Below are 56,781 nucleotides of genomic sequence, written 5' to 3' on the forward strand. Positions count from 1 at the left end.
CAATCGCCGAAATCACCGAGAACACCCAGAACACCCAGAACACCCAGAACACCCAAGCACGGGCCCTCGGCACGCTACGCCGCGACGACGGAGGCACCGACCGCTTCCACACCTCCCTCGCCGAGGTGCATGTGCACGGCGGTGCGGTCGACTGGTCCGCTGTCCATCCGCTGGCGCGCCCGGTGGATCTGCCGACGTACCCGTTCCAGCGGCAGCGCTACTGGATGACGGCCCCGGTCGCGGGCGCCGAGACCCGGGACCATCCGCTGGCCGAAACGGTGGTGCCGCTCGCCGACGGGGACGGGGCGCTGCTGGTGGCCACCCTGTCGCGCGCCACCTCGCCTTGGCTGGTCGACCACGCGGTGGCGGGAACGGTGCTGCTGCCCGGCACCGCGTTTGTCGAACTCGCCCTGCGCGCGGGAGAGTCGGCGGGCTGCGCACGGCTCGAAGAGCTGACGTTGCAGGCGCCGCTGCGGCTGCCGGAACGTGGCGCGGTGCGGCTGCGGCTGGTCGTGGCCGCAGCCGAGGACCCGACGGCGGCCGAGCGCAGGCACAGCTTCACCGCGCACTCCCGGCCGGCTGACGCGGCCGACGAAGAGCCCTGGCTTCCGCACGCCTCCGGGGTGCTGACCACAGGCGAGGCGCCGGAGCCGACGGCCGACGCGGGGGCCTGGCCGCCGGTCGGCGCCGAGCCGGTCGACATCGCCGAACTGTATCCACGGCTCGCCGCCCTCGGCTACGAGTACGGCCCGGCGTTCCGGGGGGTCAAAGCGGCTTGGCGGCGCGGCGATGAGGTGTTCACCGAGGTCGCGCTCGGCCAGGACCAGCAGGCGGAGGCGGCCCGGCACGGGATGCATCCGGCGTTGCTGGACACGGCCCTGCACGGCGCGCTGTTGGGCGCGCTGGACGGGGACGGGAACGGGCTGGCGCTGCCGTTCGCGTTCTCCGGCGTCACCCTCCATGCCGTCGGCGCTTCGAGCGCGCGGGTGACGATCACTCCTGAGGGCGGGGGCACCTTCGCGGTGACGCTGGCCGACGGCGAGGGCCGGGCCACCGCCGTCATCGAGGCGCTGGAGATGCGCAGCGCCAGGACCGGTGCCGCCGAGTCCCCGGCCGACGGGCTCTACCGGGTGGACTGGGTGCCGACGGGCGAGGTCGAACCGCTGCCATCCGGGGCGAGTTGGCAGCTGCTGGACGATGCCGACCCGGATCTGACCGCGCTGCCGACGCCGCCGCCCGCCACCGTCGTGGTGCCGGTCCGGCCGGGGCGCGAGGTCACCACGGCGGTGAACGGTGCCCTGACACTGCTGCAAGAGTGGCTGGCGGACGAGCGTCTGACCGGCTCCCGGCTGGTCTTCGCACTCACCGGTGACCGGCCGGAACAGGCCGCCGTCGGCGGGCTGGTGCGCAGCGCGCAGAACGAGCACCCGGGGCGGTTCACCCTGGTGCACGCGGTGTCCGACCCGGGCTTTGTGTCCAGTGCCGCCGTCGCGGGCACCGACGAGCCGGAGATCCGGGTCAACGGGCGGCAGGCGGCGGTGCCCCGGCTGGCCAGGGCGACCAGGCGGCGGCTGGCGCTGCCCGACGGGCCCTGGCGCCTGGGGGTCGCCGAGGGGGGCGGCGATGCCGTGGTGGCGTGGCCGTCCTCGCGGGCCGAGGCGCCGCTGGCGGCCGGCGAGGTGCGGATCGAGATGGGCGCCGCCGGGCTCAACTTCCGTGACCTGGTAGTGGCGTTGGGCATGGTGCCCGGGCTGGACGGGGTGGGCGTCGAGGGCGCGGGCACCGTTGTCGAGGTCGCCGCCGATGTGACGGAGCCGCGCGTCGGGGACCGGGTGATGGGCCTGCTGCCCGAGGCCATGGGGCCGGTGGTGGTCGCCGACGCCCGCATGGTGACCCGGATACCGGAGGGCTGGACCTTCGAACGGGCGGCCGCGGTGCCGGTCACCTATCTGACGGTCTGGCGGGGGCTGGTCGATCTGGCCGGCCTCACCCGGGGCGACCGGATCCTGATCCACGCCGCCACCGGCGGCCTCGGGCTGGCCGCGCTGCGGGTGGCCCGCCAGCTCGGCGCCGAGATCTTCGCCACCGCCAGCCCGGCCAAGCAGCATCTGCTGCGTGAACTCGGCCTGGACGAGGACCATATCGCCAGCAGCCGGGACGTGGGCTTCCGTGACCGGTTCCTCGCCACCACCGACGGCGCGGGCGTCGATGTGGTGATGAACGTGCTCAGCGGCGAGTTCACGGACGCCTCGCTCGAACTGCTGCCCAGGGGCGGCCGGTTCGTGGAGATGGGCAAGACCGATGTGCGGGATCCCGAGGCGGTCGCGGCCCGGTATCCGGGCGTCGACTACCGCTACTTCGATCTGATGTCGGAGGGCCCGGACGAGATCGCGGCCGCGCTGCGCCAGCTGGATCCCGGCTTCGCCGACGGCAGCTTCGCCGCCCCGCCCATCACCAGCTGGCCGATCGAGTCCGCGCCCGAGGCGTTCGACACGATGCGCGCCGCCACCCATCTGGGCAAGCTGGTGCTGACCCACCGCCGGCCCTGGCGCCCGGGCCGCACGGTGCTGATCACCGGCGGAACGGGCACGCTCGGCGCGCTGCTGGCCCGCCATCTGGTCGCCGAACACGGCGTCCGGCACCTGCTGTTGACCAGCCGGCGCGGCCCTGCGGCCGAGGGCGCCGGTGAACTCGTCAACGAGCTGGCCGAGTTGGGCGCCGAGGCCCGGGTGGTGGCCTGCGATGTCGGCGACCGGGCGGCGCTGACCGCGCTGTTGGCCGACGTTCCCGAGGACCGGCCGCTGGGCGCGGTGATCCATGCGGCGGGGCTGCTGGACGACGCCACCGTCGAGGCCATGACCGCCGAGCAGGTGGCGCGGGTGCTGGGGGCCAAGACCCGGGCGGCCACGCTGCTGGACGAGTTGACCGAAGGACTGGATCTGGACGCGTTTGTGCTCTACTCGTCCGTGGCCGGGGTGCTCGGCACCGCCGGGCAGGCCAACTACGCGGCGGCCAACGCGGCGTTGGACGCGTTGGCGCGCGACCGGCACCGGCGTGGGCTGCCGGCCGTCTCGCTGGCCTGGGGCCTGTGGGAGCAGGCCAGCGGCATGACGGGGCATCTGGACAACCAGGACGTGGGTCGGCTCTCTCGCACCGGCGTCGCGCCGTTGGAGGCCAAGGAGGGGCTGGCGCTCCTGGACCGGGCGCTGACCGACGGCGGCGCCGGTCTGGTGGCGGCCCGGCTGGATCTGGCCGGGCTGCGCGAGCAGGCGGCGGCCGGTCAACTCCCGTCCGTGCTACGGGGCTTGGTCGGCACGGTCCGGCGACGGGTGGCCCAGGCGGCGCCCGGGTCCGGCGTCGGCGAGGCGGGGCTGGCCGAGCGGCTCGCGGAAGCGCCGCCGGCGGAGCGCCAGCGGGTCCTGCTTGACCTGGTGCGCTCACATGCCGCCGCCGTGTTGCGGCACGGCACCGCCGAGGACATCGAGCCGGGCCGGCCGTTCCGCGAGGTGGGCTTCGACTCGCTGACCGCCGTCGAACTGCGCAACCGGGTCAACGCCGCCACCGGCCTGAAGCTGCCCAGCACGGTGGTCTTCCGCCATCCGACGCCGACCCAGCTGGTGGAGCGCCTGATCGCCGATCTGCTGCCGGAGCGGCGGGTCACCGTCGGCTCCGTGGTGGACGATATCGAGCGGCTGCGTGCCACCCTGGCCGGGCTCGCGGCCGAGCCGGCCGAGCGGGCCTCCGTCGCGCAACGGCTGCGCGAGGTGCTGGTGGAGCTGGCGGGCCCCGAGGCCGGTGGCGCGCCGGTGGCCAGGGACGAGGAGGTCGCCTCGGCGACGGACGACGAGATGTTCGCACTGATCGACCGGGAGTTGGGGATCGACTGACCTCGGGCGGCCCCGGCCCCCGGCCCGACCAACCCCAGGCGTTCCCGGGGCCGCCCCCAGAATGTCTGGGGTGACCCCCGGGGGAACCTCTGGGGTGCCGGGGGCGGCCGCCCGCCACCCTGAGGTGACGCCACGGTGGACGAGAGAGGTGACGCTGGCCCAACGGGGTTGCGCCGCCAAGGCGTTATCCGTTCTTACCGCATGTGCGCATCATCGTCACGGAAAGTCGGCGGGCTGGCACGACCCCGCCGACCATAGCTAGAGTCAGGGCAGGCAAGTATCGACCAGTGACTGGGAAGTGCAGTTTTCAGCCACGCCGCATGGAATCCTTTACATGATGTGCACAGAAGTGCGCGCCGCACTCCGCGGTTACGCTTCTGTCCGACCAACCATCATGCGTTCCCATGCGGCGGAAACCGAGCGTTACGGAATCCGGGGGAGTTGCCTTGCGCGCTCAAGACGTCCTGCTGTTCGAACGTGATAGAGAACTGTCCGGCATCGAGGCCGCCGTCGCGAGCTGCGCGAACGGGCACGGCCAGCTCCTCATGCTGGAGGGCGCCCCCGGCATGGGCAAGAGTTCCCTGCTCGGCGCCCTGCGCGAGCGCGCCGGCGGGCAGGGGTTCCATGTCTTCCAGGCCCGCAGTCTGGAGTTCGAGACCGAATTCCCCTACGGCGTTGTTCGACAGCTGTTCGACAACTGGCTCTCCGCGCTCGGCCCGGACGAAAGATGCCGGGTATTGCGCGGCCCCGCCCGGTTGGCCGCCCCGCTCTTCGACTACAGCGCGGAGTGGGCGCTGGACGGCGACGACGGCCAGGCGCAGTACTCCTACCTCTACGGCCTTTACTGGATGTGCGTCCATATCGCCGAAACCGCGCCGATCGTCCTTCTGATCGACGACATAGAATTCGTCGATCGGGCCTCTCTGGGATTCCTCCACTACCTCACCGCCCGGCTTGAGGACCGCCCCATCATGTTGGCGATCAGCACCGATCCGGCGGAGAGCGACCACCGGGGCGAGGTCATCCGGGCCATCACGGCCAACCCGGCGGCGCGGCTGCTGCGGCTCGCCCCGCTGTCCGGGGGCGGAGTCCACGAGTATCTGGCCGCCACCCTGGGCCGCGCCGCCGCCTCCCGCTACGCGGCGGACTGCCATACCGCCACCGGCGGAATCCCGTTCCTGCTGCGGGAGTTGGTCGGTGAGCTGTCGGTGACCGAACGCGAGGAGCGTCGGCTCACCCCGGCGCAGGTCGCGGAGATCGCCCCGCCCAAGGTCGTCCATCTGGTGCTACGTCGGCTCGACCGGCTGCGTCCGGCCGCCACGGCCCTGATCGAGGCCATGGCGGTGCTGGGCACCGAGGTCGATCTGAAGCACGCCATCGAGATCGCCGGGCTCGACCAGGGCGAGGTCCCCGAGGTGCAGGGCGCGCTCGCCGACGCCGGGCTGCTGCGCCCCGACGTGCCGCCGCGCTTTGTGCACCCCATCGTGCGGGCCGCCGTCTACCGCAACCTCAGCGTCAGCGCCCGAAACGTGGCCCACGCCAGGGCCGCCAGGGTGCTGGCCGCCACCGAGGCACCGGTGGCCGATATCGCCCAACACCTGCTGCGGGTCCCGGCGTCCGGCGATCCGGAGACGGTCGCCCTGCTGCGCGACGCGGCCCGCGAGGCCATCGCCGAACGGGACGACCGGGCCGCGGTGGCCTATCTCACCCGCGCGCTCCAGGAACCGCCGACCGCACCGACCCTGTCGAGCCTGCTGGTCGATCTCGGCAAGGCCGAATTACGATGCGAGCTGCCCGACGGGCTCGACCACCTCTCACAGGCGGTCGACCTCATCCAGGACCCGTCGCTCCGGGGCCGGGTCGGGCTCGATCTGGTCGCCGCGCTCACCGCCGCCGGCCGCGACCAGGAGGCCGTCGGCCTGCTGGAGACCCTGCGGGCCGAGGTCAGACACGCACAGGACCCGGAGGAGGCCGCACTGTTGGATGTGGCGCTGCTGAGCGCCGCGCGCGGCGCCGCTGGCCCCGGACGGGTCGGCCGCGCCCAACTCCGGTGCGCTAAGGGCGGCATGGAGCCGGTCCACCCGATCCTCGGGCACGCCCTGGCGGTCGAGCGGGCCTGGGAGGCGCTGCGCCGGGGCGAGTCGGCCGGCGCGGTCATGGCGCGCGCCGACGACCTGCTACAGGAGACGTTCGCCGAAGGCCCCTCGCTGCCGATCCACGACGCCACCGTCTACCCCTGGTGCCTGGCCACCTTTGTCTTTGTGCAGTGCGACCGGATCGACGACGCCGACCGGCTGGTCACCTTCCTGGTCGACGGCGCGGCCGAGCGCGGCGCGACACTGGCCGCGCACGCCGGGCACGCCCTGCGGGCCTGGGTCCGTGCCGCGTCCGGCCGCCTTGCCGAGGCGGAGGCCGACGCCCGCCGGGCCCTGGAGCAGAACGGGCCCAACCACGGCCACGACGCCACCAGTTACGCCGTCGCCGCCCTCGCCGAGGTGCTGACGGCGCGTCAGGAAACGACCGACGCATGGGCGTTGCTCGACCAGTACGACGCGGACCACGGGGAGTCCGGCTGGTCGACGCCGCTCCGGGTGCCGTTGAGCCTGGCCAGGGGGCGGCTGCACGCCGCGCAGGGCAGGGCGGACGCGGCGGTCACCGCACTGGAGCGCGGACGCGAACTCCTGGAGGAGCACGGTCTGCGCTTTCCCGCGCTGGCCCACGCCTGCGAGGCTGCCCTCGTCCGGGTCAGGGCGGGCCGCGCCGACGAGGAGCGGGCCCTGGCCGATGTGCGGCTGATCAACGCGCGAAGCTTCGGCTCCCCCCGGCTGGTCGCCACCGCGCTGCGGGTCTGCGGGCTGGTCTCGTCCGGCCGGCTGGCCGTCGGCTTCCTCCGCGAGGCGGTGGATGTGCTGGCCGGCACCGAGGTCGCGTTGGATCGCGCCGCTGCCTCCGTCGACCTGGGCACGGCGCTGCGGGTCGACGGTCGGCTGGACCAGGCACGGGCCGAGCTGACACGGGGCATGGAACGCGCCCAGGCGTGCGGCGCCTGGGGGCTGGCGAAGACCGCCAGGGCCGAACTCGCGGCCATGGGCGTCCGGGTCCGGATCACCAAGGCCACCGGGGTGGACGGCCTCACCGCCCAGGAACGCAAGGTGGCCGAGCTGGCGGCCAAGGGCAAGAGCAACCGGGATATCGCGCACTCGCTCTTCGTCACCATCAAGACCGTCGAATGGCACCTCAACCGGGCCTACCGCAAGCTGGGCATCGCCTCGCGCGGCGAGTTGGCCGGCGCGCTCTCCGGGGAGTACGCCATCCGCTGACGATCCCGGGCGCGGGCCCGGCTGATAAGGTTGTTCAGTTTGTGTGAAGAGAACCCCACATCACCTCCCGTGACGGGGAGGTCCCCGACCCCAACGGTTTCGACGGCTCCCCCGCCCTCAGCCGGGGCGGCCCGTGGGAGCCGCTGCCCTGCTCCACCGGTTTCCAGCCCTGCGGTCGGGGCTTCGGCTTGGCCGAGATGGCCGACGCCCTCCGGGCGGCCGCCCGCAACCTGCGCCTCACGCGCTGTGACCCCTTGTTCGGCTCCCACGGCTCGGCGTGGCAGGGGACCAGTCAGGGCGCGGCGCGAAGACGGTTATGGGGCCGAAGTGCCTCGGGGAAGGCACTTCGGCCCCACGCCGGATTCAGCCCGAGACGGAGACCGGCTCCTTGGTGTCGGTCGGCACGTCGGTCTCCTTGATGCCGTACCGCGTGCAGAAACGGGCAAGCGGCCCGGAGCCCACCAAGCGCCCCTGCCCATCAGCTTCATGACGGCCGCTCCCAGCAGGATGCGCATTACCAGCACGTCCACCAGGATCGCGAACACCATGCCGACGCCGAAGAGCTTCATGGTCAGCACGTCGCTCATCCCGATCGCCGCGAGCGGCACGCACATCAGCGGCGCGGCGCTCACGACCAGGCGGCCGATGGACCGCAGCCCGGACGCCACGGCGGCTGGGCTGTCGTTCAGCTGGTCGTACTGCTCCCGCATCCGGGACACCAGGAACACCTCGTAGTCCATGGAGAGTCCGAAGATCAGGGCGAACAGCCGTTGGGTCACGTCACAGCTGTCCGCTGACCTGGATACCCTCTACACGCAACCTGAAGAAATAGCATGAAATGCGCATAGCTGAGGGGGTGGCACGAACTCTCCGATTCAAGGAGGTCGCTGTGGACGGACTGTAATGAACTGGGATCATGAGCGAGGAGACGAGTGGTGCGGCGGCCGGAATCCGCAGAGGAACAACCTTCACACTGGCGGTTGGAGCGCGTCGACCTGGGAGACGTACCCTATGCGGCGGCGCAGGCCGACATGGTCCGCTGGGTTGAGGAGCGCAAACAGGGCGTCGCGGCCAACCGGCTCTTCCTGCTCACGCACCCCGCGGTGATCACCTACACCGCTCGGACGTCGAACGGCCAACTGCCCGACGCAGGCTCACCCATCGCCCTGGTGCGCTTCTGCTAAGTCAAGAGCTAACGCAGCGGTGATTTACCGCACCGAAACACTGAGTCGCGTGGCTACGCCCACGATCTGCTAAGTCGTTTTACGTCAGCGCGGCCAGCCCCGCGCGGGTGGGTGGGTCGGTGCCGACACGCGTGCAGATCAGTGCGGCCCGCCCCGGGACGAGGTCCTCATCGCCCCCACCGGGGTTCGCACCAGGCGGCCGAGACCCGCGCTGGCCTGGTGTCCAAGGCGTTGGTGACCGAGCTGTACTGGCCCGCGGGGTTGTTGACGCGGGTGGTGGGGGGTTGACCTCCGAGCGCGGTGTGGCAGCGATGGTAGTTGTATGTGTGGAGGTAGTCGTTCAGGGCGGCGGTTCGTTCGGTGTTGCGCCAGCACCAGCACTCGCCGTCCTCAGATGTGGAGGGCCGCCCGGGCCGCTTCGGCGAACGTCTCTCGTGCTCGCCCGAGGTCCCCCGGCGCTTCGTCGGCGCGCAGGCCGCTGACGAATCCCCGTGCCGCCGCCGCGACGGCGTCCGGCCCTTCGAGGTCCACCGCGGCGAGCGCCTGGTGCAGGGCGGCGCGGGCGCTCGCCTGCCCTTCGCCTGTCCGCCGCGCCAGGATCGCGCCCTCCGCGGCTTCGAGGAACCGCACATAGGTCTGCCGCCGCACGTCCTGTACGCGGGCGTCCCGTTGTTCCCCCAGGGTCATCCGCACCGTTTCCAGCAGCGCGTCGGCCTGGCGGTCACCCGCGTGGCGCGCCGCCTCGGCCTGCCGACTCCCTGCGGCGCGCGAGAACCAGCCGGTGACCAAGCTGCCCGCGAGCGCCGACCCCGCCGCGATCAGTGCGACTCCCCACTCACCCATACGCCCCATTCTTCACGTGAACGCCCGCACGCGCCGACCGATCGCGGACATCTCCCGCACTCGTGAACTCATACGAACTCACACATGCCGACGAATACCCCAGCTGTACGATCCCTTCATGCTCCTCAACCGTTCCCGCGCACGAGTGCCGAGCTACGGAGCCAGCAAGCCCTCGGGAAGTCCCCAGCTATAATGAAGAGTTGGGCCACGGGCGACGGGCGACGGGCGGTGCTCTTCGCCGCTCGGTCCGCGACCGCGCTGAACCGACTCCTGGATGTCCTTCCGGTCTTCGCGGGGGACGGTCGCGTCGAGCGGACCTTCACCCTGGTGCCCGGCTCCGACTTCGGCCTGGAGGCGTTCGCGGCCGTCGAGAAGGCCGGTGGGCGCACGATCCCGTGGGAGGAGGCCCGGCGGCGCGAGCACGACGTGGTTCTCGCGGCGAGCCCCAAGGGGCAGTTGAGGGCCCTGCGCGGGCCTCGTGTCCTGCTGCCGCACGGGGCCGGATTCGGCAAGGCGATCAGCGACGAGGGCACTCCGCAGGCCGCCTCGGGTCTCGACCCCGCGTATCTCGCGCCCGGCGACCGCCCCCTGGCCTCCCTCCACGCGCTCGCCCATCCCAGTCAGGTCACCCGCCTGGCCTCGATCAGCGCTCAGGCCGCGTCGCGCGCCACCGTCGTCGGCGACCCCACCCTGGAACGGATCCTGACCTCCGTCTCGCACCGCGATCGCTACCGCGCGGCGCTGGGAACCGGCGCACGCACCCTGATCGCGCTGGCATCCACGTGGGGGCCGGAGTCACTTCTGCGGCGGCGCCCCGCGCTCCCCTTCGATCTCGCCGCTCACCTTCCTTACGACTCCTTTCAGCTGGCGCTGATCCTGCACCCCAACGAACGGGCCCGCCTCGGCACCCTCGACCTCGTGGAGTGCCTGGCCCCGGCGCTGGAGGCGGGGATGCTGCTGGCCGCCCCGTTCGAGGAGTGGGCCGCGGTGCTCGTCGCGGCGGACGCCGTGGTCACCGACCACGGCTCGACGGCCCTGTACGCCGCCGCGCTTGATCGCCCGGTCATCGCCGCCTACGACGGGGGCGACGAGCTGATACCCGGCAGCCCGATGGCGCGGCTCCTCGCGTCCAGCCCCCGCCTCGACTCCCCCACCGGGTTGGAGGCGGCGCTCGCCGCCCACCGCCCCGGCGCGGGGCGGGAGATCGCGCGGTCGGCGTTCGCCGAGCAGGGCAACGCCCTGGAACGACTCCGCGCCGAGCTGTACGAACTCCTCGGGCTCGACCCGCCGCCCGCACCCGTCGAGCCCCGGCCGCTGCCGCACCCGGCCACCCCGCGCACGCCCGCCGCCTTCGCCGTCCGTGTCCACGTCGAAGGGGCCACCGTCCGCGTGGAGCGGCTGCCCGCCCCTACCACATCGCCCGCGCACCACCTCGCCGCCGAGCACGGCACCGCGGGGGAGCGCCGGGCCCGCGGCTCCGGACTGCTCTACCGCCGAGCGGACCAGCCCCCCGCGGCGGCCACGCACCGTTCGGCGTGGACCGTCGAGGGCTGGACGGCACGCGTCCTCGACGACTACCCGGGATGCCGAACGGCGGCGGTCATCCTGTCCCCCGCGCACTGCGTGGCCCGCACCCGCTCCGGAACGCCGGTGTCGGTGCGCATCGAGCCACGAACGGAGAACGGCCGCGTCCTGTACGCCGATCCCGCCGCGGTGCTCAGCGCGGTTCACGCGTGGCTGCCGGGGCGGCATGGCCTTCCCGCCGACCTGACCTGCGTCATCGGCGGCCGGGGCTTCGCCGTGAGCCTCGCCGCGGCCACCGCGGACGAGGGCACGCGCGAGCTCTAGACGGACCGGCCGTTCCTCGCGCGCAGGGCGCGGGCCGCCTCCCGGTGCGTCGTGGCCTCGGCCGCGTTCCCGCTCTCCTCGGCCAGCTCGGCGAGCGCGTCGAGGACCCTGGCCTCGTCGAAGGTGGACCCGCGGTCCCGGGCGCCCTCAAGGGCGGCCTCGTACAGCCCGCGCGCCTCCTCCCTCCGGCCCAGGGTGCGCAGCACCCCGCCCAGGGCGAAGCCGGTGCGGGCGGTCATGCGCGTGCGCTTCAACTCCCTGGCCGCCTCGTGGGCTTCCCCCAGAAGGGCCGCGGCGCGCTCCGTGTCGCCGAGCGCGGCAACGGCCTCGCCAAGACGGTAGGTCTGGAGCATGACGCCATAGGCGTTGGAGATCTCCTCGTGCACGAGGCGGGCCCGCTCGTACGCGTCCGCCGCCGCCTCCCAGCGGCCCTGCGCCGCGTGCAGCATGCCCCTGGCCTCGAGGGCGGAGGCCGCCAGCTTGCGGTTCCGCTTCTCCGGGTCCAAGGCGGCAGCCGCGCTCAGCGCCTGCTCCACCTCGGCCGCGGACTCCTCGTAACGCCGCAGCTCCCACAGCGGACGGGCCAGCTGCGTGCGCATCCGGACCAGGGCCAGGACGTCCTCGGCGCGTTGCGCGGCCCGCACCCCGGTCCGGAACGCCTCGATGGCGTCGACGTGGTCGGGGTGGTCGAGGAAGTGCGTCCACAGCGGCTCGCACAGGGCCCACGCCTCGGCGTCCCACCCCAGCGCGTGGGCCAGCCGCACACACGCGTACAGCGCGTGCCGCTCATCGGCCAGCCACGCATACGCCCGCTGCTTCGCCGTCATCTCCTGGGGCCCGTCGAAGGGCACGTCCGGGGATCCGGGGAGCTCGGGCACCCGGTCGGCCACGGTCAGACGCGTCCCCGCCGCCAGCAGATCGGCCCGCTGGGCCTGACGCAGATACCACCGCACGATCCGCCGCAGCGCCTCGTCGCGCTCCCGCTCGTCACCGTCCTGCCGGGCCCGGCGTCGGGCGTGCGCGCGCAGCAGCTCGGGCAGCCGCATCCGCCGCTGCCTGCCGTCCAGCAGCCCCGATCGCTCAAGATCCTCAAGCGCCTCGTCGGCGGCCTCGGGGCCACGGCCGAGGAGGGCCGTTGCCACGTCCGCGGTGAACGTGCCACCCGGGACGTCCGCCAGCAGCCGGTAGAGCAGCGCCCCGTTGACGCCCAACTCCCGGTAGGCCGCGTCCCAGAGGTTCTCCACGTTCGGCACCCCCTTCTCCCCGAGCTCCCGCTCGAGGTCGGCAAGCAGCCGGGCCAGGGGACGGCGAGGGAACCTCCGCACCCAGCGGCTTGCGACATGCACCGCCACGGGCAGCCCGGAGCACAGCCGGACCAGCCCGGCCACGGCCTCCGGCTCGGCGGAGAACCGGGGATCGTCGACCACCAGGCGACGCAGCAGCTCAGCGGCGTCCTCCCCCTCCAGAGGGGACAGCGGAACGTCCGCCCCCGCGCCACCGTCCAGGTCGTACAGACGCCCCTGGCTGATCGCCACGAGCAGACTCGCCCCCGACCCGGGCAGCAGCGGCACGACCTCCGACCCGAAGCGGGCGTTGTCCACGATGACCAGCAGCCGCTTGCCCTCGGTCAGCGACCAGTACTGCTTGCGCCGATCCCGAAGCTCCCGCTCCCGCCACTCCGGCGACACGTTCAGCCCGCGCAGCAACTCCCCCAGCGCGTCGGCCACATCCACGGCCCCGTCCCAGCGGAGGTCGTCGAGGTCGACATACAGCACCCCGTCCGGAAACCGGTCCCGGAGCACGCGGGCGATGTGGAAGGCCAGCTCCGTCTTCCCCAGCCCCGCGACGCCCACGAGCTCCACACAGGGCGCCCGGGACGACAGCCGCCAGTCCTCGACCAGGCCCGAGACCCGGGCCAGCTCCTCCCGCCGATCGGCGAAGTACACCGGCTCGGGCGGGATCTGAAAGGGCATGGGCACGGACTTTCGAAGGTGACAATGACTCAACGCGGCGTCGACGACGGGCGATCAGACCACCCGCCGGATTCACCCTATGCGCACCCACCGCCGCGAACCAGACCGCACCCGAGAGGTGCGTCGCGACCATCCCTGTGTGCGGGAGGGGTCGGCGGTGCCGAAGCCGAAGGACCGCCGTCTTCTCGCGGTGCTGGCGCCGCACCGCCGACGCCGCTCATCGCCCCGGGCGTCAGCCGTTCAACTCCCTGGCGCGTTCGATCAATTGGCGGGCGGTGGCCTCGGCGGCGTCGTAGCGGTCCGGGTAGGCCGAGACCTGCACGGCCTGCGCCACCTGGCCCGCGGTCAGGTCGGGGTTGTTCGCCGCCACCTCGATGGCCGGGGTGAAGAAGGCGTTCGACGCGTAGGAGACGTCCATGATCTGTTCCGGCGTCCCCCAGCCCTGCGATGGGCGCTGCTGGAAGACCCCGAGCGAGTCGCGGTCGCCGCAGTCGAGGTTGTTCATGTTCGACTCGACCACGCCCGCCTCGAACCCGGCGAGCAACACCTTGTCGCTGACGCCGAGTTCGACGCCCGTCCGGTAGACGATGCCGAGCACCTCGGGATCGGGTTCGGCGGGGACCACGCAGCCGCCGCCGTCGTCCCCACCGCCGCTGCCGAGCAGGCTCTGCCAGGTCTGGGGCCCGACGATGCCGTCCACGGCCAGCCCGTTGGCGCTCTGGAACGAGGTGGCCGCCGACGCGGTGGCCGGACCGAACTGACCGTCCACCGCGAGCCCGTAGCCGTGCTTGTTGAGCGCCGTCTGCGCCGCCGCAACCGCGTCGCCGCTGTCACCCTCGCGCACGGTGACGATCAGCCCGGGCCAGGTCTGCGCGCCGATGACCCCGTCCGCCGCAAACCCGCGCGACCGCTGGAAGGCGACGACCGTGTTCTCCGTCGCCGGGCCGAAGTCGCTGTCGACCGAGATGTCGTAACCGTGATCGCGCAGCAGGTACTGGGCGGTGGTGACGTTGTCCCCGGTCGAGCCGTTGCCGATGACCGGCCATGCCGGTGCCGCGGAGGCCGACCGCGCGAGGCCGAGGGAGACGACCAGGGCGGCGCACAGCGCGGTGAGCGCGATCCATACGCGGTGGGTGGCTGGTTTCGTGGGCAGTGTTCTCGCGTTCAACCGAGGCTCCCCGTGGTGAGATCGGTGGATTCGTCGGAGTCGATGTGGGGGTGGGTTCCTGGGCCCCCGGCGGGCAGGTCGCCGCGCCCCGCCCGCCGGGGCCCCGGGGGGGGGTGTCACTCGATGCAGCCGCTGGTCGGCAGGTCGCCGGGCGCGGGCGGGGTGGCCCCGTCGTAGACGGCCAGCAGGGCGGGCTGCGGGCAGCGGTTCACGCCGCCCGCGACGATCTCCAGGTGCAGGTGCGGACCCGTGGAGTTGCCGGTGTTGCCCGACGAACCCAGCTGGGTCCCCGCGTCGACCCGGGCACCCGAGCCGACTCCGTGCGCGGAGAAGTGGCAGTAGTAGTAGGTGGCGCCGTCGTCGCCCGCGACCTGGTAGCCAAGACCGCACCGGTCGTTGTTGATCTGGTTCGCCACGCCGGAGCGCACCGCGTACACCGGGGTCCCGGTGCCCACCGGCAGGTCGAGCGCCGGGTAGTCGTGGTGCGGCGCTTGGTAGTAGCCGCGGGACAGGGTGTCGCGCGGGATGGGCAGCGAGTAGCCGCCACCACCACCGCCACCACCGCTGCCGAGCAGGCTCTGCCAGGTCTGGGGCCCGACGATGCCGTCCACGGCCAGCCCGTTGGCGCTCTGGAACGAGGTGGCCGCCGACGCGGTGGCCGGACCGAACTGACCGTCCACCGCGAGCCCGTAGCCGTGCTTGTTGAGCGCCGTCTGCGCCGCCGCAACCGCGTCGCCGCTGTCACCCTCGCGCACGGTGACGATCAGCCCCGGCCAGGTCTGCGCGCCGATGATCCCGTCCGCCGCAAACCCGCGCGACCGCTGGAAGGCCACGGTGGCGCTCTCGGTCGCGGGGCCGAACGCGCCGTCGGCGCTGATGTCGTGACCATGGCTACGCAACAGGTACTGCGCGCTCGTGACATCGGAGCCCGAGGACCCATTGCCGATGACCGGCCAGCTCGGAGCGGCGGTCGCCGGTTGCGCGAGGCCGAGGGAGGCCACCACGGCCACGCACACGGTGACCACGGCGACCCACGCGTGGCCGACTCGTCTTCCTGATATCAAGCCAACTCCCGGTGTCGAGAAACAGGGCGCGCCGAAGGTAGCAACGGACGCGCCCTGCGGCATCGGGCGTTCGACCGACACCGGGGGCCGGATCGGCGCCACGGCGGGGGAAGCCGTTCCTATGGCTTCCTATGACTTCCCATGACTTCCTATGGCTTCCCATGGCTTCCCATGGCTTCGGTATAGTCCCGGCTCGCCGGAGTTCGTGCCCGATGCCCGGCAGGTGAGGTGGCCGGTGCAACCCGGGAGGACGGTGATCCGATGCCCGGGTCTGCACCCCGCGGCGTCGCGCCGACCGGCTCGGTGAGGCACGAGGCGCCGCACCCCCCACCGGGCGGCGTCGAGGCGCTGTTCCTCGCGTCCGCCCACCGGTTGGCCCCTCCGGTGCGCGGGGTCGCGGTGGTGGTCATCTCCTTCTTCGGCCTGCTCGCGGTGCCCGACGGGACCCTGCCGCTGGGGTGCGCGCTGTTCGGGCTGGTGCTCGCCGGGACCGCGGTGGACTGCTGGGCGGGGTTCACGGGACGCGGCGCCACGCTGTCGCTCGCGGTCGCCGTGGTGCGGGTCGTGGCGATGTGCGCGACCCAGGAGTGGACCGGAGGACCACCGAACCTGTGGGCGCTCAACATGCTGACCACCACGGCGATCACGCTCCAGTGGGAGTGGTCGCCGAGGGTCGCCGTGCCCGTCACGGCCGGGCTGCTCGCGGTCGACCTGGCGGTGGCCGGGACCGGCGCCGTCGGCACCGTGGTGCCGCGCCTGCTGTTCGAATGCCTGCTGGCGCGCCTGGGGTTCGTGCTGCTGCGCCGATCCGGCAGGCGCGTGGACGCGTTGCGGGAGCGCCGCTCGGCGCTCGCCCGCGCCGAGGCCGTGTCACTGGCGCGGCACCGGCGGGAACGGGAGTACCTCGCCCTGTTGCACGACACGGCGGCCGCGACCTTCCTCCTGGTGACCGTGCAGGGGCGGGACACCGACCCTGAGCGGGTCGCCGAGTACGCCCGGCGCGACCTCGCGGTGCTCACCGGTGCCGCCGGCGGGGCCACCGCGCAGGACAGTCCGGTGAACCTGACGGCCTCGCTGCGCACCGTCGTCGCCCGGGCCCACCTGGCCGTGGATGTCCGCGCGAAGGACGTCCCCCTGGTACCGGCCTCGGTGACGCTCGCCTTCGTGCGCGCGGTGCGCGAGGCCCTGGTGAACGTCGAACGGCACGCCGGGGTCGACCGCGCCGAGCTGAGCGTGCGCGGCACGGGCCACCGGGTCGTCGTCGTGGTGTCCGACCGCGGCGCGGGGTTCCGCCCGGAGGAGGTGGCGCGCTCCCGGCGCGGCATCCGGGGCTCGATGGTCGAGCGCATGGCGGCGGCGGGCGGCGGCGCCACGGTCACCTCGCGTCCCGGCCAGGGGACGACCGTGCGGATGGTGTGGCCCGGTGAGTGAGCGGCGTGCGGCGGCCGACCACGTCCACGCGACGATGCGGATCGTTCTGCTCTGCGCCACCGCGGTCCTCCAGTTCGGCCTCTCCCTGCGCCCCCTGCTCACCGAGGAGTACCGCCACCGGTGGCTGGCCGTGGCCGCGTTCGTCGCCCTGGCCTGCGTCACCGCCGCCGCCTGCGCATGGGTGCCGCGGCGCAGGCCGTTCCCCATGGCGTTCACGGTGGCGGGCACGGCAGTGGTGCTCGCGGCGTCGTGCTGCGCCATGGTCGCGGTCGAGCCGGACCGGCGTTTCCAGGCGCCGGACTGGTCGTTCGGCCTAGTGGGGTGGCACCTGCTGTTGCTGCTGCTTGACCGGGTCCGGGTGCTGGTCACGGTGCTGGCCGCGCACCTGGCGACGAGCGTGGGGCTCTTCCTGTCGGCGGGGGTGCCGGACCGCGCGGCGCTCGGCGCGGCCGGCGCCGCCGCGTTCGGCGCGGTCAACGTCCAGCTGGCGGTCGTGGTGATCACCCGCGTGCTGCGCCGGCTGACCCAGGAGGCGTGGGCGGTGGCCGAGGAACGGGACCGGCTGCTGCCAAGGGTGCTGACGGCGCGGCGGTGGGAACGGGGACAACGCAGCGACTTCGCCGGGCAGTTGGGTCTGACGCTTCCGCTGCTGGCGGGCCTGGCCGACGGCGAACTCGATCCGCGCGACAGCGAGACCCAGCGGCGGTGCGCGCTGGCGGCGACCCAGCTGCGCAGGCTGTTCGCCGAGAACGACGAGGTGCCCGACCCGTTGGTGCACGAGGTCACCGCGTGCGTCGACGCGGCCGAACGGCGCGGCGTCGACGTGTCGTTCGCGGTCAGCGGCGCGGCCGTGCCGGTGCCCCCTCGGGTACGCCACGAGCTGACCGGGCCGGTGGTGGCGGCATTGTCGGCGGCGCGCGGCCGTGCCAGGGTGAGCGTGCTGCGCACCGACGATGAGGTGCGCGTCGCGGTGGTCGCCGACGCCGACGCCGACGTGGGCTTCGGCGTGGGCGCCGCGGCCGCCGGAGCGGTGGAGGTCGAGTGCGGCGTCTTCGGGGAGCACCTGCGGATGGAGGCCAGGTGGCGCAGACAACGTCGCTGAGCGCGGTCATCATCGACGACCATCCGGCGGTGCGCGCCGGGGTCGCCCAGTGGCTGTCCGCCGGGACCCCGCCGATCCGGGTCGCCGCCTCGGGTGACGACGTCCGGGTGGCGTGGACCGGGGAGGGCGCCACCGCCGACGTGGTCATCCTCGACCTGCACCTCGGCGGGCCGACTCCGGCCACGGGCGAGCTGCGCAGGCTGGCCGAGACGGGGCGCCGAGTCGTCGTCTACTCGATGCGCGCGGACGACGAGATCGCCCTGCGGTGCCTGGAGCTGGGTGCCCTGAGCTACCTGACGAAGGCCGAGGGCGCCGAGCACCTCCTGCAGGCCACGGCCGCCGCCGCGGTGGGCCGCGCGTACACCCCGCCCTCGCTGGCGGGGGCGCTGGCCGGTGACCGCTCGGCCAACCGGCCGACCCTGTCGGCGCGCGAGACCGAGGTGCTGGTCGAGTGGTTCCAGTCCGAGTCCAAGGAGCTCGTGGGCCAACGCCTTGGCATCTCGCCGCACACGGTCAACACCCACCTCGAACACATCCGGGTCAAGTACGCGATGAGCGGCCGGGAGGCCCCCACCAAGGCCGCGCTGCTGGCCCGGGCGATCCAGGACGGCCTCGTGCGACTCGACGACCTGTGACACGCGCCCTCGTTCGGGGGCGAAGCGCGGCAGAGTCTCGCGGGTGGGCGCGGTGCGGGGGCGGCCCGGTGAGCAGATAGGGCGCGACGACGTTGACCGGGAGGATCGCCGCCCCTGAGAGCACGCCCGCGTTGTGGATCACCGCGTCCATCCGCCCGAGACGGTTCGCCTGGTCGGCGATGTCACGGGTCTGCTCGGGGTCGGCGAGATCGCCCACGACCTCGTCCGCGCCCCGTGAGAGCAGGTCCGCCAGCGCGGCGCGGCGACCATCGTCGCGGGCGTGGACGACGAGACGGTGGCCCTCGCCCAGCAGGGCCTCGGCGGCGAGGCGTCCGAGGCCCTGTGTGGAGCCGGTGACAAGCACCCTCACCCGAGCCCACCGCCCGCGATGATGTCCGGCACCTGTCGTTCGGTCGGTCCCGGTGCGACTGTACTCATGTGACTCCTCCGTGGTTCTTCGGTTCTTCGGACGGCGCCCGCCACGGCCGTGCCCCCCGGCGGCGCCGACTGGAAGTGCACCGCGAGCTTCCCGCCCCTGAAGTACCCGACCCACGCGCTCGGTGGCGTGCTCGGCGCCTGGGGCACGCACGCGATCAGCGTGAGCGCCATCGGCATCCGGGACCGGCGACAGGACGGGGTCTTCGACACGTCCGTGAGTATGTTCGGCAACGACTTCTCCAACGCCTCGGCCCTCTTCGAGACCGCCGACGGCGGCAGCTTGCGCACCAACGAGTTCCGTCGCGTGGGGCTCGCCGAAGGGGTGCCGGAATCCCGCTTCACGTACTACGGCACCGAGGGAATCCTCGAGCAGAGCGCCCTGGCGACCGTGTGGCACGAGCGCTCCGGCGAACTGCGCGACGTGTCGGACGTGGTCCGTCCCGGCGAGGCGACCGGACAGGACGAAGCGGTCCTGGCGGGCGTCGACCCCAAGCTGTGCGACTCCTTCGTCTCAGGGCACGCTCCGGTGCACGACATCTCGCGCCTCCCCAAGGCGTTCATCGGCCTCGGTAACGGGCACATGGGCAGCCACCACCTTCTCGTCGACGACTTCGTGACCGCCGTCGACGGGCGGCGGCTGCCCAGCGTGAACGCCTGGGTGGCGGCGCGGTACACGCTCCCGGGCATCGTCGCGCACGAGTCCGCGCCGCGCGGCGGCGAGCGGCTGCGCATCGACGACTTCGGGGATGCGCCGACCGCCGGGTGACTCGCACCCACCGGGCGCCGTTCTTCGCTGTCAGAGCATCAGCAGCAGTCGTGTGTTCGCCACGAGCTTTCGGTTCACGCTGGTGCTCTGCACGAAGATGGTGAAGTCGTCGTTGTGGTCGGGCTTCACGCGGACCTCCACGTCCGGCAGGCCGAGCAGGGCCCGGGCCTCGGGCCCCGTGTACACCCGGTCGGTCTTCTTCTCCAGCACCGCTATCCGCTTGCGCGCCTGGATCTTCTCCGACTTGCTCAGCTGGTAGAACGCGCCACCGGTGCGGTAGGTGTGGCCGCATTCGACGACCCAGTCGCGTATCGCCGCGTCACGAGCCACCTGGATCAGCTGGTACTTCGACGGATCCACCGGGGCGAGACCAGCCGCCTCGATGGTGGTCTTGTTGACCGCCTCCGCCCCCACGGAGAACACCGCCCGCGATCCCCTGATGCCCTTGGTGCGGCCCACCATGAATTTCTCGGTGGCCTGCTGGATGACCTGCCCGGCCTCCTCGAGCCCCTGGGTGCTCGTGGCGTCCCATATCGCGATGTTGTCCTTGGGGAAACCGCACTGCGTGGCCTCGCGCTTGCCCATCTGATCGGGCACGAGGACGGCCAGGGTCCAGTTGTCCTCCTGCGTCTCGATCAGCTCGGCCACACTCCTGACCAGCTCACGCGGATCCCTGGCGGGGGCCTCGGGGCCGCGGTGGCTCGCGTTCTCCTGTCCGTCGGTGAGCACGAACGTCAGAAAGCTGTGGTCGCCGTAGAGCTGAGCCGTCTGCGCCAGCTCACGCTGCGACTTCAGGGTGGCCGCCAGCAGGGCCGTCATCCCGCCCACCCGGTACAGCTGCTTCAACGACGGCATCCGCAGCACGTCCTTGTCATAGATGACGCACCGCACCGTGTCCGAGAAGACATACACCGTGACGCGGGTTTCCTGGTCCAGCTCCCTCGACCGGCGGGCGAGATAGGCGATCTGCTGATCGGCGACCTCGACGACCTTGCGGCTCAGATGGGACATCGACGAACTGGCGTCCAGCACAAGGGCGACATGATTGATGTAATTCTGGATTCCGGACATGGAAGCTCCCCTTCTCCCCGGCTTTCCCCGACTCGGTGCGCCTATCGTGTCACCCGCCACTGACAATCGATCTTGGTCGGTGGCTGAGACCTCGTCAGGGGTGGCGGAGCCGGGTGTCGGCCAGGACGACACCGGCCGCGGCGCGGGACGGGTGGTCGCTGCGGGTGATCAGGCCCTCGAGCACCCGGCCGCGGGTGGTCTCGATCTGCGCGATCACGATGGCGCGGGCGCGGTCGCCGTCCCTGGCGAGCAGCGCGTCGTGCAGGTCGTGGTGCTCGTGCATCATCTCCGACGCGCTGTCGCGGTCGCCGAGGCCGATGAAGAACAGCCGCTGCATCTCCTCGAGGAGGATCTGAAGGGAACGCGCCAGCCGCTCGTTGCCGCTGGCGCGGGCGATGCGGACGTGGAACTCGCGGTTGTCCTGGAGAAACGTCTCGTAGCTCGCCGTGTCCCCCGGCACATAGGTGCGGTGGGCCAGCGCGTGCAGCGCCTCGAGCTCTTCGCGCGGCGCCCGCCGCGCCGCCAGCTCGACCGCCGCGGGCTCAAGGAGCAGGCGCATCTCGAACAGGTCGCGGACACTGGCCAGCGTGACGGTGGCGACGCGGTAGCCCCGGCGGGGCCGCACCTCGACAAAGCCCTCCTGCACCAGGCGGCGCAGGGCCTCCCGGACCGGGGAGCGGCCGAAGCCGGTGGATTCGCTGAGCGCCACCTCACGCAGCTCCTCGCCGGGGGCCAGCTCGCTGGTGAGGATGAGGTGCTTGAGGTGCTGGTGGGCGCTGTCCGTCGCGGTGGCGCGCTGGCCGACGCCGTGCGCCGAGGCCGTCATGAGCCGTCCACCTCTGCCGTCCAGCCCTCTGTCAGTCCCTCTGCCGGTGAAGACCCGTCGATCCTACCGCAGCGTCCCCGCGCTCACGCCGGGGTCAGGGCCTCGGGGGGCCAGGGGGCCAGGGGGCGGTCGGGGGCCAGGAAGCGCACGTCGCGGGCGGTGCCGCCCTCGTCGACGAGGTCGGCGAGCACGTCGCCGATCGCGGGCGCGAACTTGAAGCCCGCCCCCGAGAAGCCGCAGGCGAGCAGGATCCTCGGGGTGCCGGGCGCGGGGCCGAGCAGGGGCTGGCCGTCGGTCGTGTAGCCCTCGACGCCGACCGTGGTGGCGACCGGGTCGGGGTGCAGCCCGGGGAAGAAGCGGGACACGGTGGCGTGGAAGTGATCGAGCAGGCCGCGGCCCACGGTCAGCGGCACATGGTCGGTGTCGTGGACCACCGGGTGGCCCGCCGTGTAGATCCCGATCTTGACGGTGGCGCCGTCGACGGTGGGGAAGCCATAGGCGGTGACGTCGCCGACGCGGTCGAAGACGGGGAACGCGCCGGGCGCGTAGGCGCGCACGTCGTCGGGCAGGTACCAGCCCTGGACCAGGCGCCGCGGCAGCACGGTCGCCCGGGCCGCGGGGTGGACGTCGCGGGCCCGCGCGCCGGGGGCGACGACGACGAGGCCGTCACGGCGTTCATCGTGCACGAGCAGACCTACGCGGCGCACCGGACCTCCGTCAGCGGCTTCGTCGACGACCCGCTCGCCCGCTACGCCGTCACCGCCGATGTGACCCTGGGCCGCTCGTAGCCGCGAAGCGGCGCCAGGACAACGCGGCGCCAGGACAACGCAGCGCCAGGACAACGCAGCGCAAGAACCACGAGCGCGAGGAGACCACACGCCATGCGACTGACCGGATTCACCCCGAAATACATCACCTTCGACTGCTACGGCACCCTCACCACCTTCCCGATGGCCCCGGCCGTGCTGCCGCTGATCGAGGGCCGCGTCGCCCCCGAGGATGTCCCCCTCTTCGTCAAGGACTTCCGCGCCTACCGCATGGACGAGGTGCTCGGCCCCTACAAGCCCTACCAGCGCGTGCTGCGCGACTCATGGCAGCGCGCCTGCAACCGCTGGCGCATCCAGTACCGGGCGTCGGACGCCGACGCGATCGTCGACGCGGTCGGCTCCTTCGGGCCGCACCCCGAGGTCCCCGCGGCGCTGGCCACGCTGTCCGCCGCCTACCCGCTGGTGATCCTCTCCAACGCCGCCGACGCCATGCTCACGCACAACGTGGACCGGCTCGGCGCCGACTTCCACCGGGTGTTCACCGCGGAGCAGGCCCGCGCGTACAAGCCCAGATACCAGGCGTTCGAGTACCTGCTCGACCAGCTCGACGTGGGCAGGGAGGAGATCCTGCACGTCTCCTCGCACCTCTGGTACGACCTGATCCCGGCCCATGAGCTGCGGATCACGCACAAGGTCTATGTCAACCGCGGCTACGACCCCTCCGTGCCGTTCTACGAGTTCGCCGAGACCGAGGACCTGGCGGGCCTGCCCGCGCTGCTCGGCCTGTGAAGCCCCGACCCATGAGATACGGGGGAGATCCCATGAAGCTCGTCTCGTACTGGCTGGACACCGCCGAACCGGCGGGTGACTTCCGGCGCACCGAACTGCCATCCCGCGCCGACGTCGTCGTCGTCGGCGCGGGCCTGACCGGGCTGTCCACGGCCGTGCACCTCGCGCGGCGCGGGGCCGAGGTGGCGCTGGTGGACGCGCACACCGTCGGCTGGGGCGCCTCGGGCCGCAACGGCGGCATGGCCACCACCGGGCTCGCGATCTCGTTCGCCACCGCCGTGCGGCGTTACGGCGCGGGGCCCGCCACCGCGATGTTCCGCGCGTACAACGAGGCGATCGACACCGTCGAGGAGCTGGTGACCCAGGAGGGCATCGCGTGCGACTTCGAACGGTCGGGGAAGCTGACGTTGGCCTGCAAGCCCGCGCACTACCGGGAGTTCGCGGCCTCGGCCGAGCTGATGGGCTCGCTCGCCGGGCAGGAGGTGCGCCTGGTGCCGCCGTCCCGCATCCGCGAGGAGATCGGCAGCTCCTACTACCACGGCGCCATGGTGGACCCACTCGGCGCCGGGGTGCACGTGGGGCGGCTGACGGCCGGTCTCGCCGGGGCCGCGGCGGCCCGCGGCGTGTGCCTGCACGAGGAGGCCCCCGTCAGGGAGCTGATCAGGCGCGGCCCCCACGCGCACGACGTGCGCACCGACCGGGGCACGATCCGCGCCGGTCAGGTGGTGATCGCCACCAGCGGCTACACCGGGGGGCTGATCCCGTGGCTGCGCCGCAGGATCGTGCCGGTCGGCAGCTTCATCATCGTCACCGAGCCGCTGCGACAGGCCGTCGCCGATGAGCTGCTGCCCCGTCGGCGCGTCGCCTCCGACAGCAAGCACCTGCTCTACTACTTCCGCGTCACGCCCGACAACCGGCTGCTGTTCGGCGGCAGGGCGCGGTTCTCCGCCTCCCACCACGACCGCGGGCTGCGCAGCGGACGCATCCTGACGCACGCCATGACGGAGGTCTTCCCCGTCCTGGCCGGGACGCGGGTCGACTACTGCTGGGGCGGCCTCGTGGACATGACGCTGGACCGGATGGTGCACGCCGGGGAGCGCGACGGCGTCTTCTACTCGGTCGGCTACAGCGGGCACGGGGTGCAGATGGCCACCCACATGGGGAAGGTGCTGGCGCGGGTGCTCGCCGGGGAGCCGACGGCCAACCCGTGGCGCGACCTGGCGTTCCGTGCCGTGCCTGGCCATGTCGGGCCGCCGTGGTTCCTGCCGCCGGCGGGCGCCTTCTACAAGTTCCTCGACGCCGTCAGCTGACGCGAAGGGCGGGCCCGAGATGACCTTCCTCGTCAAACGACTGCTGGTACTGGCCTTCACCCTCTTCGTGGTGTCGTTTCTGGTGTTCCTCATCCCCTATCTGACGCCAGGGGACCCGGCCAGGAAGATCCTGCGGGCCCGGGTCGGCGACCTGAACGCGGACCCCGAGGCGCTGGCGGGCCTGCGGGAGGCCCATGGCCTGGACCGGCCGCTGCTGGTGCAGTACGGGGACTGGCTCGGCGGCGCGCTGCGCGGCGACCTGGGCCTGTCGTACACCAGCAGGACCCCGGTGGTCGACACGCTCGGCGGCGCGCTGACCGTGACGGCCGTGCTCGCGATCAGCACGCTGCTGCTCGCGCTGCTCGTGGCGGTGCCACTGGGGTCGCTCGCCGCGATCAGGCGCGGCACCCCGGCGGACACCGCGATCACGACCGTGACGCAGGCGTTCGTGGCCGTTCCCGAGTACTGGCTCGCCCCGGTGCTGGTCCTGGTGTTCTCCCTCCAGCTCGGCGTGCTGCCGTCGGCGGGCTGGGAGGGACCGGCGTCGATGGTGCTGCCGTGCCTGACTCTGGCGCTGCGCCCGATGAGCTACTTCACGCAGGTGACGCGGGCGTCCATGATCGACGTGCTGGGGTCGCCGCACATCACCGCGGCCAGAGCCAGGGGCCTGGGCTTCGGGGCCACGATGCTCAGGCACGGGGTCCGCAACGCCCTGCTGCCCGTCCTCACGCTCTTCTCGCTGTGGCTCGCCGGTCTGCTCGGCGGGTCCGTGGTGGTCGAGGTGATCTTCTCCATCCCCGGCATGGGCAGGCTGCTGTACGAGTCGGTGGTCAACAACGACGTTCCCGCCATCCAGGCCGGGATCGTGAGCCTGGTCGGCCTCGCCGTGCTCGTCACGACGCTGACCGATGTCGTCCACGCCTGGGTCAACCCGACGGTGAGGGCCCCCCATGTCTCTGGCTGACACCCCCGTTCACCCCGTTCATCCCGTTGATCAAGGCGCTCCCGGCGCTCCCCGGGCCGGGGCCGAAGGGCGGGCGGGGGCGCGCCGCTGGCCGCCGAGCCTGCTGGTCGGCACGTTGCTGACCGGAGCGATCCTGCTGGTGCTGCTCCTGACGCCGTGGCTCGCGCCGCACGACCCGGCGGCCCAGGACCTCGGGCAGCGGCTCGCGCCCCCCGGCGACGGCCACCCGCTGGGCACCGACCAGCTCGGCCGGGACGTGCTGAGCCGGATCATGGACGGCGGGCGGTTCTCGGTGTCGATCGCGGCGATCACCCTGGTGATCTGCGCGGTGAGCGGCACGTTGATCGGCATGGTCGCCGCGCGCCGCGGCGGGGCGCTCGACGAGTTCGTCATGCGGGTCACCGATGTGCTGCTCGCCTTCCCCGAGATCATCGTCGCGATGTTCCTGGTCGCGGTGTTCGGCGCCAACTACCTCACGCTGATCGTGGCCCTGGTGATCGGCGGCTGGACCCCGTTCGCCCGGCTCGCGCGGACCCTCACCCTGGAGATCGACGCGCGCGACTTCATCGAGGCGGCGCGCGCCCTGGGGTGCTCCAAGCGGTTCATCGTCCTTCGGCATGTGCTGCCCAACGCGCTCAGCCCGCTGCTCGCACACGCGGCGCTGCGCTTCGGGCACAAGCTGATCACGGTGGGCGCGCTGTCGTTCCTCGGCCTCGGAGTGCAACCACCGGACGCCGACTGGGGGTCGATGCTCTCGGACGGGCAGCCCTATCTGACCCAGGCCCCCGGGCTGGTCGTCCACCCCGGCCTGGCGATCTTCGTGACGGCCCTCGGGGTCACGCTGATCGGCCAGGGCATCGACACCCGGAGGAAGGCCAAGGAGCTGTGAGCAGGTCAAGCAGGTCAAGCGGGTCAAGCGGGTCAAGGGAGACATCCGGCACGTCAGGGGCGCGCGTGCCGAAGCGCACGCTGGCCGCCGTGGTCACCTCGCAGATCCGCGAGCGGATCCTGTCCGGTGGCTTCCCGCCCGGCACGCCCATGAACGAGGTCGAGCTGGCCACCAGGTTCAAGACGAGCAGGGGCCCGGTCCGCGAGGCCCTGCACCGCCTCGTGCAGGAGGGCCTGCTCGTCGGCACCCCGCACAAGGGCATCAGCGTGCGCGTGCTGACCCCCGACGACCTGGACGACCTGTACTTCGCGCGCGCCGCGATCGAACGGGCCGCGCTGGTGCGGCTCATCAGGCGCGGCGCTCCGGCCGCGCTGATCGCCAACCTCGAACAGGCCGTCAAGCAGCTGGCCCTGGCCGTGGAGCACGAGGACTGGCTCCAGGTGTCGGCCGCGGACCTGCGTTTCCACGTACACATCGTCGAGGCGGCGGGCAGCGAGCGGCTGTCCCTGATGTACGGGTCGCTCGCCGCGCAGAGCCGCCTCGGCCTCAACCTGCTCGTCGGCACCTACAAGGGCCGACAGGACCTGGTGGGCGAGCACGAGCGGCTTCTCTCGCTGCTCGCCTCGGGCGATCGGGCTGGACTGTTCCGCACGCTGGAGGCGCACTTCGGGGACGCGCTCGACACCCTGCGGCACCACAGGGAGCCGACGGCCGATGCCGCCGAGCCGACGGACCCCCGGGAGGGCACATGAACGCACTGCTCACGGTCGACAACCTCACCGTCCACGCCGACCCCGGCACCCGCATCATCGACGGTGTCTCCCTCACCATCCACGAGGGCGAAGTCCTCGCCCTGGTCGGCGAGTCGGGCTCGGGCAAGAGCATGACCGCGCTCGCGCTCGTCCGGCTGCTGCCCGCGCCCTTGGTCGCGCGGGCCGACGCGCTGACCGTCGCGGGCGAGGACCTGCTGGCGGCGGGCGAACGGCGGATGAACGCCATCCGGGGCGGCACCATCGGCATGCTGTTCCAGCAGCCGAAGCGGATGCTCGACCCCACGGCCACCGTGGGCGCGCACGTCGCCGAGCCGCTGCGCCGGTTCGGGCGGCTGAGCCGGGCCGCGGCGCGCCGGGCCACCGTCGAGCTGCTCGCCGACGTCGGCATCCCCGAGCCGCGGCGGCGGGCCCGCGCCTACGCCCACCAGCTCTCCGGCGGGATCGCCCAGCGGGTGATGATCGCCACCGCGCTGGCAGGGCAGCCGCGGCTGCTCATCGCCGACGAGCCGACGACCGCGCTCGACGCCACCGTCGAGGCGCAGATCCTGCGCCTCATCGCCGCCAAGAAGGCCGAGCTCGGCATGTCGGTGCTGTTTATCTCGCACGACCTGCGCGTGGTGTCCGCCATCGCCGACCGGATCGCCGTCATGTACGCGGGCCGGATCGTCGAGCAGGGGCCCGCGGCCGAGCTGCTCGCCGCGCCCCAACACCCCTACACCCGCGCGCTCGTCGAGTGCTCGCTGCTGCGCCCCGACGAGCACGGTGAGCTGTACGCGATCCCCGGGCACGCGGGCCCGGCGCTCGCCCTGGCGGCCGGGTGCAGGTTCCGGCCGCGGTGCGCGGCCAGCCGCGCGGCCCACCTGGAGTACCAGTGCGCCGCCGCGGAGCCCGAGCTCGCCTTCTCGGGGCGCGGCTCGGCCGACCACGCCACCCGCTGCTGGGTGGCGTCGCCCCAGGCCGCCCCGTCGCGCGCCACCGAGCCGAAGGAGGAGGCCGAATGAGCGGCGACGCCCCCGACATGGTCGTCGTCGAGGCGGCGACCAAGCACTTCAGGCTGCCGCGGCGCGGCCTGCGCCGTCGGCGCGAGCACGTGCACTCGCTCGACGGCGTGACGATCCGCGTTCCGGAGGGCCAGGTCCTCGGCCTCGTCGGCGAGTCGGGGTCGGGCAAGAGCACCCTGGCCAGGGCCGTTCTTGGGCTGGTCGCGCTCACCTCGGGGCGGGTGTCCGTGGACGGCGGGGACGCCGCCGTCCACGACGGGGCGGACCGCAGACGGCTGGCGCGCACCGCGCAGCTGGTGTTCCAGGACCCGCACGCGGCCCTGGACCCGCGCATGACGATCGGCGAGAGCCTGCGCGCCGTGCTCGCCCAGCACCGCGTCGGCACCCGCGAGGAGCGGGCCGAGGCCGTGTCCGCGGCGCTGGCCGAGGTCGGTCTCGACGACGGCTACCTCGAACGCCACCCCGGGACCTGCTCGGGCGGGCAGCTGCAACGCGTCGTGATCGCCAGGGCGTTGCTGCTCGGCCCCAAGGTGCTGATCTGCGACGAGCCGACCTCCGCGCTCGACGCCTCGGTGCAGGCCCGCATCCTCAACCTGCTGGGCAGGCTGCGCCGCGAGCACCGGCTCACCATGGTCATGATCTCCCACGACCTGCGCGTGGTCAGGTTCCTTAGCGACCGCATCGCGGTGATGTACCTGGGCCAGATCGTCGAACTCGCCGACCGCGACGACCTGTTCGACGACGCCCGCCACCCGTACACGCTGGCGCTGCTGGCCGCCGCGGCCGGAGCGGGGACGGAGGTGACGGGCGAGCCGCCCTCCCCCATCCATCCACCGGCCGGCTGCCGCTTCCATCCGCGCTGCCCCCTCGCGACGGACCGCTGCCGCACCGAGCCGCCACCCGCACACGACATCGCGCCGGGGCACCAGGTGCGCTGCCACCGCTGGCCCGAGACCCGCGCCGCGCTCGCGGCCGGGGCCGGGGCCGGGGCCAGGGCCGGGGCGGGGCCGGGGCCGGGGCCGGGGCGGAGAACGCGAGAGAGAACGGATGCGACGCATGACCACGACGACGGGGGACCTGCTCGGCTCGGGGCGGCCGGTGTGGACGCCACCGGCCGGTGGCTACTGGGAGGGCGCGTGGCAGGGCGGCCGCCGCGGCATGGTCGTCCGCGACCCCGAGGACGGCTCCGAGGTGGGCCGGGTCATGGACGCCACCGACGAGGAGGCCGACCGGGCCGTCGCGCACCTGGCCATGCGCTGGCGCGGGCACGCCTGGCCGCTGTGGCGGCGCCGCGAGGCCATCGGTCACGCGGCCGCCGCGCTGGCCGCCGCGGAGCCGCGGTTCGCGGCGATCATCGCCGCCGAGTCCTGCAAGACCGTCACCGAGGCGCACGCCGAGGTGCGCAGGGCCGTGGAGACCCTGCGGCTGGCCTCGGAGGCCGCGGGCGGGCTGACCGGCAGGACCGTGCCGTTCGACAACTCGCCCCGCGGGCACGGCTGGACGGGCTGGTACACGCGCGAGCCGCTGGGCGTCGTCGCGGCGATCACGCCGTTCAACGACCCGCTCAACCTCGTCGCGCACAAGCTGGGCCCCGCGCTGGTCGCGGGCAACCCCGTGGTGCTCAAGCCCGCCCCGCAGACGCCGCTGAGCGCCCTGGCGCTCGTCGACCTGCTGCTGCGCGGCGGCGTCCCCGGCGACTACCTGGCCGCCATCCCCGGGCGTGACGCCGGGGCCGCCCTCGTCAGGAACCCGCGCGTCGATGTCGTCTCCTTCACCGGTGGCCCTCGCACGGCCGACCGCATCGCGCGCGGCGGCCCGGCCCGCAAGCTGCTGATGGAGCTGGGCGGCAACAACGCCCTGATCGTGTGCGCCGACGCCGACCCCGCGCAGGCCGCGCGGGCCGTCGTCGACGGCGCGTTCAGCGTGGCCGGGCAGAACTGCCTGTCCGTGCAGCGCGTGCTGGTCGCCGAGCCCCGCTATGCCGAGGTGGTCGAGCGGGTCAGCGCCGCGGCGGCCCGGCTGGTGGTGGGCAGCAAGCGCGACCCGGCGACCGACGTGGGCCCGCTGGTCTCCGAGGCCGAGGCGGCCCGCGTCACGGCCTGGATCGACGAGGCGGTCGGCGGCGGCGCGGTGCTGCACACCGGCGGCGAACGGCGCGGCGGCTTTGTCACCCCCGCCGTGCTGACGGGCGTGCCGCCCGGCGCGAGGCTGCGCACCCGGGAGGTGTTCGGGCCCGTCGTGCTGCTCGACCCGTTCCGCACGCTCGACGAGGCGGTGGCGTCGGCCAACGCCGTGGACACCGGCCTCCAGGCGGGCGTGCTCACCCACAACCTCCGGGACGCGATGGCCGTGGCGGGCGCGCTCACGGTCGGCGCGGTGCTGATCAACGCGAGCCCGGACTTCAGGATCGACGCGATGCCGTTCGGCGGCTTCAAGCGGTCAGGCGTCGGGCGTGAGGGCATCGAGGCGGCGATCGACGAGCTGACCGCGCCCAAGGTCGTCGCCATCAACACCGCCCCCGACGCCGCATCGGCCGGTCAGCGCCCTGGCGGCCCCTGACCCCCGCCCCGTTCGCCGAACGGGGCGGGGCGCCGGGTCGCCGGGCCGCGGCGCGCATCACTCCGAGGAGCGAACGCGGTCGTGGCCGCGCCGTTAGGGCCTGTCTGACAGCAGCTTGTCGGGGGTGATGGGGAGGCGGCGTATCCGGGTGCCGGTGGCGTTGTAGACGGCGTTGCCGACCGCGGCGGCCGAGCCGACGGTGCCGATCTCGCCGAGGCCCCTGGCGCCGAGGCTTCTGGTCCCGACCTCCCCGCCTTCGTCGCCGAGGGGCCCGGTGAGGTGGGGGTCGGGCCGGTCGAGGAGGTGCACGTCGATGTCGGGGATGTCGGCGTTCACGGGCACCAGGTAGTCGGCGAGAGTGCTGGCGGCCAGCCGCCCGGTGCCGGGTTCGATGGGGTTGTGCTCAAGCAGGGCCTGCCCGATGCCAAAGACGACGCCGCCGACGATCTGGCTCCGGGCGGCCCTGGCGTTGATGACGCGACCGACGTCCGCGACGGTGGTGAACCGGGTCACGCGGGTCTCGCCGGTGAACCGGTTGACGCGCACCTCGCAGAAGTGGGCGCCGAAGGAGTTGTACTCGTACTCCTCGGCAGCCCCGCCTGGCGAGTCGGCGGTGGCGTCGATGCCCCGAGAACCGAGTTCGGTGAGCAGTTCGCCGAAGGTCATCGAGTGCTCGCCCCCGTGCAGTCGGCCCTCCTCCCAGCGCAGGCCCCCGGCATTCAGCCCGTGCCACGGCGAGCCGGAATGGGTCACCGCACGTTCCTTGAGCGCGGCGATCGTGTTGCGGGCGGCCGCCACGATCACCGGGACGGTGGAGTGCGTGGCGCTGGAGCCCACGGCGGGCGCGCCCGAGGGCAGCGCCGAATCACCGATCTCGGGGGTCACCCGCTCCACCGGGATCCCCAGGGCGTCGGCGCCGGCGACCGCCACCATGGTCCATCCCCCGGTGCCCAGGTCCGAGGTCGCGGTCGACACCACCGCGGTGTCGTCGTCGAGCAGCCGGATCCGGACACTCGCGGGGTGGACGCCCGCCGGGTACGCGGCGGAGGCCATGCCGGTGCCATACAGCCACTGCCCGTCGACGCGCGCGCGGGGCGTGGCGCTGCGATCCGACCAGCCGAAGCGCCGAGCGCCGTCGCGGTAGCACTCGTCGAGGTGCTTGCTCGACCACGGCTGGCCCGTGCTCGGGCTGACGGTGGCGTAGTTGCGCAGGCGCAGCTCGACGGGGTCGACACCGGTGGCGACCGCGAGCTCGTCCATCGCCGTCTCGAGGGCGAACGCCCCTGCGGCCTCGTTGGGCGCCCGCATCGCCCGGCTGAGGGGCATGTCGAGGCGGACCGACTGGACCTCGATGTGCAGGTTCGGCGTGCTGTAGAACGTGTCCGATGTGGCGTGGGCCGGGGTCAGGTTGAAGCCGCCGATGACCGGCATCACCGAATCGGTCCGGTGGCTGACGGCCTCGAGGACCCCGCCGCGGGAGGCGCCGAGCCTCACGTGCTGGGAGGTCTGTTGGCGGTGGCCGACCAGGGTGAACATCTGCTCCCGGGTGAGGGTGAGCTTGACGGGGCGGCCCAGCTCGCGGGCCGCCGCGGCGGCAAGGGGGGCATCACCCCACAGGATGACCCGGGAGCCGAACCCGCCGCCGACGTACCTCCCGATCAGACGCACCTGCGTCGGCAGGACGCCGAGCCGCTGGGACAACAGGAGGCTGTATACAGCCGGGATCTGCGCACCGGAGTAGACGGTCACCTGGTCGCCGTCCCAGACGGCGAGGACGGAGTGCGGCTCCATCCCGATCTGGTGTTGCGTCTGCTGCCCGTACTCGGCCTCCACGACGACCTCGCTGGCGTCGAGCGCCTCGTCGATCGAGTCGACGCCGGGGGCGAGATGCTGGACGCTGCTCGGACTCCCGTCGAGCGCGGGGCCGGCGGGTTCGCGGGGCTCCTCCGCGAAGGAGGCGCGTGGAGTCTGCTCGTCGTAGGTCACCGTGACCAGCGCCGCGGCGTCGCGCGCCTGCTCGAAGCTCTCGGCGACGACCATGGCGATGGCCTGGCCGTGGAAGCGGACGGCCGTGTCGCTCAGGGGGATGTAGCTCTCGGCGAGGGAACGGAACTGGGCCACGACCGGGTACAGACTCAGGCGCGTGTCCCCCGCGGTGTAGAGGCGCAGGACTCCGGGAGCGTCGAGCGCGGCGGCGGTGTCGATGTGGGAGACCGTGCCCCTCGCGATGGTGCTGGTGACGAGGTAGGCGTGCGACATGTTGGCGGCCGGGTAGTCGCCGGAGTACTGGGCGGTGCCAGTGACCTTCAACCGGCCGTCGACGCGGACGGTCTCCTGTCCGACGGGAGAGGGTGTCATCGTGACTCCTGATTGCTGAGGACGGTGCCCGCCAGCGGGCCGCCGACGCCGTGGATGGGCACCCCGGTGCGCAGGGGTACGCCGGTGCCGCCGTGCCGGTGGGCGACGATCTCCGCCGCGATCGACAGCGCCGTCTCCCGCGGGGTGCGGGCGCCGAGGTCGAGCCCGATCGGCGAGTGCAGGCGGTCGAGTTCGCGGTCGGTGAGGCCCGCGTCGCGCAGCCGCGCGAGGCGCTCCTCGTGGGTGCGCCGCGACCCCATGGCCCCCACGTAGGCCATCGGCAGCCGCAGCGCGGCGGTGAGCAGCGGCACATCGAACTTGGGGTCGTGGGTGAGCGCGCAGATGACCGTCCTGCCGTCGAGGCGCTGCGACTCCAGATAGCGGTGCGGCCAGTCGACGACGACCTCGTCCGCGTGCGGGAACCGGTCGGGTGTGGCGAACGTGGCCCGCGCGTCGCACACGGTCACCCGGTAGTCGAGGAACGCGCCGACGCGGGCCAGCGCCGCGGCGTGGTCGATGGCGCCGAAGACGAGCATGCGCGGGGGCGGGGTGGTGACCTCGACCAGCAGGGTCATCGGCTGCCCGCAGTGGCTGTCGGCCACCCCGATGTCGACGGTGCGGGTCAGCCCGGCGTGCAGGACGCCGTCGGCCTGGGCGAAGGCCACCCGGTCGAGCCGCTGGTCGCCGAGGGTGCCCTCGACCGGCCATCCGGGGCGCACGGTGATCATCCGCCCGAGGTGGGCGCTCGGGCCGCGCACGACCGTGGCGACGGCGACCGGCTCGCCGTCCGCCGCGGCGGCGAGGGCCCGCCCGAGCTCGGGCTCGAAGCCGGGCTCGTGGCGGCGCAGGAACAGCTCGATCGTGCCGCCGCACGTGAGGCCCACGCCGAGGGCGTCGCCGTCGGTGTAGCCGAATCGCACGGCCTCGGGGCGGCCGTCCCCGGTCAGCATCCGCTGGCATTCCTCGTAGACGGCGGAGTCGACGCAGCCGCCTGACACGTTGCCCAGCATGGCGCCGTCCGCGTCGACGACCAGGGACGCGCCGGGCTGGCGGGGCGCGCTGCCCGCGACGCCCATGACGGTGGCGACCACGAACGGGCTCCCGGCGCGGGCGCGTTCGGCGAGCTCGGCTGCCAGCTCAAGCATGGCCACCGCCCCTCGTGGCCCCCGGGGTCACGCCTGCTCCTGGAGGGCGGTCAGGGCGCGCACCAACGTGCGGCGCAGCAGCGCGGGCTTGAACGCGTTGTGCTCCAGCGTGCTGGCGCCGTCCGCGGCGCGGCGGACGGCCGACTCGTAGGTGTTGGCGGTGGCTGGCCTGCCCGCCAGGGCCCGTTCGACCGAGGTCAGGCGCCATGGCCTGGTCCCCACCCCGCCGACGGCGATCCTGGCCTGCCTGATGGTGCGGCCGCGCATCTCGAGCGCGACGGCCGCGGAGGACAGGGCGAACTCGTAGGACTGCCGGTCGCGGATCTTGAGGTAGGTGGAGTGCGCCGCCCACGCCGAGCGGGGCACGGTGACGCCGGTGACGAGCTCGCCGGGGCGCAGGACGTTCTCGACCTCGGGCGTGCCGCCGGGGAGCGTGTAGAACGTCTCAAGCGGCACGGTGCGGTCGCTCCGCCCCGAGGTCAGGCGCACGTCGGCGCCGAGCGCCACCAGCGCGACGGCCAGGTCGCTGGCGTGGGTCGCCACGCAGGCGTCGCTGGTGCCCAGGATCGCGTGCATGCGGTTGAAGCCGGTCAGCGCCGAACAGCCGCTGCCGGGCTCGCGCTTGTTGCAGGGGGTCGAGACGTCGCGGAAGTAGCCGCAGCGGGTGCGTTGCAGCAGGTTGCCGCCGATGCTGGCCATGTTGCGCAGCTGGCCGGAGGCGCTCAGCTCGAGCGCCTGGGCGATCACCGGGTAGTGGCGGCGCACGGTGTCGTCGGCGGCCACGTCGCTCATCCGCTCGAGCGCGCCGATGTGCAGCCCGTCGCGGTCGTGCCTGATGCCGCCGAGCGGGAGCCGGTTGATGTCGACGACGCGCTCGGGGGACATCACCTCGAGCTTCATCAGATCGACCAGGGTGGTGCCGCCCGCCAGGAAGGCGGTGCCCTCTCCGGCGTTCGCGAGGGCCTGGCGCACGGAGCGCGCCTGGGCGAAGGTGTAGGGCCTCATCAGCGCATCGCCTCCCGGGCGTCCTTGATCGCGCTCACGATCGAGGGATAGGCGCTGCACCGGCAGATGTTGCCCGACATGCCCTCGCGGATCTCGTCGTCGGAGCTCGCGCGGCCCTCCTCGACCATGGCGACGGCCGACATGATCTGCCCCGGGGTGCAGAAGCCGCACTGGAAGCCGTCGTGCTCGATGAAGGACTGCTGCATCGGATGGAGCCGGTCGCCGTCGGCGAGGCCCTCGATCGTGGTGACCGCCCGCTCGTCGGTCGTGGCCGCGAGGGTCAGGCAGGACAGCACGCGGCGCCCGTCGACGTGCACGGTGCACGCCCCGCACTGGCCGCGGTCGCAGCCCTTCTTCGTCCCGGTGAGCTCCAGCCTGTCGCGCAGCGTGTCGAGCAGGGTGGCGCGCGGGTCGACCCGCACCGTGACGGGGTCGCCGTTGACCGCGACCCGCACCGTCACGAGGTCGTCGGCCTCCGTGGCGACGGCCGACGTGTCCGCCGCGCTCGCCAGCAGCGGGGCCGCCGCCGCGGCGGCGACGACGCCCCCGCCGAGGAAGCCTCGCCTGGACACGCCCGAGGGGCCGTGGTCCGCGTCATCATCTGAATTCATCGAAGTCTCCCGGGTTGGGCACCGGATGGGGCAGCACCGGGACCGTCGACGCGGTCGACCGGCTCATGGGCCCCAGGCTCACGAAGGGAGTTGAACGCTGCCAGGACCTGCCGATCCCAGGCTCGCCGATCCGCAGGGGCGGATCGGCGAGCCGTGGCTGCCGCGGTGCGGGGGCGGTAGACATGACGCACTGATGAGGAAGGGAACGACGGTGATCGATCGGACCGGCCTGGCGGAGTTCCTCCGGCGCCGCAGGGAGTCGCTGCTGCCCGAGGATGTCGGCATCCCCCGCGGGCAGCGCCGCAGGACCGAAGGGCTGCGGCGTGAGGAGGTGGCCGCGCTGTGCCACATGTCGACCGACTACTACGCGCTCCTGGAACAGGAGCGCGGTCCCCGCCCTTCGCCGCGGATGATCGCCTCCATCGCGCGGGGCCTCCACCTCTCGGTCGACGAGCGCGACCACCTCTTCCGGCTGGCGGGGCACAACCCGCCCGCGCGTGGCGTGGCCAGCGAGCACATCAGCCCTGGCATGCTGCGGGTGCTCGACCGGCTCGGCGACACCCCAGCCGAGATCATCACCGAGCTGGGCGAGACGCTGCGCCAGACCCCGCTCAGCGTCGCCCTCACCGGCGACACGGCCAGCCTGAGCGGCCCGGCCCGCAGCATCAGCTACCGGTGGTTCACCGACCCCGCCACGCGGGCTTGCTACGCGCCCGAGGACCACCCGGTCCTCACCCGCGTGTGGGTCTCGGGGCTGCGCCAGGTGACCACCCTGCGCGGTCCCGGCTCGCGCGCGGCGCGCCTGGTCGATCTGCTGCTCGCCCGGAGCGAGGAGTTCAGGAGGGCGTGGGACGCGCACGAGGTCGGCGTTCACCCCCGCGAGGTCAAGCACTTCCTCCACCCCGAGCTTGGCGCACTCGACCTGAACTGCCAGCAGCTGATCGATCCCGTGCGGGCCCACTCGCTGCTCGTCTACACCGCGGCGCCCGGCAGCGAGAGCCACGAGAAGCTGCGGCTGCTGGCCGCCGCCACGGCGCGGACGCCGGGGTGACACGGGGTGACACGGGGTGACGCCGGGTTGACACCGCGGCCAGCGGTCAGCGGGCCCCCGCGCGGTAGGGGCGCCAGCCGCCGAGGTGGGTGATGTCGACGGCGCCTTCGACAGCGCAGGGCTCGCACCCGAATCCGGTGACGGTCTGCCCGGTGGAGAGGGTCACGGGGCCCAGCGTCATGGGCGGGGGCAGCGCGCCGAGGAACGTGCCGAGGGCGGACGGGGAGAGCGCCCAGAGCTCTCCCTCGATCGCGGCACCGCCCGCGCCCACCCGGACGAGTCCCGGCTTCGGGGGCGCGGTGTCGAGCGCATAGAGCCGGTATGCGTCGGCCGTCACGACGTCCCGCGCGAACCTCGCCCCGAGCGCGACGAGTTCGCCGTTGAGCGGCTGGCCGCGCAGGTGGGCGCCGAAGACGGCGAGGCGGGGCCGCGCGTCGGCCCAGGGCTCCGCGGGCACGCCGAGGAACCGGGCGGCGGCGTCGACCGCGAGCTGGTCGTCGAAGGCGTCGGCGATGAACGTGACGCCGAACTCCCCGTCGTCCGTCGACGCCGCGGGGACGGAGACCGCGGACATGTCGAGGAGGTTGACGAAGTTGGTGAACGTCCCCATCCGCGCGTTGAGCGCCACCGGGTCGGCGCGCACCGCGGCGATCGTCGGGTGCGCGGGCGCCGTGGGCACCACCAGGCACTCGCACCCGGCCAGCAGCTCCCGGGCGAGCCGCGCGACGCGGTCGAGCTCCGCCAGGTCGCGCACATACTCCCAGCCCGCGACGTCGCGGGCCCCACGCACGATGCCGGCGACCGTCGGATCGAGCCCGGTGGCGGCGTCGCCCGACGCTTGGGTGACGCGTTCGCCCGCCGCGTGGAACCGGCCCGCGACGATCGCGCCCTCGTACAGCAGCTTCGCCGCGGCCAGCAGCGGCGCGATCGCGACGGGGCGGAGGTCGGCGTGCTCGGCGAGCCGTTCGGTGGCCTCGCGCCAGGCCGCGCGGGCGAACGGCTCAAGCGAGGCGAGGTCGTCCTCCGCCGGTATGCCGAGCACGGGGCGGGGGGCTCCGGCGAGCCGGACGTCCGCGGGCCAGGCGCGGGAGCGCGGGTCGGCGGCGTCGGGGCCCGTGATGGCGCGCGCCGCGCGGACCGCGGCGGGCAGCTCGCGGGCGAACACCGTGATCGTGTCGTAGGGGTGGCAGGCGGGCATCATGCCCGTGGCGGGGACGAGCCCGAGGGTCGGCTTGACGCCGACGACGCCGTTGAGCGCGGCGGGCACGCGGCCCGAGCCCGCGGTGTCCGTGCCGAGCGCGATGTCGACCACGCCGAGCGCGACCGCCACCGCGGAGCCCGAGCTTGACCCGCCGGAGATCCGCTCGGGGTGCCGCGCGTTGCGCACCGCCCCGTAGGGGCTGCGGGTGCCGACGAGCCCGGTGGCGAACTGGTCGAGGTTGGTCTTGCCGATCACCACCGCGCCCGCCGCGCGCAGGCGCGCCACGGCGGTGGCGTCGGCGTCGGCCGGGGGGACGGCCGAGGGGAACGCGCCGGTGGTGGCCAGGCCCGCGACATCGATGTTGTCCTTGACCGCGATCACGACGCCGCGCAGCGGCAGCTCCTCGCCCGCCTCCGCGCGAGCGTCGATCAGCTCGGCCTCCCGCTCGGCGTCTGCCGGGTCGCGCACCGCGATCCACACCTCGGCCCTGTCGACCTCGGCCAGCCGCCGATAGGCGCGCCGCACGCGCTCGGCACTCGTTCCCATGCCCGTCACTCCCCTTCGCCCCGTGCCGAATCTCCCGTTGACGCCATCTCCTGTGACGCCGCTCAGCGCGCCTCGAGCGCCCTGACGACCTCGATGCCCCTGCCCTCGAGGCCCGTCAGCGTCTCGTGCGCGCCGCGCGCGTCCGTCACGACGGTCGTGACCGCGTCGAGCAGGCCGACCGGGGAGAAGGACTGCGCGCCCAGGTGCCTGCTCTCGGCGAGCACGACGACGCGGTCGGCCGCGGCGACCATGGCGGCCTTGAGGCGGGCGTCGCTCTCGGTGAAGTCGGTCATCACATTGGTCTCGACGTTGATGCCAGCGACCCCGACGATCGCGATGTCCCAGCGGCGCTCGCGGAAGAACTGCTCGGCCGCGGAGCCGTGCAGGCTCAGCTCGGCGGGCTTGAGGTCGCCGCCCGGCACGATCACCCGGATGTCGGGGTCCTGGCCGAGCACTTCGAGCACCTGCACGCTGGTGGGGGCCGCGAGCACCTGGAGGTGGCGCCGCCGCATCTCCAGCGCGATGTAGTACGCCTTGGTGCCGAAGTCGATCGCGACGTTGGCGCCGCGCGGGATGAGGTCGACCACCGCGCGCGCCATGGCCTTCTTGCCCTCGACGTTGGCGTTGAGGCGCATCGCGAACGGCGGCTCGAAGCTCCGCCCGGCGTTGAGCACCGCTCCGCCGTAGACGCGGCGGACGATGCCCTCGGCGTCGAGGTGCTCGATGTCGCGGCGGATCGTCAGCTCCGTCACCTCGAGCTCCTGGCTGAGCGCGGCGGTCTCGACCTTGCCGTGCTGTTCGAGCAGCTCGATGATGCGTTGCAGCCGTCGTTGGCGCTTGCCTGCCAAGGACGTTCACCTCTCTCGGGCGGTCGTGGTGCGGGGGCGGTCACGGGTGCGTCGTGCCCACCCTACGGAGTCATCGGGCGCCCGTTTCCCGGGAGTTCGGGGTGCACGTCGCTGACGCCCAGGATCGTCTCAAGCTGCTCGCCGACCGCGAGCAGCTCGACGTCGCGGCCGTAGCGGCCGACCACCTGGAGCCCGACGGGCAGCCCGCCGGAGAAGCCAGCGGGCAGGGCGAGCACGGGGTGCTGCGTCATCACGAGAAGGCAGGCGAGCCGCTGCCACAGGAAGTAGCGGTCGAACGTCGTGTCCCCGATCCTGGCGACCCACTTGTCCTCGGCGGGCGGCGCCACCACGGGGGCGCCGGGGCACACGAAGCCGTCGACGTCGCCGAGCAGTTCGGTGAACGCGGTGAACAGGCGGTAGCGGCGGTCCTCGGCCTCGATGAGCTCGGTCGTGGAGAACGCGGACGCCTCGCCGACGTTGCGCACGAAGTCGTCGCGGTACTTCTCGGGGTGGTCGATCGGGTCGCGCCCGAGCAGCGCGAACCAGCCCGTCAGCTCGATGACCTCCCAGGCCCGGCCGACGCCGGTGAAGTCGATGCCGGTGCGGGAGTCGACGTCGACGATCTCGACGCCCGCCGCCCCGAGCCTGGCGCGGGTGTCGGCGAACACCGCGCGGACCTCGTCCGAGATCGGGAGCCCGCCGAGGTCGGGGCTCCAGGCCAGGCGCAGCGGCGCGGTGCGGGGCGCGCCCAGCTCCTCGGTCGGCGCGCCACCGACCGAGAGCGGGGCGAGCGGGTCCTCGCCGGTCATGCCGGACAGCAGCAGCGCGGCGTCCCGGCACGTGCGCGCGACGGGGCCGTTCACCGAGTGCGGCGACCAGGATCCGCCGCCCGCGACCGCGGGCACGAGGCCCGGGGTGGTGCGCAGCCCGACGACGTTGCAGAACGACGCGGGGTAGCGCAGGCTGCCACCGGAGTCGGAGCCGTCGCAGAACGGCAGCATGCCCGCCGCGACCGCCGCGGCGCCACCGGTCGATCCCCCGGCGTGCCGCGTGAGGTCGAAGGGGTTGCGCGTGATCCCGAAGACGTCGTTCCAGGTCACCGTGCCGACGCCGAACTCGGGGGCGTTGGTCTTGCCGATGAGCAGGGCGCCCGCGGCGCGCAGCTTCGCCACGTGCGGGGCGTCGCTCGCCTCGGGCCCGCGCCCGGCGAACGCGCGTGAGCCGCGCGAGGTCGGCATCCCGGCGACGTCGACGAGGTCCTTGATGGCGATCGGCAGTCCGTGCAGCGGGCCGAGCGGCCTGCCCTCGTCGAGGGCCAGGTCGCGGGCCCGGTCGGCCTCGGCGGCGAGCGCCAGGGCCTCGTCGCGCGGCAGCCGGAACACCATGACGTTGACGGCGTCGTCGGTCGCGTCCATCCGGTCGAGGAACGCGGTCATCACCTCGACCGCGCTGAGCTCGCCCGACGCGATGGCGTCGCGCAGGCGCGTGGCGGTCCACCAGTGGATCGGCTGGGTCGGCGTCGTGGGCGTGGGCGTGGTCATGCGGTGCTCCTTGTCTGCGCGTCGGCGCGGATGGTCGGCCATCGGAAGGGTGCCTCGGCGAGGGCGGCGGCCGATGTGAGCCCGTCGGGCCCGCGCGTGCTCGCGAGCACGAGGACGGACGCGTCACCGTGCGCCCTGCGCGACGCCGGGCCGAGGGTGACCTCGACCGGGTCGCCGGGGCGCGCCTCGACCCGGTGGTCCGCGACCTCGACCAGCGCGGGCGCGGCGCCGCCCCGCACGGTCACGCTGACATCGACGGCGCCGCCCGGCGCGATCTCGGCGCGGGCATCGACGGCGATCGGCACGGCGCCCCGGCCGCGCGCCGGGGGGCCGGAGCGCAAGAGCCCGTGCGGTGGGACCTCGGGCAGCGGGGCGGCGGGGCGTGGCGGGAGCGCGCGTTCGACCGCGGCGGCCCAGCGCAGCAGGTCGGCGTCGGCGTAGGCGGGCCCGCACAGCGTGAGCCCTACGGGCATGCCGAGGTCGGCGGTGCGGCCCATGGGCACCGTCACGCTGGGCAGCCCCACGCGGCGCATGACGTGGTTCATGTGCGAGAACACGGCGCCGTCGGCCCAGGCCAGGCGGGCGGAATCGGGATTGGTCTCGGCGTCCCACGGGCCGATGTCCGCGTTGGCGGGGAAGGCGAGCACGTCGATGCGGGCCTCGGCGAGCCACGCGTGGAAGAGCCGTTCCCGCGCGGCGGCCAGCCCGCGGAGCGCGGGCGCGGCACGCGCGATCGCCTCGGCCATCGACGGGGGCTCGGCGCCGAGGATCGCGCCGAAGTCGAAGGTGTCGCGCCCCGGGTGCCGCCGCCCGCCCTCGATCGCGTCGATCGCGTACGGCGCGTCGGGCCTGACGGCGCCCGGCGCGATGTCGCGCAGCGCGACGGCGCCGCCGCAGTGGTCGTGAAGGAACGCGGTCCACGCGGCGGTCATGAGCGGGCCCAGCTCATAGGCGGTCCAGTCCCCGGGGAGGTAGCCGCCGCTCACCAGGTCGCGGGCGCGCGCCGAGCGGGACTCGTACGCCTCGACGAGGGGGAAGGGCACCCGCACGACCGTCGCACCGGCGTCGGCGATGGCGCGCTCGGCGTCGTCCCAGAGCGCGCGGATCGACGGGCGAAGCGGGATCGGGGCGACGTCGTCGTAGCCCTCCCCCACGTAGAGCCGCGGCACGCCCACGCGGAGCCCGCGCAGGTCGCCCTCGGTGGCGGCGAGCGCGGCGAGGTCGGCGGCGACGCGGGCGGCGGGGGTCACGTCGATCGCGGTCTGGCGTTGCCACACGTCGCGGTCGTCGGGACCCGCGATCACCGCGAGCACGTCGACGAGGTCGGCGACGTCGAGCGTGTGCGGCACGACCACGTCGCGGAACGGGTGCAGCGGCCAGTTCCCCGCGCTCGGGACGACGCCCCAGGACGGCGTGTAGGCGACGAGGGCGTTGTTGGACGCCGGGGAGCGCCCCGAGGACACGGTCTCCTCGCCGATGCCGAACGAGCAGAAGCCCGCGGCGAGGGAGACCGCGGAGCCTATCGACGACCCCGAGTGCCAGGCGGCGGCGAGGAAGTCGGGGTTGTAGGGGCTGCGGGTGCGGCCGTAGAGACCGGCCTGGCCGCCGCCGATCGCCATGGGCGGCATGTTCGTCCTGCCGATCAGCAGCGCGCCCGCCGCCCTGAGGCGCTCGACGACCACGGCGTCACGTTCGGCGCGGAGCCCGGCGAACGCGGGGGATCCGGCCGCCACGGTGAGGCCGCGCACGGCGAAGCTGTCCTTGACGCCGAACGGGACGCCGTGCAGGGGCCCTCGGGCGCGGCCCCGCGCGCGCTCCAGGTCCCGCGCCGCGGCCTCGTCGTACACGGCCGGGTCGAGCAGGGGCATCGCGCGAAGGCGCGGGCCGCTCCGGTCGAGTGCGGCGACCCGGCGCAGCGCGTGGTGGGCGAGCGCGAGCGAGGTCGAGCCGCCCGAGGCGAGCAGCGCACGCGCGGCGGCGATCGTGAGCGTCGCCGCGTCGGCGCGCCGCGCGGTGGCGTCGGCGTTCATGGCGGTGGTCGGTGCTCCTTCGGTCCCGGGGGTGGTCGGCCGCGGCCCCGGCCTCGGCGGCCGCGCGCCGCCGGGGCCGGGGCCGAACGGGTCAGCCGCAGTCGGTGGTGTAGAGGTAGGAGGACATGTCGTCGCTGTCGACGTTGTCGGCGGTGACGAGGGCCCAGGGCGAGAACTCGGTCTTCTCCGTGATGCTCTCGGCGTCGACCTCGCCTTTGAGGATGCGCGAGACGAGGGTCATCGCGTCGAAGCCCATCGTGTAGGGGCTCTGCGCGACGAGCGCGTCGTAGTCGCCGTCGCGCAGCTCCTCGACCTGGGAGGACGAGGTGTCGTAGCCGAGGTGCACGATGTCGTCGCCGCCCGCGGTGCGGATGCCGTTGGCGGCTCCCGTCCCGGCGCCGATGTTCGTGGAGAACACGAGCGACAGGTCGGGGTTCGCCGCGAGGGAGGACGTGACGACCTGGGACGCCTCGGCGGAGTCGCCCCCGACGTACTGGAATTCGAGCATTTCCAGGCCGGTCTCGTCCTGGATCGCGTCGCGGAAGCCCTCGGCGCGTGCGGTCTGGATGGCGTTGCCCGGGGCGTCGGTGACGACGAGGGCGGTGCCCGAGGTGATGGCGAAGTCCTCGACGGCCTGGACGGCGGCGTCGTAGGACGACTGGTAGCTGTCGGTGCGGATGCTCTGGGTGTACGCGTCGTTGGAGAGGAACGAGTCGGGCATCACCAGGGGCTTGCCCGCGTCGGTGAAGGAGCTCATGGTCTGGTTGAACGCCGTGTTGTCCCACACGGTGAGCAGCAGGCCGTCGGGGTCGGTGGCGAGCACCGACTGGAGCACTTGCATCTCCTCCTCGACCGATGTGCCTGGCGTGCCCTGGATGTTCAGCGTCACGCCCTGTTCGTCGGCCGCGTCCCGCGCGCCGCAGTACATGGCGCCGTAGAACTCTCCGGTGCTCTCGGGCGTGACCATGGCGACCGTGAGGTCCCCTTCGCCGCCGCCCTCGTCGCCGCCCGATCCCGTGGCGGGGTCGCTGGTCGAGCATCCGGCGAGCAGGGTCGCCACGGCGACGGCCACGCCGGCACCGAGCATCCGCCCCGTGCGGGCCCGCGTGCTGTGCTTCATGTCTTCTCCTTGCGCTGGTTCATGGGGAGGGCGTGGCCGTGCGGGAGGTCGGGGGGTGGGTGCCGTGGGGGGGGAAGGGGCCGGAGGCGGCGGTCAGCCGCCGCCCTTGGCGCTCTTGCGCGCGGCGGGGTCGAGGCTGACGGCGATCAGGAGCATCGTTCCGATCGCGATCGTCTGGTAGAAGGGCGAGAGGTCGATGATCACAAGCCCTGACTGGAGGATGATCGCCAGGAACGCGCCGACGATCGCCCCGAGGAAGCTGATGCGCCCGCCCGTCAGGGCGGTGCCGCCGATGAGCGCCGCGGCGATGGCCGCCATCGAGTCGTTGAGGTGCCCCGAGATGTTGGTCGTCGAGTAGCGGGCGAGGTCGATATAGCCCGCGAGCCCGGCGAGCGCCGAGGACAGCACGAAGATCGCGATCGTGTGGCGCAGCGTCGCGATGCCGACGCGGCGGGCGGCGAGCCGGTTCGAGCCCATCGCGAGGGTGTGGGTGCCCCACGAGGTCAGCCGGTGGAACGCCCAGATGACCGCGATCACGATCAGGCTCACGATCATGGGCATGGGCAGCGGGCCCGCGTTCACCGCGCCGAAGGAGGTCTGGAGCTCGCCCGGCATCCCGGTCAGGTTGACGCCCCCGGTGATCACCTGGGCGACGCCGGTGCCGATCGAGAGCATGCCGAGCGTCGCGACCAGGGCGTTGACGCCGACGACGCCGACGAGCACGCCGTTCACCGCCCCGATGACGGCGCCGGCGCCGACGCTGATGAGCGCCCCGAGCAGGAGCACCGCGGGCATCGGCAGGCTGTCCTGCGTCGCGATCATGGCGTTGCCCGCGAGCACCGAGGTGAGGATGACGGCGGCGCCCTGGGAGATGTCGATGTGCCCGGCCGACATGAGCACGGCCTGGCCGACCGCGAGCAGCAGGACCTGTGACGCGGTGAGCGCCATGCCGCGGACGTTGGCCTCGCTGAGGAACGCGCCGCCGGGCGAGAGCGCCTGGAAGATCGCGATCACCAGGATCTCGACGGCGATGATCTGGAGCGCGCGGTGGGAGAGCGCCGAGGCCAGCCCGCGGGGCGCGGTCAGGCCCCGGGAGCGTCCGACGGCGGTCGTGGTGTCTGACATGGTCACTCCTCGCCCACCATGACGGTGACGACGTCGGAGACGGAAAGCCCTTCGGGGGGAACGTCCTTGGCGATCGTCCCGTGGCGCAGGATCACGATCCTGTGCGCCAGCTCGAGGACGCTGGGGATGTCGTGGGAGACGAGGACGACGCCGAGGCCGTGGTCCGCCGCCTTCCTGATCGAGTCGAGGACGATGCCGACCTGCTTGGGGCCGAGCGCGGCCGTCGGCTCGTCGAGCAGGATGAGGTGCTCGGCCCACTTCATGGCCCGCGCGACCGCGAGCACCTGGCGCTGGCCTCCCGACAGGCTCGCGACGGGCAGCCGCACGTCGCGCAGGGTGGATATGCCGAGCCGTTCGATCGCGGCCCTGGCCTCCGCGCGCATCCTCGCGCGGTCGAGCACGCGGAACGGGCCGATGCCGCGGGCCAGTTCGTTGCCGAGGAAGAGGTTCTCGGCGAGGCTCAGGTGCGGCGCGAGGGCCAGGTCCTGGTAGACGACGCCCACGCCGAGGCGCTTGGCGTCGGCGAGCGACGTCAGCGGCTCGCCCTTGACGGCGACGACCCCGGTGTCGGGGGCGTGCGACCCGCAGATGACGTTCATCAGCGTCGACTTGCCCGCGCCGTTGTCGCCGAGCAGGGCGACGATCTCGCCCGCCCGCACCGTGAGGTTCACCTCGCGCAGGGCGGTCACGGCGCCGAAGCGCTTCCCCACGTCGGAGATGGTGAGTACGTCGTCGGCCATGGCCTCATCCCTCCTGGGCGAGTGTGTCGAGCACGGCGCGGTAGGCCGTGGCGAACGCGGCGGCGTCCTCGTGCGTGAACACCAGCGGGGGGCGCACCTTGAGCACCTGTCCCCACCGGCCGACGGCCGAGATGAGGACGTGGCGGTCGCGGAGCCCATTGACGACGCGCCGGGCGACCTCGCGGGACGGCTCGCCCTCGCGGTCCACCATCTCGACGCCGATGAACAGGCCGACGCCGCGAACGTCGGCGACATACGGGCTCGCGGCGCTGGCCTCGGCGATCGAACGCCGCAGCGCGGCGCCGACGTCGAGCGCGGCGCGCAGCAGGCCGCGCTCCTGCACCTCGTCGAGCACGGCCCCTGCCGCGGCGATGGAGGCGGGGTTGCCGCCGAAGGTGTTGAAGTAGCGGTGCCCCGCGGCGTATCCGTCGGACAGCTCGGCGGGGAGCACGAGGCTGCCGATGGGCAGCCCGCCCGCCAGTGGCTTGCCCGATGTCACCATGTCGACGTGGTCCGTGTGGCGTTGGAAGCCCCACATGGCCTCGCCGATGCGCGCCATGCCCGGCTGGACCTCGTCGGCGATCACCAGGCCGCCCGCGGCGCGGACGGTGCGGAACGCCTCGGTGAGCATGCCGCGCGGCCCGGGGAAGATGCCGTCGGTCGACATGATGGTGTCGATCAGCAGCGCGGCGACGCCAAGGCCGCTGGCCGTGAGGTCGTCGATCGCCTCGCGCACGGCCGCCGCGAACGCCGCGCCCGCGGCGTCGCCGTGCCTGAAGGTGTCGGGCGGGTCGACGACGCGCGCGAACGGCGCGAGCGGCATGCCGGGGCCGTTCTCGGGCGAGACGCCGGAGAGCAGGCTGGTGGTGCCGTGGTACGCCATCCGCGTGACGATGACGCCGTCGTTTCCGGTGCGCCACTTGGCGACGGTGAGCGCGAGGTCGTTGGCCTCGGATCCGGAGTTGGTGAAGATGACGTGGTCGAGGTGGGCCGGGTAGGTGGCGAGGAAGCGCTCGGCGAACTCGACGACGCCGTCCTGGAGATAGCGGGTGTGGGTGTTCATCCGCATGAGCTGCGCGTGGACGGCGTCGGCGACGCGGGGGTTGGCGTGGCCGACGGCGGGCACGTTGTTGTACGCGTCGAGGTATTCCACGCCGTCCGCGTCGACGAGGCGCGCGCCGCTGCCGCGCACGACGTGCACGGGCCTGTCGTAGAACAGCGGATAGATGTCGCCGAGCGTCGCGCGGCGGCGCGCCAGGAGCGTGCGGTCGGCCTCGGAGAGGGTGTGCGCCGCCCCCGGGTCGAACCGGTTGATCATCTGGCCCGGTATCGGCGTCATGCGATCGTCCCCTCGGCGGCGCGCGCGTCCACGCCGTCCAGGCCATTCGCGCCGTCCAGGCCGTCCACGCCGTCCAGGCCGTCCACGCCGCCGACGCTCGCGAGCAGCCGCTCGGCGAGGCGGTCGTAACGGAGCACATAGGCGGCCCGGTCGGGCGCGCGCCGCGCGGACTCGCGGCCGAGGAGGATCACGATGGCGAGCCTGCACAGCGCGAGGGTGCGCAGCAGCGAGACCTCGAGGGCGCCCAACCGGCAGCGGATGGCGGCCTGTTGGAGGTAGCGGCGCACGACGGGGTGGTCGAGCGCGCCGCAGGCGAGCGCGAGATAGCAGGCCGCGACCGCCACGTCGTAGGCGCGGGGGGCGCGGACGGCGTCGCCGAAGTCGATGATCCCCGACACCTCGCCGCCGTCCGCGACGAGGACGTTGGAGAGGTTGAGGTCGGCGTGGATGACCTGGGCGGGCAGGTCGCCGCGCACCGGCAGGACGCGCGCGCGGTAGCCGTCGATCACCGCGCGCAGCACGTCGGCCGTGCCGGTGGGCGCGTGGGCGTCGACGAGCGGTGCGTACTCCACGACGGCGTCGAGCGACCAGGCGTTGGCGTCGGGGACGCCGAGCGCGTCCGCGTCGGCGTCGGCGAGCACGTCCATGAGCGCGGCCTGGTGCCGGGCGAGCGCCGCGGCCAGGTCCTCGGTGAGCGTGGCCTCTTCGAGAGGGCGGCCCGGGCAGAGCGTCGTCACATAGGCGGTGCCGTCGGCGCTGAGCGCGGCGCCCGTGGTGGCGCTGGTGAGCAGGCGCGGCAGCGGGAGGCTCGCGTCGCGGGCCGCGAGGGCCAGCAGCCCCGCCTGCGTGCGGGGCGCGGCGCTGCCGTGCGGGGACCGCTTCACCACGAGCCCGCCGCGCCGGGTCGCGACCAGCCAGGTGCGGTCGGTCTCGGATGCCGTGGGCGTCACCGCGAGGATGTCGCGCACGCCGTACTCGGCCAGCAACTCCTCGACGGCGTCGCGGGCCGATGCCGCGTCGGCGACCTGCCGCATGTCACACGCTCCTTGGTCTCGCCCCCGCTGAATTGATCGCAACATTAGCTTTTTCTGATTGAACCAATCAGTCTGAGCGGTTCTTTTTTACAGTTGCGAAACAGACTTGGAACGGGCGCGGCGCGCCCCTCCGCCGGATTCCGGTATCCCCGTACCGGTTGGCCATACCGGCTCGTGGTACCGCATGAGCATGGTGAACACGATCGAGCGGCGCCGCAGGGCCGGTGGCGAGCGCCGACAGCGGGTGCGGGACGCGGTGGTGGAGGTGCTGGCCGAGCGCGGCTACCAGGGCACCCGGTTCCGGGACGTCGCCGCGGCCAGCGGGGTCGCGGTCAGCACGCTCCAGACCTACTTCGGGTCCCGCGAGGACATGCTGGTCGAGGCGCTGTGCGAGGCCACCGAGGCCGAGGCCGCGGCGCTGCGGGAGGCGGCCGACGCCGTCCCCGACCCCTGGGAGCGGCTGGTCCGGCTGATCGACCGAGGGCTGGCCACCCCGGTCCCCGTCTGGCGGACGCTGATGGAGTTCTGGACGGCCGCCGCGCACGACGCGGAGCTGCGCGCCCACAGCCTCACCCTCCAACGGGCCTACCGCGAGCCATTCGAGCGGGTGATCGGCGACGGCCTGGCGTCGGGGGCGTTCCGCGCCGGGCACGACGCCTCGGTGGTGACCGACCTGATCGTCGCCTGCCTCGACGGCCTGCTCTACCCGCGGGTGCTCGGCCAGCCACACCCGCGGACCGGCCCGCTGCGGGAGCTGCTGCTCGACCAGCTGCGGCACACCCTGGGGGTGGCCCAATGACGTTCCTGGTCACCGGAGCAAGCGGCAAGGTCGGCCGCCATGTCGCGGCCGGGCTGGCGGCCTGTGGCGCGGATGTCCGCCCCGCGTCACGGCGCAGCGCCGTGCCCCTTGACTGGGCCGACCCGGCGGGCTGGGAGCGCGCGCTCGACGGCGTGCGGGGGATCTTCCTCGTCGTGCCGGGCGGCGACGACGGCCACCGGGACGTCGCGGGCCTGGGCCGCCAGGTGGTGCGCTTCCTGAACCGCGCCGAAGCGCGCGGCGTGGAGCGCGTAGCCCTGATGACGGCGCTCGGCATGCGGCACGCGCCCGAGGAGGCCGACCAACGCGCCGTCGAGCTCCATCTCCAGGCCAGCGGGCTGCGCTAGACCGTGCTGCGCCCCAACTGGTTCCACCAGAACCTCACCGAGGGCGTGCTGGCCGACCTCGCGGCCGCCCGGGGCGGGGTGCTCGCGGTGCCCGTCGGCGAGGCGGCGTGCAGCCTGATCGACGCCCGCGACATCGCCGCCGTCGCCGTCGCCGCGCTGCTCGGCGAGCACCACGGCAGGGAGTACGACCGCACCGGCCCCGAGCCGCTGACGTTCGAGCGCGTGGCGGCCATCTCGGCGGCGGCCGGGCTCCCGGTGCGGGCCTACCGCCCGGTGCCGGACGCCGAGTTCCGCGCGGCGGCCGCGGGCCTGGGCTGGCACCCCGCCTATGTCGCGCAGCTCAGCGAGCTGTTCGCGCTCATCGAGTCGGGCGCGACCGCCGGGGTCTCGCCGCACGTGGCGCGCGTGCTCGGCCGGGATCCCGTGTCCCTGCGCGCCTTCTCCAGCAGACTCACGGGCCGAAGCGGCCGGTCATCATGGGGACTAGGCCGTGTCCGGTCGATCATCTGATTCGTTGGTCTGGTTATGGGCGGGGGTGATTTATCTGACGAGGAGTGGGAACGGCTGTGGCCGTTTCTGCCGGTGAGTAATGGCCGTTGTGGCCGGTGACGGGATCACCGGCAGGTGATCAACGGGATCCTGCACCGGGTTCGGACCGGGGGCCGCGGACTCGGGATCAAGCATGGGCACCCAATAACGGGCGGTCATGGCGATGTCCCAGAGGGCCCGGCCCGGGGCCGCCAAGTCGAAGTCGATCAGGGCTGCGGCGCGACCGTCGCGGAAGACGACGTTCTCCGGGCACACATCGTTGTGGCACAGCATCGTTCCCCCTTCCGGGTCGGCCAGGCCCCGGGGCCACTCGGCACGGGTGTCGACCGCGACGGCCGCGCTGGTCTCATGCAGACGCCGCAGCAGGCTCCCCACCGATGCGAGGGCGGAACTCGTCATCGCCCAGTCCGGGAACGGCGGCAGAGCCACGTCGCCAGGGATGAAGGTCAGCTGCTCACGACCCTCCGCTGTGAGACCGACAGGGGTCGGCGCCGCGTCGAAGCCGTGCTCCTTCAGCGCAAGGAGATAGGCATGCAGGGTGCGCGCGTTGCGCGGTGCCGGTCGCTCCACCAACTCTCCCCGGCGGAAGACCGCCCCCACGTTCACCATCCCGCCGACCAGCGCCTCGTCTTCAACCGTCATGAAGTCACGCTATCGCCGGATCGACCCCGCGCGGGGCGGCCTGCACACGACGTGGATCAACGCGCGACAGAACGCGCGACGCGGAATCCCACGTCGTCGACCTGGAAAGTCGGGTGGCTGCGGCGCCGCGCGGAGGCCCGGCAACTCCAGTGCTCATCGAACCAACCCCCGCCACGGAGCACCCGATAGGCGCCATAGACCTCGGCGTCGTAGACGTCCCAGCACCAGTCCCAGACGTTGCCGAGCATGTCGTGGAGACCCCACGCGTTGGGGCGCTTGCCGCCCACCTCGTGGACGCGCTCGTGCGAGTTGCCGCGGTACCAGCCGATCTCAGTGAGATCCCCGTAGCGCGGCCCGGTCGTCCCGGCACGGCAGGCGTGCTCCCACTCGGCTTCGGTCGGCAGTCGATACCCGTCGGCCGACGCGTCCCACTCGATGGCTTCAGCCTCGGCACGGATGTGATACGCGGGCGTGAGGCTGGCCCACTGGGACAGGGCATTGCAAAACCGCGTCGCGTCCCACCAGGAGACGCACTCGACGGGCAACTGGTCCCCAGGGGTGGTACTGGGCCGCTGGCCTGTGATCTGTGCGTACAACGCCTGGGTGACCGGGAATGCCGCGAGCTGGTAGGGCGCAAGCTCGACCGACCAACTGCGCTGCGTCCGCCGGTCCGACAGCGTCACCTGCCCCGGCGGGATGGCGATCATCTCGTTCCCCATCATCACGTCCATGATCAGGAGATCCTAACGAGACCTGTCAGTGCGAAACACCAGAGCCGAACGGTTGTCCTGGGCTGACATGAAGCTGCAAGTCGTCCTTCACTGACACAAACAGCCATCGATCATCCTTCAGTGGCACAGGTCAATCTCCCCAGACCGATCGCCGGCCAGCTTGCGCCTGTCGGCAGCCGTCACCGTGGCGCCCGCGCTTGAGCGGGCGGCCGGGGGCCGGGAGGTGGGAGAGCGCTCTCCCGACGCGCCGGGCGGGGTCCCTTCGCGGCGCCCCGGTGGCAACGCCCACCGGGGAGAGCGCTCTCCGGTCACCCTGGCGGTGGCCCTCACGCTGCTTGTCCTGCTCGCGGGGATCTACCTCGCGGTGGGCGCGGCGTTCGCCGCAAGGGAGAAGGGGCTCACCTATGACAGCGGGCGGGAGCCCTCCGCCCCGCCGATCTCCTCGCCCGCGCTCCAGTGGAGCGTGGCGGACGGCATGGAGACCGCTTTCCGGGCGGATGCCGCCATCTCCCGGGGTGCGCTCATCGGCGATCTCACCGTCACCGTTCCGGCGAACTGCGAGGCGCGCACGGTGCGTTGGAGCATCGCCGTGGACGGCGACGACGTACGCGCGGGAACGCTGACCGGCGAGCGGGAGTACGAGATCGCCACCGACCACGCCTTGGACGGCGCCCCCGAGTCGGTCACGCTGAGCGCCGAGTGGGACGGGGGCGACGCCCCGTGGTGCGACGCGTTCGGCCTCACCTGGCACCATCCGCGCACGGCCGCGGAGTTCGACCTCTGGTACGCGTTCCGATGACGGCGCCCGAAGAGGCCGGGGAGGCCGAAGGCACCGGAGAGGCCGGGGAGGGTCCCGAGGCGCGCGGAAGCGATGACGAGCGGTTCCCCTTCCTCGCCCTGTTCGTCCTCTGCGGCAGCGTCCTGCTGATCATCGCGCTGGCGCTCCTGGCGTCGCCGGGCAGGGTGCGGGTCACCTACGCCGAAGGCGACCGCCCCGAGGTCCAGGAGAAGACGTACACGAGCCGGACCAGCAGCACCAGGCACCGGTACTTCACGTGGGACGTGCGCGAGCGCATGGAGGGCGTCCTTCGCGTCGAGGTGGGCTCCACCGCCGGTCTGATCCGGATCAGCGGAATGCGCGGCACCCTCCATCTCTCGGTGCCCGAGGGCTGCGAGGACCGGGAGATCCGCTGGCGCATCACGGCGAACGGCCGGGAAGCGGCTGCGGGCTCGGCCCGTTGGCTGAGCGAGTACGAGACCCGCACGGACTTCTCGACCGATGGCGTCCCTCGCGAGGCGGTCCTCACCGCGGAGTGGGACGGGCCGACCGCCGCGTGTCCTTCGTTCTCCGTGGTGTGGGAGCTCGAGACCTCACGCTTCCCCGCCTCGCTCCCCTTCTGAACGCTCCCCTTCTGAATGCTCCCCTTCCGAACGCCAGCGCTCCGAACGCCAGCCTTCCGAACGTCTCAGGCCGAGTCGCGAATCACCAGGCGGCAGGGCAAGTACCGTGTGCCGGGCTGGGGTTGGTCGTCGATCGCCTCCAGGAGGCGCACCGCGGCGGCGCGGCCGAGCTCGCTCAGCTCCATGTCGACCGTGGTGAGCGGCGGGCGGCAGGCGGTCGACATCACGTCCCAGTTGTCGAACCCGACGAGCGCGATGTCCTCGGGAACGCGCTCTCCCAGCTCCCGCAGGCTGTCAGCGGCGCCCCTCGCGATCTGGTCGCTGCCGCAGAACACCGCGTCGCAGCGCGGCTCCGCGTGCAGGATGTGCTGCACGGCCTGGCGGCCCCATGGCTCGTTCCACTCGCCGAACAGGACGTGGCCGCCTGCGGGTTCGAGCCCGGCCTCCGCCAGGGCCTGCCTGAAGGCGTCCGCCCTGGCCTGCGAGGAGTGGTGGCGGGCCGGGCCCGTGATGTGCGCGATGCGCGTGCGGCCCGCGGCGATCAGGTGGCGCACCGCGTCGCGCGCGCCCTGCCGCTCGTCGGGGGCCACCGACATGTCGTCCTCGCTCGTGGAGGGCGCCATCGCGTAGACCACGGGCACATCGAGGAACTGCCGCAGCGGCGGCCGGGGATCGGTGCGCCGCCCCGCGACGATCAGGCCGTCCACGCGGCGGGACGCCAGCGCCTTGAGATGGTGCCGCTCCCTGATGGCGTCGCCCCTGGTGTCGCACAGGAAGACCGAGATCTCCCCCGCGCCCAGCGCGTCCTCGGCGCCGAGCAGGACCGGCAGGCTGAAGCGCCCCACGTGGTCCGTGGTCAGCAGCCCGACGGTGAAGCTGCGCCCGCTCAGCAGGCTGCGGGCCATCTCGTTGGGCCGGAAGCCGAGCCGCCGAGCCGCCTCCGCCACCCTGGCGCGGGTCTCGTCGCGGAGCTTGCCGCGGTCGTTCAACGCCTTGGACGCCGTGCCGATCGACACCCCGGCGAGCGCGGCCACATCGGCGATGGTGACCCGCGCGCGCCGCGCGCCGCCCGGCTCGCGCCGCCCCGCGTCCGTGGCCCGCGCGTCGCGCCCGTCGGCGCCTGACTCTGTGAGATCAATCTCGGACAACCCTTTTCCTGCTCCCTGCTCCCCACAGCCGTGGGCCGTTCCGCTCCTCTGGGTGGCACATCGTAACGCGCCACCGGAGTCGCAGGATCATACTCCGCGCAGCCCTCTTGACCCACCGATCCGGGTCGTCCTAGATTCCATCAACCGAGGGAGGCAACCGTTTTCCTTTAGTTGCCGACTGTTTCTCGGCACCCGAGCCGCGCACCCCTCAGGGAGCATCCGCATGACCGCCAGCACCGCCCCGCTCTCAGGACCACTCTCAGGACCCCTTCTGCCGACCGACTCCGCCGCCACGACGTTGCGCCCGGCGGCCGCCGCCCGGGTCACGGGCGGGCTCTGGCACGCCCGCCGCTCGGTGAACGCAGCCACCAGCGTCCCCGCGGGGCATCAGCGCCTGGTCGAGGCGGGCAACCTGCACAATCTGCGCCTGGCCGCGGGCACCGCGACGGGCGATTACGTCAACAACCTGCCGTTCCTCGACTCCGATGTGTACAAGTGGCTCGAGGCGGTGGCCTGGCAGCTGGGCGATCCGGACACCGGCGCCGAGGAGTCGGCGAAGCTCGCGGAACTGCTCGCCGAGGTGACCGGGCTGCTCGTGGACGCGCAGGAGCCGAGCGGCTACCTCGACTCCTTCTACCAGGTGGTCCGCCCCGACCGGCGCTGGCAGGAGCTCGACTGGGGCCACGAGCTGTACTGCGCGGGGCACCTCGTCCAGGCGGCCGTCGCGCACACGCGGGCCACGGGCCGCACCGAACTCCTCACCGTCGCACGGCGGTTCGCCGACCACATCGACGAGGTCTTCGGCACGGGCGAGGGCCGGATCGACGGGGTGTGCGGCCACCCGGAGATCGAGACGGCCCTGGTGGAGCTGTTCCGCGTCACAGGGGAGCGCCGATACCTCGACCTGGCACGGTACTTCATCGACCGGCGCGGCCAAGGGCTGCTGCCGCGGGGGCGGTTCGGCGACCGGTACTGGCAGGACCATGTGCCGGTGCGGGAGGCCGACGCGGTGGCGGGGCACGCGGTCAGGCAGCTCTATCTGCTCGCCGGGGCCGTCGACGTGTACGCGGAGACCGGCGACGCGTCGCTGCTGGCCGCCGCCGAGCGCTGCTGGGAGGAGATGGCGGCCGAAAAGACCTATGTGACGGGCGGGTTGGGGGCGCGGCACACCGACGAGGCGTTCGGCGACCCGTACGAGCTGCCGTCGGAGCGGGCCTACACCGAGACCTGCGCGGCCATCGCCTCGGCGATGCTCAGCTGGCGGCTGCTGCTGGCCACCGGCAAGGCGCGGTACGCCGACCACATGGAACGGGTGCTGCTCAACGGCTTCCTCGCCGGTGTCGCGCTCGACGGCGAGCACTACTCCTATGTCAACCCCCTGCATGTCAGGGATGGTTACGTGCCCTGGGGCGGGGACCGCGGGCCGTTCCGCACCCGTTGGTTCCACTGCGCCTGCTGCCCGCCCAACGTCATGCGGCTGCTCTCCTCGCTGCCGCACTACCTGACCGCGAGCGACGGCGAAGGTCTTGTCGTCCACCAGTACGCCACCGGCTCCTACGCCGCGGAAGGGCTCGCCGTCGAGGTCGCCACCGACTACCCCTGGCGCGGGCGGATCGAGGTCACCGTCACCGAGAGCCCGGACGCCGACCGGACGCTGACACTGCGCGTACCGCACTGGGCGGCGGGGCGCTGGACGGCGAGCGCGGCGGGCGAACGCGTGGGCGCGGACGCGGAGGACGACGGCTGGCTGCGGATCCGGCGCCGCTGGCGGGCCGGTGACACGGTCGTGCTCGACCTCGACCTGGCGCCCCGGCTGACCGCGCCGCCCTCGCGCGCGGACGCGCTGCGCGGCTGCCTCGCCATCGAACGTGGACCGCTTGTCTACTGTACCGAGCTGGCCGACCACCCCGCGGGCACCGCGCTCGACGACCTGCGGATCGACCCGGGCGCCGGGCTGCGCGAGATGGCGCGGCCCGAGCTGCTCGGCGGCGTCGTCACGGTCACGGGGGCGGCCGTAACGCCGCCGCCCGTGCTGGGCCAGGACTGGTGGCCCTATGGCCCCGCGAGCGGAGAGCAGGGTGAACGGGCGGGCGCCGTACGGGAGTTCACCGCGATCCCCTACCACCTGTGGGGCCACCGCGAGCGGGGTGCGATGCGGGTGTGGCTGCCGGTCCTCGGCAGCGACCCCGGCCTCGCCGACCGTGGCGGGTCCGCCGCGCCCAACGGCTCGGTCCGGTGAACGGCGGCCCCCCGCCGCGGCGTTCACTCCGGGCGCGCGGCGGACGGGGGGCGGGCCGGTGACGCTCAGCCCGTGGGCGCGCTCCGACCAGTCGGGGTTCACGGGCGAGGTGGTCGATCGGTTCAACGCCGAACACCAGGATGTCCTGGTGGAGTTGACGCTGCTGCCGCCGGGGAACTACGTGCAGAAGCTCGGCGTCGCGGTCGCGAGCGGCGCCGGGCCCGACCTGACCGGGCCCGACCTGGCCTCGACCGACCTCGTGTTGGTGCCGTTCTTCGCGTCCTCGGGCGTGCTCGCCGACATCACCGGCCCCAGCCGGGAGTTGCCCGAGCTCGACCGGCTCAGCGAGCCGCACCTGGACCAGGGGATGTACCAGGACCGGCGCTACGCGCTGCCGTTCACCGGGGGACGCCTTGGCGCTCTTCTACAACCGGGACCTGTTCCGCGACGCCGGGCTCGACCCGGACCAACGGCCGCGGAACTGGGACGAGTTCGTCGACGCCGCCCGGCGGATCAGCGCGCTGGGCGACGACGTCCACAGCGGTACTACGTGCGGGGGCTGGTGGCGGGGTCCGTCACATAGCGGGGCGGCGGACGTGCGGCCG

At 73.1% G+C, this 56,781-nt stretch carries 45 protein-coding genes and 5 pseudogenes (1 of these 50 only partly in view); 25 read left to right on the forward strand and 25 right to left on the reverse strand.

Annotated elements, in window-relative coordinates:
- Both DEH69_RS19585 and DEH69_RS19590 read left to right on the forward strand, forming a co-directional pair.
- Nucleotides 1-3,887: SDR family NAD(P)-dependent oxidoreductase (locus DEH69_RS19585; protein WP_113688289.1), on the forward strand; the 3,887-nt coding region annotated here is incomplete at its 5' end.
- A gap of 446 nt (nucleotides 3,888-4,333) precedes the next feature.
- Nucleotides 4,334-7,207 (forward strand): helix-turn-helix transcriptional regulator, encoded by a 2,874-nt coding sequence (locus DEH69_RS19590; protein ID WP_258534795.1) that lies wholly within the window; start codon nucleotides 4,334-4,336, stop codon nucleotides 7,205-7,207.
- 506 nt (nucleotides 7,208-7,713) lie between these two features.
- Here the strand turns inward: DEH69_RS19590 and DEH69_RS32915 are convergent.
- A pseudogene (locus tag DEH69_RS32915) lies at nucleotides 7,714-7,947 on the reverse strand (MMPL family transporter); the annotation flags it as partial.
- A gap of 195 nt (nucleotides 7,948-8,142) precedes the next feature.
- On the opposite strand from DEH69_RS32915, the gene DEH69_RS19600 reads away from it, so the two are divergent.
- On the forward strand, nucleotides 8,143-8,391 hold the full coding sequence (locus tag DEH69_RS19600) for a hypothetical protein (protein ID WP_220131303.1): 249 nt from the start codon (nucleotides 8,143-8,145) through the stop codon (nucleotides 8,389-8,391).
- Between the two features lie 390 nt (nucleotides 8,392-8,781).
- Here DEH69_RS19600 and DEH69_RS19605 read toward each other — a convergent pair whose 3' ends face one another.
- Entirely contained in the window at nucleotides 8,782-9,234 is a 453-nt protein-coding gene (locus DEH69_RS19605) for a hypothetical protein (protein ID WP_113688291.1), read from the reverse strand.
- Between the two features lie 192 nt (nucleotides 9,235-9,426).
- On the opposite strand from DEH69_RS19605, the gene DEH69_RS19610 reads away from it, so the two are divergent.
- Complete coding sequence (locus DEH69_RS19610) at nucleotides 9,427-11,082, forward strand: translation initiation factor 2 (protein ID WP_113688292.1); 1,656 nt, start codon at nucleotides 9,427-9,429, stop codon at nucleotides 11,080-11,082.
- Here the strand turns inward: DEH69_RS19610 and DEH69_RS19615 are convergent.
- From DEH69_RS19615 to DEH69_RS19625, 3 genes are all read right to left on the reverse strand, one after another.
- Complete coding sequence (locus DEH69_RS19615) at nucleotides 11,079-13,055, reverse strand: tetratricopeptide repeat protein (protein WP_113688293.1); 1,977 nt, start codon at nucleotides 13,053-13,055, stop codon at nucleotides 11,079-11,081. The two genes, DEH69_RS19610 and DEH69_RS19615, sit on opposite strands and share 4 nt — an antisense overlap.
- A 232-nt stretch (nucleotides 13,056-13,287) precedes the next feature.
- On the reverse strand, nucleotides 13,288-14,175 hold the full coding sequence (locus DEH69_RS19620) for a peptidoglycan-binding protein (RefSeq protein ID WP_113688342.1): 888 nt from the start codon (nucleotides 14,173-14,175) through the stop codon (nucleotides 13,288-13,290).
- Between the two features lie 164 nt (nucleotides 14,176-14,339).
- Nucleotides 14,340-15,287, reverse strand: coding sequence for a peptidoglycan-binding protein (locus DEH69_RS19625; protein ID WP_258534797.1), 948 nt, complete (start codon nucleotides 15,285-15,287; stop codon nucleotides 14,340-14,342).
- Nucleotides 15,288-15,548: 261 nt separating this feature from the next.
- Between DEH69_RS19625 and DEH69_RS19630 the strand changes: the two genes are divergently transcribed.
- Genes DEH69_RS19630 through DEH69_RS19640 form a run of 3 tightly spaced genes read left to right on the forward strand, consistent with a single transcriptional unit; the run spans nucleotide 15,549 to nucleotide 18,455 of the window.
- Entirely contained in the window at nucleotides 15,549-16,718 is a 1,170-nt protein-coding gene (locus tag DEH69_RS19630) for a sensor histidine kinase (protein ID WP_258534798.1), read from the forward strand.
- Nucleotides 16,711-17,820, forward strand: coding sequence for a hypothetical protein (locus DEH69_RS19635; RefSeq protein ID WP_220131304.1), 1,110 nt, complete (start codon nucleotides 16,711-16,713; stop codon nucleotides 17,818-17,820). Before DEH69_RS19630 ends, DEH69_RS19635 begins: the two co-directional genes overlap by 8 nt.
- Nucleotides 17,799-18,455 carry a response regulator transcription factor gene (locus DEH69_RS19640; protein ID WP_113688294.1) on the forward strand — a complete coding sequence of 219 codons (657 nt, stop codon included), beginning with the start codon at nucleotides 17,799-17,801 and terminating at the stop codon, nucleotides 18,453-18,455. The genes DEH69_RS19635 and DEH69_RS19640 overlap by 22 nt, the downstream gene beginning before the upstream one ends.
- Here the strand turns inward: DEH69_RS19640 and DEH69_RS19645 are convergent.
- Complete coding sequence (locus DEH69_RS19645; protein ID WP_309302875.1) at nucleotides 18,361-19,044, reverse strand: SDR family NAD(P)-dependent oxidoreductase; 684 nt, start codon at nucleotides 19,042-19,044, stop codon at nucleotides 18,361-18,363. The genes DEH69_RS19640 and DEH69_RS19645 overlap by 95 nt on opposite strands.
- Here DEH69_RS19645 and DEH69_RS19650 point away from each other — a divergent pair.
- Nucleotides 18,952-19,659: pseudogene (locus DEH69_RS19650) on the forward strand (gfo/Idh/MocA family oxidoreductase); the annotation flags it as partial. The gene DEH69_RS19645 and the pseudogene DEH69_RS19650 sit on opposite strands and share 93 nt — an antisense overlap.
- A 30-nt stretch (nucleotides 19,660-19,689) precedes the next feature.
- On the opposite strand, the gene DEH69_RS19655 reads toward DEH69_RS19650, so the two are convergent.
- The 3 genes from DEH69_RS19655 to DEH69_RS19665 form a co-directional block, all read right to left on the reverse strand.
- Entirely contained in the window at nucleotides 19,690-20,730 is a 1,041-nt protein-coding gene (locus DEH69_RS19655) for a vWA domain-containing protein (RefSeq protein ID WP_113688297.1), read from the reverse strand.
- A 94-nt stretch (nucleotides 20,731-20,824) separates the two neighbouring features.
- On the reverse strand, nucleotides 20,825-21,556 hold the full coding sequence (locus DEH69_RS19660; RefSeq protein WP_113688298.1) for a GntR family transcriptional regulator: 732 nt from the start codon (nucleotides 21,554-21,556) through the stop codon (nucleotides 20,825-20,827).
- An 83-nt stretch (nucleotides 21,557-21,639) separates the two neighbouring features.
- On the reverse strand, nucleotides 21,640-22,263 hold the full coding sequence (locus DEH69_RS19665; protein WP_258534799.1) for an FAD-dependent oxidoreductase: 624 nt from the start codon (nucleotides 22,261-22,263) through the stop codon (nucleotides 21,640-21,642).
- A 174-nt stretch (nucleotides 22,264-22,437) separates the two neighbouring features.
- On the opposite strand from DEH69_RS19665, the gene DEH69_RS19670 reads away from it, so the two are divergent.
- From DEH69_RS19670 to DEH69_RS19705, 8 genes and pseudogenes are all read left to right on the forward strand, one after another.
- The gene (locus DEH69_RS19670) at nucleotides 22,438-23,112 is read left to right on the forward strand and encodes a haloacid dehalogenase type II (RefSeq protein WP_113688300.1); all 675 of its coding nucleotides are present in this window, start codon (nucleotides 22,438-22,440) and stop codon (nucleotides 23,110-23,112) included.
- A gap of 11 nt (nucleotides 23,113-23,123) precedes the next feature.
- Nucleotides 23,124-24,422, forward strand: a complete 1,299-nt coding sequence (locus DEH69_RS19675) for an NAD(P)/FAD-dependent oxidoreductase (RefSeq protein WP_369008275.1) — start codon at nucleotides 23,124-23,126, stop codon at nucleotides 24,420-24,422.
- A gap of 19 nt (nucleotides 24,423-24,441) precedes the next feature.
- Nucleotides 24,442-25,386: an ABC transporter permease gene (locus DEH69_RS19680; protein ID WP_113688302.1), complete on the forward strand. Its 945-nt coding sequence runs from the start codon at nucleotides 24,442-24,444 to the stop codon at nucleotides 25,384-25,386.
- Nucleotides 25,373-26,275 (forward strand): ABC transporter permease, encoded by a 903-nt coding sequence (locus tag DEH69_RS19685; protein ID WP_113688303.1) that lies wholly within the window; start codon nucleotides 25,373-25,375, stop codon nucleotides 26,273-26,275. Before DEH69_RS19680 ends, DEH69_RS19685 begins: the two co-directional genes overlap by 14 nt.
- A gap of 65 nt (nucleotides 26,276-26,340) precedes the next feature.
- Nucleotides 26,341-27,027 carry a GntR family transcriptional regulator gene (locus tag DEH69_RS19690; RefSeq protein WP_220131306.1) on the forward strand — a complete coding sequence of 229 codons (687 nt, stop codon included), beginning with the start codon at nucleotides 26,341-26,343 and terminating at the stop codon, nucleotides 27,025-27,027.
- Nucleotides 27,024-28,049 carry an ABC transporter ATP-binding protein gene (locus tag DEH69_RS19695; protein WP_113688304.1) on the forward strand — a complete coding sequence of 342 codons (1,026 nt, stop codon included), beginning with the start codon at nucleotides 27,024-27,026 and terminating at the stop codon, nucleotides 28,047-28,049. The genes DEH69_RS19690 and DEH69_RS19695 overlap by 4 nt, the downstream gene beginning before the upstream one ends.
- Before the next feature lie 17 nt (nucleotides 28,050-28,066).
- A pseudogene (locus DEH69_RS19700) lies at nucleotides 28,067-28,978 on the forward strand (oligopeptide/dipeptide ABC transporter ATP-binding protein); the annotation flags it as partial.
- Nucleotides 28,979-29,105: 127 nt separating this feature from the next.
- Entirely contained in the window at nucleotides 29,106-30,608 is a 1,503-nt protein-coding gene (locus tag DEH69_RS19705; protein WP_220131307.1) for an aldehyde dehydrogenase family protein, read from the forward strand.
- 93 nt (nucleotides 30,609-30,701) lie between these two features.
- On the opposite strand, the gene DEH69_RS19710 is transcribed toward DEH69_RS19705, so the two are convergent.
- The 4 genes from DEH69_RS19710 to DEH69_RS19725 are packed head-to-tail and all read right to left on the reverse strand — an operon-like array spanning nucleotide 30,702 to nucleotide 35,727.
- The gene (locus tag DEH69_RS19710; protein ID WP_113688306.1) at nucleotides 30,702-32,966 is read right to left on the reverse strand and encodes a xanthine dehydrogenase family protein molybdopterin-binding subunit; all 2,265 of its coding nucleotides are present in this window, start codon (nucleotides 32,964-32,966) and stop codon (nucleotides 30,702-30,704) included.
- Nucleotides 32,963-34,111: an XdhC/CoxI family protein gene (locus tag DEH69_RS19715; RefSeq protein ID WP_113688346.1), complete on the reverse strand. Its 1,149-nt coding sequence runs from the start codon at nucleotides 34,109-34,111 to the stop codon at nucleotides 32,963-32,965. The genes DEH69_RS19710 and DEH69_RS19715 overlap by 4 nt, the downstream gene beginning before the upstream one ends.
- Before the next feature lie 27 nt (nucleotides 34,112-34,138).
- Nucleotides 34,139-35,116, reverse strand: a complete 978-nt coding sequence (locus DEH69_RS19720; RefSeq protein WP_113688307.1) for a xanthine dehydrogenase family protein subunit M — start codon at nucleotides 35,114-35,116, stop codon at nucleotides 34,139-34,141.
- Nucleotides 35,116-35,727, reverse strand: coding sequence for a (2Fe-2S)-binding protein (locus DEH69_RS19725; protein ID WP_113688308.1), 612 nt, complete (start codon nucleotides 35,725-35,727; stop codon nucleotides 35,116-35,118). The genes DEH69_RS19720 and DEH69_RS19725 overlap by 1 nt, the downstream gene beginning before the upstream one ends.
- Nucleotides 35,728-35,938: 211 nt before the next feature.
- Here DEH69_RS19725 and DEH69_RS19730 point away from each other — a divergent pair, with 211 nt between their 5' ends.
- Nucleotides 35,939-36,778, forward strand: coding sequence for a helix-turn-helix transcriptional regulator (locus tag DEH69_RS19730; protein WP_113688347.1), 840 nt, complete (start codon nucleotides 35,939-35,941; stop codon nucleotides 36,776-36,778).
- Nucleotides 36,779-36,824: 46 nt separating this feature from the next.
- On the opposite strand, the gene atzF is transcribed toward DEH69_RS19730, so the two are convergent.
- The 9 genes from atzF to DEH69_RS19775 all read right to left on the reverse strand — a co-directional run bounded on the left by atzF (nucleotide 36,825) and on the right by DEH69_RS19775 (nucleotide 48,302).
- Complete coding sequence (atzF, locus tag DEH69_RS19735; protein ID WP_113688309.1) at nucleotides 36,825-38,525, reverse strand: allophanate hydrolase; 1,701 nt, start codon at nucleotides 38,523-38,525, stop codon at nucleotides 36,825-36,827.
- A 62-nt stretch (nucleotides 38,526-38,587) separates the two neighbouring features.
- Nucleotides 38,588-39,373 carry a DeoR/GlpR family DNA-binding transcription regulator gene (locus tag DEH69_RS19740; RefSeq protein WP_113688310.1) on the reverse strand — a complete coding sequence of 262 codons (786 nt, stop codon included), beginning with the start codon at nucleotides 39,371-39,373 and terminating at the stop codon, nucleotides 38,588-38,590.
- Between the two features lie 62 nt (nucleotides 39,374-39,435).
- Entirely contained in the window at nucleotides 39,436-40,914 is a 1,479-nt protein-coding gene (locus DEH69_RS19745) for an amidase (protein ID WP_181727509.1), read from the reverse strand.
- Nucleotides 40,911-42,944, reverse strand: coding sequence for an amidase family protein (locus tag DEH69_RS19750; RefSeq protein ID WP_113688312.1), 2,034 nt, complete (start codon nucleotides 42,942-42,944; stop codon nucleotides 40,911-40,913). The genes DEH69_RS19745 and DEH69_RS19750 overlap by 4 nt, the downstream gene beginning before the upstream one ends.
- 91 nt (nucleotides 42,945-43,035) lie before the next feature.
- Entirely contained in the window at nucleotides 43,036-44,064 is a 1,029-nt protein-coding gene (locus tag DEH69_RS19755) for a substrate-binding domain-containing protein (RefSeq protein ID WP_113688313.1), read from the reverse strand.
- A 93-nt stretch (nucleotides 44,065-44,157) separates the two neighbouring features.
- Complete coding sequence (locus DEH69_RS19760) at nucleotides 44,158-45,189, reverse strand: ABC transporter permease (protein WP_113688314.1); 1,032 nt, start codon at nucleotides 45,187-45,189, stop codon at nucleotides 44,158-44,160.
- A gap of 2 nt (nucleotides 45,190-45,191) precedes the next feature.
- Nucleotides 45,192-45,929, reverse strand: coding sequence for an ATP-binding cassette domain-containing protein (locus DEH69_RS19765; protein WP_113688315.1), 738 nt, complete (start codon nucleotides 45,927-45,929; stop codon nucleotides 45,192-45,194).
- Between the two features lie 4 nt (nucleotides 45,930-45,933).
- Nucleotides 45,934-47,268, reverse strand: coding sequence for an aspartate aminotransferase family protein (locus DEH69_RS19770; RefSeq protein ID WP_220131309.1), 1,335 nt, complete (start codon nucleotides 47,266-47,268; stop codon nucleotides 45,934-45,936).
- Entirely contained in the window at nucleotides 47,265-48,302 is a 1,038-nt protein-coding gene (locus DEH69_RS19775; protein WP_181727510.1) for a phosphotransferase enzyme family protein, read from the reverse strand. Before DEH69_RS19775 ends, DEH69_RS19770 begins: the two co-directional genes overlap by 4 nt.
- Nucleotides 48,303-48,492: 190 nt before the next feature.
- Between DEH69_RS19775 and DEH69_RS19780 the strand changes: the two genes are divergently transcribed.
- The 3 genes from DEH69_RS19780 to DEH69_RS19790 are packed head-to-tail and all read left to right on the forward strand — an operon-like array spanning nucleotide 48,493 to nucleotide 49,976.
- The gene (locus tag DEH69_RS19780; protein WP_220131310.1) at nucleotides 48,493-49,101 is read left to right on the forward strand and encodes a TetR/AcrR family transcriptional regulator; all 609 of its coding nucleotides are present in this window, start codon (nucleotides 48,493-48,495) and stop codon (nucleotides 49,099-49,101) included.
- On the forward strand, nucleotides 49,098-49,466 hold the full coding sequence (locus DEH69_RS19785; RefSeq protein ID WP_113688318.1) for an SDR family oxidoreductase: 369 nt from the start codon (nucleotides 49,098-49,100) through the stop codon (nucleotides 49,464-49,466). Before DEH69_RS19780 ends, DEH69_RS19785 begins: the two co-directional genes overlap by 4 nt.
- A 3-nt stretch (nucleotides 49,467-49,469) precedes the next feature.
- Nucleotides 49,470-49,976 (forward strand): hypothetical protein, encoded by a 507-nt coding sequence (locus DEH69_RS19790; RefSeq protein WP_113688319.1) that lies wholly within the window; start codon nucleotides 49,470-49,472, stop codon nucleotides 49,974-49,976.
- Nucleotides 49,977-50,126: 150 nt separating this feature from the next.
- Here the strand turns inward: DEH69_RS19790 and DEH69_RS19795 are convergent.
- Both DEH69_RS19795 and DEH69_RS19800 read right to left on the reverse strand, forming a co-directional pair.
- Nucleotides 50,127-50,657 (reverse strand): annotated as a pseudogene (locus DEH69_RS19795) (aminoglycoside phosphotransferase family protein); the annotation flags it as partial.
- 56 nt (nucleotides 50,658-50,713) lie between these two features.
- On the reverse strand, nucleotides 50,714-51,388 hold the full coding sequence (locus tag DEH69_RS19800) for an SUMF1/EgtB/PvdO family nonheme iron enzyme (RefSeq protein WP_113688320.1): 675 nt from the start codon (nucleotides 51,386-51,388) through the stop codon (nucleotides 50,714-50,716).
- Nucleotides 51,389-51,707: 319 nt separating this feature from the next.
- Here DEH69_RS19800 and DEH69_RS19805 point away from each other — a divergent pair, with 319 nt between their 5' ends.
- Both DEH69_RS19805 and DEH69_RS19810 read left to right on the forward strand, forming a co-directional pair.
- Entirely contained in the window at nucleotides 51,708-52,187 is a 480-nt protein-coding gene (locus tag DEH69_RS19805; protein WP_113688321.1) for a hypothetical protein, read from the forward strand.
- Nucleotides 52,184-52,789, forward strand: coding sequence for a hypothetical protein (locus DEH69_RS19810; protein WP_113688322.1), 606 nt, complete (start codon nucleotides 52,184-52,186; stop codon nucleotides 52,787-52,789). The genes DEH69_RS19805 and DEH69_RS19810 overlap by 4 nt, the downstream gene beginning before the upstream one ends.
- Nucleotides 52,790-52,854: 65 nt before the next feature.
- Here the strand turns inward: DEH69_RS19810 and DEH69_RS19815 are convergent, their stop codons facing one another.
- Nucleotides 52,855-53,832 carry a LacI family DNA-binding transcriptional regulator gene (locus DEH69_RS19815; protein ID WP_258534806.1) on the reverse strand — a complete coding sequence of 326 codons (978 nt, stop codon included), beginning with the start codon at nucleotides 53,830-53,832 and terminating at the stop codon, nucleotides 52,855-52,857.
- 328 nt (nucleotides 53,833-54,160) lie between these two features.
- Between DEH69_RS19815 and DEH69_RS19820 the strand changes: the two genes are divergently transcribed.
- The 3 genes and pseudogenes from DEH69_RS19820 to DEH69_RS32150 form a co-directional block, all read left to right on the forward strand.
- The gene (locus tag DEH69_RS19820; RefSeq protein ID WP_113688323.1) at nucleotides 54,161-56,176 is read left to right on the forward strand and encodes a glycoside hydrolase family 127 protein; all 2,016 of its coding nucleotides are present in this window, start codon (nucleotides 54,161-54,163) and stop codon (nucleotides 56,174-56,176) included.
- A gap of 109 nt (nucleotides 56,177-56,285) precedes the next feature.
- A pseudogene (locus DEH69_RS32920) lies at nucleotides 56,286-56,567 on the forward strand (sugar ABC transporter substrate-binding protein); the annotation flags it as partial.
- Nucleotides 56,568-56,589: 22 nt separating this feature from the next.
- A protein-coding gene (locus tag DEH69_RS32150) for an extracellular solute-binding protein (RefSeq protein ID WP_258534801.1) crosses the window boundary here: on the forward strand, nucleotides 56,590-56,781 show its 5' portion. The gene runs 9 nt beyond the window's last position; the window shows 192 of its 201 coding nt (coding positions 1-192); it begins with the start codon at nucleotides 56,590-56,592; its stop codon lies off the right edge, out of view.

The sequence above is a fragment of the Streptomyces sp. PT12 genome (genome assembly GCF_003311645.1).
Taxonomy (GTDB): Bacteria; Actinomycetota; Actinomycetes; order Streptomycetales; family Streptomycetaceae; genus Streptomyces.

Coding starts and splice junctions, on each gene's coding strand:
- DEH69_RS19685 (WP_113688303.1), top strand. CDS start 25,373: ATGTCTCTGGCTGACACCCCCGTTCACCCCGTTCATCCCGTTGATCAA.
- DEH69_RS19705 (WP_220131307.1), top strand. CDS start 29,106: ATGACCACGACGACGGGGGACCTGCTCGGCTCGGGGCGGCCGGTGTGG.
- DEH69_RS19660 (WP_113688298.1), bottom strand. CDS start 21,556: ATGACGGCCTCGGCGCACGGCGTCGGCCAGCGCGCCACCGCGACGGAC.
- DEH69_RS19605 (WP_113688291.1), bottom strand. CDS start 9,234: ATGGGTGAGTGGGGAGTCGCACTGATCGCGGCGGGGTCGGCGCTCGCG.
- DEH69_RS19630 (WP_258534798.1), top strand. CDS start 15,549: ATGCCCGGGTCTGCACCCCGCGGCGTCGCGCCGACCGGCTCGGTGAGG.
- DEH69_RS19775 (WP_181727510.1), bottom strand. CDS start 48,302: ATGCGGCAGGTCGCCGACGCGGCATCGGCCCGCGACGCCGTCGAGGAG.
- DEH69_RS19670 (WP_113688300.1), top strand. CDS start 22,438: ATGCGACTGACCGGATTCACCCCGAAATACATCACCTTCGACTGCTAC.
- DEH69_RS19780 (WP_220131310.1), top strand. CDS start 48,493: ATGGTGAACACGATCGAGCGGCGCCGCAGGGCCGGTGGCGAGCGCCGA.
- DEH69_RS19655 (WP_113688297.1), bottom strand. CDS start 20,730: ATGTCCGGAATCCAGAATTACATCAATCATGTCGCCCTTGTGCTGGAC.
- DEH69_RS19615 (WP_113688293.1), bottom strand. CDS start 13,055: ATGCCCTTTCAGATCCCGCCCGAGCCGGTGTACTTCGCCGATCGGCGG.
- DEH69_RS19725 (WP_113688308.1), bottom strand. CDS start 35,727: ATGAATTCAGATGATGACGCGGACCACGGCCCCTCGGGCGTGTCCAGG.
- DEH69_RS19720 (WP_113688307.1), bottom strand. CDS start 35,116: ATGAGGCCCTACACCTTCGCCCAGGCGCGCTCCGTGCGCCAGGCCCTC.
- DEH69_RS19680 (WP_113688302.1), top strand. CDS start 24,442: ATGACCTTCCTCGTCAAACGACTGCTGGTACTGGCCTTCACCCTCTTC.
- DEH69_RS19695 (WP_113688304.1), top strand. CDS start 27,024: ATGAACGCACTGCTCACGGTCGACAACCTCACCGTCCACGCCGACCCC.
- DEH69_RS19810 (WP_113688322.1), top strand. CDS start 52,184: ATGACGGCGCCCGAAGAGGCCGGGGAGGCCGAAGGCACCGGAGAGGCC.
- DEH69_RS19800 (WP_113688320.1), bottom strand. CDS start 51,388: ATGGACGTGATGATGGGGAACGAGATGATCGCCATCCCGCCGGGGCAG.
- DEH69_RS19755 (WP_113688313.1), bottom strand. CDS start 44,064: ATGAAGCACAGCACGCGGGCCCGCACGGGGCGGATGCTCGGTGCCGGC.
- atzF (WP_113688309.1), bottom strand. CDS start 38,525: ATGGGAACGAGTGCCGAGCGCGTGCGGCGCGCCTATCGGCGGCTGGCC.
- DEH69_RS19820 (WP_113688323.1), top strand. CDS start 54,161: ATGACCGCCAGCACCGCCCCGCTCTCAGGACCACTCTCAGGACCCCTT.
- DEH69_RS19610 (WP_113688292.1), top strand. CDS start 9,427: ATGAAGAGTTGGGCCACGGGCGACGGGCGACGGGCGGTGCTCTTCGCC.
- DEH69_RS19675 (WP_369008275.1), top strand. CDS start 23,124: ATGAGATACGGGGGAGATCCCATGAAGCTCGTCTCGTACTGGCTGGAC.
- DEH69_RS19785 (WP_113688318.1), top strand. CDS start 49,098: ATGACGTTCCTGGTCACCGGAGCAAGCGGCAAGGTCGGCCGCCATGTC.
- DEH69_RS19770 (WP_220131309.1), bottom strand. CDS start 47,268: ATGACGCCGATACCGGGCCAGATGATCAACCGGTTCGACCCGGGGGCG.
- DEH69_RS19750 (WP_113688312.1), bottom strand. CDS start 42,944: ATGAACGCCGACGCCACCGCGCGGCGCGCCGACGCGGCGACGCTCACG.
- DEH69_RS19765 (WP_113688315.1), bottom strand. CDS start 45,929: ATGGCCGACGACGTACTCACCATCTCCGACGTGGGGAAGCGCTTCGGC.
- DEH69_RS19760 (WP_113688314.1), bottom strand. CDS start 45,189: ATGTCAGACACCACGACCGCCGTCGGACGCTCCCGGGGCCTGACCGCG.
- DEH69_RS19745 (WP_181727509.1), bottom strand. CDS start 40,914: ATGACCACGCCCACGCCCACGACGCCGACCCAGCCGATCCACTGGTGG.
- DEH69_RS19710 (WP_113688306.1), bottom strand. CDS start 32,966: ATGACACCCTCTCCCGTCGGACAGGAGACCGTCCGCGTCGACGGCCGG.
- DEH69_RS19715 (WP_113688346.1), bottom strand. CDS start 34,111: ATGCTTGAGCTGGCAGCCGAGCTCGCCGAACGCGCCCGCGCCGGGAGC.